Source organism: Gordonia sp. UBA7599, from assembly GCA_002477755.1.
Lineage (GTDB): Bacteria > Actinomycetota > Actinomycetes > Mycobacteriales > Mycobacteriaceae > Gordonia.
On the sequence record DLKD01000043.1, the window covers coordinates 1 to 57,671 of the forward strand.

Annotated in this window: 49 protein-coding genes (1 of these 49 running past the window's edge); 25 read left to right on the top strand and 24 right to left on the bottom strand. The window is 64.0% G+C overall.

The genetic code is table 11. The annotated features are described in order from the left end of the window. The 7 genes from B4L26_RS05760 to B4L26_RS05790 all read left to right on the top strand — a co-directional run. On the top strand, window positions 1–587 hold a 587-nt coding region (locus B4L26_RS05760; protein WP_290716918.1), incomplete at its 5' end, for a type I glyceraldehyde-3-phosphate dehydrogenase. A gap of 46 nt (window positions 588–633) precedes the next feature. Further along, window positions 634–1,848 carry a phosphoglycerate kinase gene (locus tag B4L26_RS05765; protein ID WP_290716920.1) on the top strand — a complete coding sequence of 405 codons (1,215 nt, stop codon included), beginning with the start codon at window positions 634–636 and terminating at the stop codon, window positions 1,846–1,848. Between the two features lie 2 nt (window positions 1,849–1,850). Further along, complete coding sequence (gene tpiA, locus B4L26_RS05770) at window positions 1,851–2,642, top strand: triose-phosphate isomerase (protein ID WP_290716922.1); 792 nt, start codon at window positions 1,851–1,853, stop codon at window positions 2,640–2,642. A gap of 110 nt (window positions 2,643–2,752) precedes the next feature. Then, window positions 2,753–2,989, top strand: coding sequence for a preprotein translocase subunit SecG (gene secG, locus B4L26_RS05775; RefSeq protein WP_290716924.1), 237 nt, complete (start codon window positions 2,753–2,755; stop codon window positions 2,987–2,989). A gap of 72 nt (window positions 2,990–3,061) precedes the next feature. Beyond that, window positions 3,062–5,932: a phosphoenolpyruvate carboxylase gene (gene ppc / locus B4L26_RS05780; protein ID WP_290716926.1), complete on the top strand. Its 2,871-nt coding sequence runs from the start codon at window positions 3,062–3,064 to the stop codon at window positions 5,930–5,932. 151 nt (window positions 5,933–6,083) lie between these two features. Beyond that, on the top strand, window positions 6,084–6,602 hold the full coding sequence (locus B4L26_RS05785; RefSeq protein WP_290716928.1) for a hypothetical protein: 519 nt from the start codon (window positions 6,084–6,086) through the stop codon (window positions 6,600–6,602). A gap of 38 nt (window positions 6,603–6,640) precedes the next feature. After that, window positions 6,641–7,912, top strand: a complete 1,272-nt coding sequence (locus B4L26_RS05790) for a flotillin family protein (protein WP_290716931.1) — start codon at window positions 6,641–6,643, stop codon at window positions 7,910–7,912. Window positions 7,913–7,921: 9 nt separating this feature from the next. Here B4L26_RS05790 and B4L26_RS05795 read toward each other — a convergent pair whose 3' ends face one another. From B4L26_RS05795 to B4L26_RS05805, 3 genes are all read right to left on the bottom strand, one after another. Continuing rightward, the gene (locus B4L26_RS05795) at window positions 7,922–8,740 is read right to left on the bottom strand and encodes an SDR family oxidoreductase (RefSeq protein ID WP_290716934.1); all 819 of its coding nucleotides are present in this window, start codon (window positions 8,738–8,740) and stop codon (window positions 7,922–7,924) included. A gap of 79 nt (window positions 8,741–8,819) precedes the next feature. Next, complete coding sequence (locus B4L26_RS05800) at window positions 8,820–11,186, bottom strand: excinuclease ABC subunit UvrA (protein ID WP_290716937.1); 2,367 nt, start codon at window positions 11,184–11,186, stop codon at window positions 8,820–8,822. Between the two features lie 9 nt (window positions 11,187–11,195). Then, entirely contained in the window at window positions 11,196–11,933 is a 738-nt protein-coding gene (locus B4L26_RS05805; protein WP_290716939.1) for a TetR/AcrR family transcriptional regulator C-terminal domain-containing protein, read from the bottom strand. A gap of 142 nt (window positions 11,934–12,075) precedes the next feature. On the opposite strand from B4L26_RS05805, the gene B4L26_RS05810 reads away from it, so the two are divergent. Next, a complete protein-coding gene (locus B4L26_RS05810; RefSeq protein ID WP_290716941.1) occupies window positions 12,076–12,507 on the top strand; it encodes a PPOX class F420-dependent oxidoreductase in 432 nt (143 codons plus the stop codon). Between the two features lie 4 nt (window positions 12,508–12,511). Here B4L26_RS05810 and B4L26_RS05815 read toward each other — a convergent pair whose 3' ends face one another. From B4L26_RS05815 to B4L26_RS05825, 3 genes are all read right to left on the bottom strand, one after another. Then, window positions 12,512–12,793 carry a GlsB/YeaQ/YmgE family stress response membrane protein gene (locus tag B4L26_RS05815; protein ID WP_409563536.1) on the bottom strand — a complete coding sequence of 94 codons (282 nt, stop codon included), beginning with the start codon at window positions 12,791–12,793 and terminating at the stop codon, window positions 12,512–12,514. Window positions 12,794–12,933: 140 nt separating this feature from the next. Further along, window positions 12,934–13,758: an enoyl-CoA hydratase-related protein gene (locus B4L26_RS05820; protein ID WP_409563448.1), complete on the bottom strand. Its 825-nt coding sequence runs from the start codon at window positions 13,756–13,758 to the stop codon at window positions 12,934–12,936. A gap of 89 nt (window positions 13,759–13,847) precedes the next feature. Beyond that, entirely contained in the window at window positions 13,848–15,560 is a 1,713-nt protein-coding gene (locus B4L26_RS05825; RefSeq protein WP_290716948.1) for an AMP-dependent synthetase/ligase, read from the bottom strand. A gap of 173 nt (window positions 15,561–15,733) precedes the next feature. Here B4L26_RS05825 and B4L26_RS05830 point away from each other — a divergent pair, with 173 nt between their 5' ends. The 5 genes from B4L26_RS05830 to B4L26_RS05850 all read left to right on the top strand — a co-directional run bounded on the left by B4L26_RS05830 (window position 15,734) and on the right by B4L26_RS05850 (window position 21,426). Continuing rightward, window positions 15,734–16,540: a PAS domain S-box protein gene (locus B4L26_RS05830; RefSeq protein ID WP_290716950.1), complete on the top strand. Its 807-nt coding sequence runs from the start codon at window positions 15,734–15,736 to the stop codon at window positions 16,538–16,540. A gap of 294 nt (window positions 16,541–16,834) precedes the next feature. Next, window positions 16,835–17,773, top strand: coding sequence for a hypothetical protein (locus B4L26_RS05835; RefSeq protein WP_290716952.1), 939 nt, complete (start codon window positions 16,835–16,837; stop codon window positions 17,771–17,773). A gap of 117 nt (window positions 17,774–17,890) precedes the next feature. After that, a complete protein-coding gene (locus B4L26_RS05840) occupies window positions 17,891–19,495 on the top strand; it encodes a cation:proton antiporter family protein (protein ID WP_290716954.1) in 1,605 nt (534 codons plus the stop codon). A gap of 90 nt (window positions 19,496–19,585) precedes the next feature. Next, entirely contained in the window at window positions 19,586–20,362 is a 777-nt protein-coding gene (locus tag B4L26_RS05845; RefSeq protein WP_290716957.1) for a hypothetical protein, read from the top strand. 200 nt (window positions 20,363–20,562) lie between these two features. Further along, window positions 20,563–21,426 (top strand): hypothetical protein, encoded by an 864-nt coding sequence (locus B4L26_RS05850; protein ID WP_290716960.1) that lies wholly within the window; start codon window positions 20,563–20,565, stop codon window positions 21,424–21,426. A 796-nt stretch (window positions 21,427–22,222) separates the two neighbouring features. On the opposite strand, the gene B4L26_RS05855 is transcribed toward B4L26_RS05850, so the two are convergent. The 3 genes from B4L26_RS05855 to B4L26_RS05865 are packed head-to-tail and all read right to left on the bottom strand — an operon-like array spanning window position 22,223 to window position 25,978. Then, on the bottom strand, window positions 22,223–23,227 hold the full coding sequence (locus B4L26_RS05855) for an ATP-binding protein (RefSeq protein WP_290716962.1): 1,005 nt from the start codon (window positions 23,225–23,227) through the stop codon (window positions 22,223–22,225). Between the two features lie 13 nt (window positions 23,228–23,240). Continuing rightward, window positions 23,241–25,277 carry a Mu transposase C-terminal domain-containing protein gene (locus tag B4L26_RS05860; RefSeq protein WP_290716964.1) on the bottom strand — a complete coding sequence of 679 codons (2,037 nt, stop codon included), beginning with the start codon at window positions 25,275–25,277 and terminating at the stop codon, window positions 23,241–23,243. Next, window positions 25,259–25,978 carry a TnsA-like heteromeric transposase endonuclease subunit gene (locus B4L26_RS05865; RefSeq protein ID WP_290716966.1) on the bottom strand — a complete coding sequence of 240 codons (720 nt, stop codon included), beginning with the start codon at window positions 25,976–25,978 and terminating at the stop codon, window positions 25,259–25,261. Before B4L26_RS05865 ends, B4L26_RS05860 begins: the two co-directional genes overlap by 19 nt. 293 nt (window positions 25,979–26,271) lie before the next feature. Between B4L26_RS05865 and B4L26_RS05870 the strand changes: the two genes are divergently transcribed. Together B4L26_RS05870 and B4L26_RS05875 are read left to right on the top strand one after the other, a co-directional pair. Then, a complete protein-coding gene (locus tag B4L26_RS05870; protein WP_290716969.1) occupies window positions 26,272–26,889 on the top strand; it encodes a hypothetical protein in 618 nt (205 codons plus the stop codon). Beyond that, complete coding sequence (locus B4L26_RS05875) at window positions 26,882–28,015, top strand: ImmA/IrrE family metallo-endopeptidase (protein WP_290716970.1); 1,134 nt, start codon at window positions 26,882–26,884, stop codon at window positions 28,013–28,015. The genes B4L26_RS05870 and B4L26_RS05875 overlap by 8 nt, the downstream gene beginning before the upstream one ends. 51 nt (window positions 28,016–28,066) lie before the next feature. Here the strand turns inward: B4L26_RS05875 and B4L26_RS05880 are convergent, their stop codons facing one another. From B4L26_RS05880 to B4L26_RS05910, 7 genes are read right to left on the bottom strand one after another with little or no spacing between them, the layout of a single operon-like run. Beyond that, a complete protein-coding gene (locus tag B4L26_RS05880) occupies window positions 28,067–29,164 on the bottom strand; it encodes an amidohydrolase family protein (RefSeq protein ID WP_290716972.1) in 1,098 nt (365 codons plus the stop codon). A 21-nt stretch (window positions 29,165–29,185) separates the two neighbouring features. Beyond that, entirely contained in the window at window positions 29,186–30,205 is a 1,020-nt protein-coding gene (dmpG, locus tag B4L26_RS05885) for a 4-hydroxy-2-oxovalerate aldolase (protein WP_290716975.1), read from the bottom strand. Next, window positions 30,202–31,134 (bottom strand): acetaldehyde dehydrogenase (acetylating), encoded by a 933-nt coding sequence (locus B4L26_RS05890; RefSeq protein ID WP_290716978.1) that lies wholly within the window; start codon window positions 31,132–31,134, stop codon window positions 30,202–30,204. The genes dmpG and B4L26_RS05890 overlap by 4 nt, the downstream gene beginning before the upstream one ends. Beyond that, window positions 31,131–31,937, bottom strand: coding sequence for a 2-keto-4-pentenoate hydratase (locus B4L26_RS05895; protein WP_290716982.1), 807 nt, complete (start codon window positions 31,935–31,937; stop codon window positions 31,131–31,133). The genes B4L26_RS05890 and B4L26_RS05895 overlap by 4 nt, the downstream gene beginning before the upstream one ends. Then, window positions 31,934–33,649: a bifunctional 3-(3-hydroxy-phenyl)propionate/3-hydroxycinnamic acid hydroxylase gene (locus B4L26_RS05900; RefSeq protein WP_290716983.1), complete on the bottom strand. Its 1,716-nt coding sequence runs from the start codon at window positions 33,647–33,649 to the stop codon at window positions 31,934–31,936. Before B4L26_RS05900 ends, B4L26_RS05895 begins: the two co-directional genes overlap by 4 nt. Beyond that, window positions 33,646–34,674 carry a VOC family protein gene (locus B4L26_RS05905; protein WP_290716984.1) on the bottom strand — a complete coding sequence of 343 codons (1,029 nt, stop codon included), beginning with the start codon at window positions 34,672–34,674 and terminating at the stop codon, window positions 33,646–33,648. The genes B4L26_RS05900 and B4L26_RS05905 overlap by 4 nt, the downstream gene beginning before the upstream one ends. Then, window positions 34,667–35,536, bottom strand: a complete 870-nt coding sequence (locus B4L26_RS05910) for an alpha/beta fold hydrolase (protein ID WP_290716986.1) — start codon at window positions 35,534–35,536, stop codon at window positions 34,667–34,669. The genes B4L26_RS05905 and B4L26_RS05910 overlap by 8 nt, the downstream gene beginning before the upstream one ends. Between B4L26_RS05910 and B4L26_RS05915 the strand changes: the two genes are divergently transcribed. Next, window positions 35,514–37,664 (top strand): CocE/NonD family hydrolase, encoded by a 2,151-nt coding sequence (locus B4L26_RS05915; RefSeq protein ID WP_290716988.1) that lies wholly within the window; start codon window positions 35,514–35,516, stop codon window positions 37,662–37,664. The two genes, B4L26_RS05910 and B4L26_RS05915, sit on opposite strands and share 23 nt — an antisense overlap. 120 nt (window positions 37,665–37,784) lie before the next feature. Further along, window positions 37,785–38,453: a TetR/AcrR family transcriptional regulator gene (locus B4L26_RS05920; RefSeq protein WP_290716989.1), complete on the top strand. Its 669-nt coding sequence runs from the start codon at window positions 37,785–37,787 to the stop codon at window positions 38,451–38,453. A gap of 718 nt (window positions 38,454–39,171) precedes the next feature. Here B4L26_RS05920 and B4L26_RS05925 read toward each other — a convergent pair. Next, complete coding sequence (locus B4L26_RS05925; protein WP_290716990.1) at window positions 39,172–39,810, bottom strand: TetR/AcrR family transcriptional regulator; 639 nt, start codon at window positions 39,808–39,810, stop codon at window positions 39,172–39,174. A gap of 160 nt (window positions 39,811–39,970) precedes the next feature. Here B4L26_RS05925 and B4L26_RS05930 point away from each other — a divergent pair, with 160 nt between their 5' ends. Genes B4L26_RS05930 through B4L26_RS05945 form a run of 4 tightly spaced genes read left to right on the top strand, consistent with a single transcriptional unit; the run spans window position 39,971 to window position 45,493 of the window. Then, window positions 39,971–41,116, top strand: a complete 1,146-nt coding sequence (locus B4L26_RS05930) for a VOC family protein (protein WP_290716991.1) — start codon at window positions 39,971–39,973, stop codon at window positions 41,114–41,116. Next, window positions 41,113–42,060: a fumarylacetoacetate hydrolase family protein gene (locus B4L26_RS05935; RefSeq protein ID WP_290716993.1), complete on the top strand. Its 948-nt coding sequence runs from the start codon at window positions 41,113–41,115 to the stop codon at window positions 42,058–42,060. The genes B4L26_RS05930 and B4L26_RS05935 overlap by 4 nt, the downstream gene beginning before the upstream one ends. Continuing rightward, on the top strand, window positions 42,057–43,997 hold the full coding sequence (locus B4L26_RS05940; protein WP_290716995.1) for an acyl-CoA synthetase: 1,941 nt from the start codon (window positions 42,057–42,059) through the stop codon (window positions 43,995–43,997). The genes B4L26_RS05935 and B4L26_RS05940 overlap by 4 nt, the downstream gene beginning before the upstream one ends. Continuing rightward, complete coding sequence (locus tag B4L26_RS05945; RefSeq protein ID WP_290716996.1) at window positions 43,994–45,493, top strand: bifunctional 3-(3-hydroxy-phenyl)propionate/3-hydroxycinnamic acid hydroxylase; 1,500 nt, start codon at window positions 43,994–43,996, stop codon at window positions 45,491–45,493. The genes B4L26_RS05940 and B4L26_RS05945 overlap by 4 nt, the downstream gene beginning before the upstream one ends. 617 nt (window positions 45,494–46,110) lie before the next feature. On the opposite strand, the gene B4L26_RS05950 is transcribed toward B4L26_RS05945, so the two are convergent. Then, window positions 46,111–47,169 (bottom strand): phosphotransferase family protein, encoded by a 1,059-nt coding sequence (locus tag B4L26_RS05950; protein WP_409563447.1) that lies wholly within the window; start codon window positions 47,167–47,169, stop codon window positions 46,111–46,113. A 109-nt stretch (window positions 47,170–47,278) separates the two neighbouring features. On the opposite strand from B4L26_RS05950, the gene B4L26_RS05955 reads away from it, so the two are divergent. The 4 genes from B4L26_RS05955 to B4L26_RS05970 all read left to right on the top strand — a co-directional run bounded on the left by B4L26_RS05955 (window position 47,279) and on the right by B4L26_RS05970 (window position 50,202). Beyond that, window positions 47,279–47,662, top strand: coding sequence for a nuclear transport factor 2 family protein (locus B4L26_RS05955; RefSeq protein WP_290716998.1), 384 nt, complete (start codon window positions 47,279–47,281; stop codon window positions 47,660–47,662). Continuing rightward, a complete protein-coding gene (locus tag B4L26_RS05960; RefSeq protein ID WP_290716999.1) occupies window positions 47,659–48,783 on the top strand; it encodes a TIGR03857 family LLM class F420-dependent oxidoreductase in 1,125 nt (374 codons plus the stop codon). The genes B4L26_RS05955 and B4L26_RS05960 overlap by 4 nt, the downstream gene beginning before the upstream one ends. Window positions 48,784–48,792: 9 nt before the next feature. After that, window positions 48,793–49,362, top strand: a complete 570-nt coding sequence (locus B4L26_RS05965; RefSeq protein WP_290717000.1) for a TetR/AcrR family transcriptional regulator — start codon at window positions 48,793–48,795, stop codon at window positions 49,360–49,362. Window positions 49,363–49,443: 81 nt separating this feature from the next. Then, window positions 49,444–50,202 (top strand): SDR family oxidoreductase, encoded by a 759-nt coding sequence (locus B4L26_RS05970; protein ID WP_409563446.1) that lies wholly within the window; start codon window positions 49,444–49,446, stop codon window positions 50,200–50,202. A gap of 37 nt (window positions 50,203–50,239) precedes the next feature. Here the strand turns inward: B4L26_RS05970 and B4L26_RS05975 are convergent, their stop codons facing one another. The 6 genes from B4L26_RS05975 to B4L26_RS06000 all read right to left on the bottom strand — a co-directional run. Continuing rightward, a complete protein-coding gene (locus B4L26_RS05975) occupies window positions 50,240–51,931 on the bottom strand; it encodes an FUSC family protein (RefSeq protein ID WP_290717004.1) in 1,692 nt (563 codons plus the stop codon). Between the two features lie 2 nt (window positions 51,932–51,933). Beyond that, on the bottom strand, window positions 51,934–52,545 hold the full coding sequence (locus B4L26_RS05980; RefSeq protein ID WP_290717006.1) for an LGFP repeat-containing protein: 612 nt from the start codon (window positions 52,543–52,545) through the stop codon (window positions 51,934–51,936). 111 nt (window positions 52,546–52,656) lie between these two features. Continuing rightward, window positions 52,657–54,123, bottom strand: coding sequence for an NAD-dependent succinate-semialdehyde dehydrogenase (locus tag B4L26_RS05985; RefSeq protein WP_290717008.1), 1,467 nt, complete (start codon window positions 54,121–54,123; stop codon window positions 52,657–52,659). Between the two features lie 58 nt (window positions 54,124–54,181). Continuing rightward, window positions 54,182–55,531, bottom strand: a complete 1,350-nt coding sequence (gabT, locus tag B4L26_RS05990) for a 4-aminobutyrate--2-oxoglutarate transaminase (RefSeq protein ID WP_290717010.1) — start codon at window positions 55,529–55,531, stop codon at window positions 54,182–54,184. Between the two features lie 19 nt (window positions 55,532–55,550). Beyond that, entirely contained in the window at window positions 55,551–57,086 is a 1,536-nt protein-coding gene (locus B4L26_RS05995) for an APC family permease (protein ID WP_290717012.1), read from the bottom strand. Further along, on the bottom strand, window positions 57,086–57,671 hold the 3' portion of the coding sequence (locus B4L26_RS06000; RefSeq protein ID WP_290717013.1) for a universal stress protein. It continues 302 nt past the right edge of the window; only the last 586 of its 888 coding nucleotides appear in the window; its start codon lies off the right edge, out of view; its stop codon occupies window positions 57,086–57,088. The genes B4L26_RS05995 and B4L26_RS06000 overlap by 1 nt, the downstream gene beginning before the upstream one ends.

Here is a 57,671-nt window from a genome sequence, read left to right on the forward strand (position 1 = left end):
AGTACGACGGCAGCCAGAACATCATCTCCAACGCGTCGTGCACCACGAACTGCCTCGGCCCGATGGCCAAGGTGCTCAATGACGAGTTCGGCATCGTCAAGGGCCTGATGACGACGATCCACGCCTACACCCAGGACCAGAACCTGCAGGACGCGCCGCACAAGGACCTGCGCCGTGCACGTGCTGCCGCGATCAATATCGTCCCCACATCAACCGGTGCGGCCAAGGCCATCGGCCTGGTCATGCCGGAACTGAAGGGCAAGCTCGACGGCTACGCGCTGCGCGTCCCGATCCCGACCGGCTCGGTCACCGACCTGACCGCCCAGCTGGCGAAGCCGGCGACGGCCGAGGAGATCAATGCCGCGCTGAAGGCTGCCGCCGAGGGCAAGTTGAAGGGCATCCTGAAGTACTACGACGCGCCAATCGTGTCGAGCGACATCGTCACCGATCCGCACAGCTCGCTCGTCGACGGCGGTCTGACCAAGGTCATCGACGACCAGGCCAAGGTCGTGTCCTGGTACGACAACGAGTGGGGCTACTCCAACCGCCTCGCCGACCTGATCGGCCTCGTCGCCAAGTCGCTCTGACCGATCACCGTCGCACCCCACCACTGTCGCCCCTAGGAGTCCGCACATGGCCGTGCCCACCCTCGACGAATTGTTGGAGAGCGGGGTAGCCGGGCGCATCGTCCTGGTCCGCTCGGATCTGAACGTCCCGCTCGACGACGACGGCGCCATCACCGATCCGGGCCGGATCGTGGCGTCGGCGCCGACGATCCGCAAGCTCGCCGAGGCGGGTGCGGGCGTCATCGTCACCGCCCATCTGGGTCGTCCCAAGGGCGAGCCCGACCCCAAGCTGTCGCTCGCCCCGGTGGCGGCGCGGCTGGGGGAGGAGTTGGGCCGCAACGTGCAGCTGGCCGGCGATGTCGTCGGCCCGGATGCGCTGGCCCGGGCCGAAGGGCTGACCGACGGCGATGTGCTGCTGCTGGAGAACATCCGATTCGATCCGCGCGAGACCAGCAAGGACGATGCGGAGCGCGAAGCGCTGGCGGCGGCGCTGGCCGAGCTCACCGGGCCCGACGGGGCGTTCGTCTCCGACGGCTTCGGCGTCGTGCACCGCAAGCAAGCCTCGGTGTACGACGTCGCGAAGCTGCTGCCGCATTACGCCGGCGACCTGGTCACCGCGGAGGTGAACGTGCTGTCGCGCCTCACGCAAGACCCGGCCCGGCCGTACGCGGTGGTGCTCGGCGGCTCCAAGGTGTCCGACAAGCTCGGCGTGATCGAGGCGCTCGCGCCCAAGGTCGACACCCTGGTAATCGGCGGCGGCATGGCGTTCACGTTCCTGGCAGCACAGGGCCACGGCGTGGGCACCTCGCTGCTGCAAGAGGATCAGATCGACGTCTGCAAGGACCTGCTCGAGCGCTTCGGAGACGTCATCCGACTGCCCTCCGACGTCGTCGTCGCGGACAAGTTCGCTGCTGACGCACAGGCGCAGACGGTGGCCGCCGACGCCATCCCCGACGGTTGGATGGGCCTGGACATCGGACCGGAGTCGGTCAAGCGGTTCTCCGCCGTGCTGTCGGGGGCGAAGACGATCTTCTGGAACGGGCCGTCGGGCGTGTTCGAGTTCGAGAAGTTCGCCGCCGGCACCAAGGGGGTAGCCGAGGCGATCGCCGCCACGACGTCGCAGGGCGCGTTCACCGTCGTCGGTGGCGGTGACTCGGCGGCCGCGGTACGCGTGCTGGGAATCCCGGACAGCGATTTCTCGCATATCTCCACCGGCGGCGGCGCCTCACTGGAGTATTTGGAGGGCAAGGAACTGCCCGGACTGACTGTTTTGGAGGCGTGACCATGTCGAGTACCCGCAAGCCGCTCATCGCCGGCAACTGGAAGATGAACATGACGCACCTCGAGGCGATCGCCCTGGTGCAGAACATCGACTTCCGCTTGCCCGACAAGTACTACGACAAGGTCGATGTGACGGTGATCCCGCCGTTCACCGACATCCGCAGCGTGCAGACCATCGTCGACGGTGACAAGCTGCTGCTCACCTACGGTGCGCAAGATCTGTCCGAGCACGACTCGGGTGCCTACACCGGCGAGATCAGCGGTGCGTTCCTGGCCAAGCTCGGCTGCACCTTCGTCGTCGTCGGGCACTCCGAGCGCCGCACGTACCACAACGAGAGCGACGAGCTGGTCGGCAACAAGGCACTCGCGGCCCTGCGCCACGAACTGACCCCGATCATCTGCATCGGTGAGGGTCTGGAGATCCGCGAGGCCGGCAACCACATCGCCTACAACACCGAGCAGCTCAAGGGCTCGCTCGCGGCGTTGACGCCCGAACAGATCGCCAAGTCCGTGATCGCCTATGAGCCCGTGTGGGCCATTGGCACCGGGCGCGTGGCCAGCGCCGACGATGCGCAAGAGGTGTGTGCGGCAGTGCGCGCCACCGTCGCGGAGCTGGCCGGTGACGCGATCGCCGAAAAGGTCCGCGTCCTCTACGGCGGCTCGGTGAATGCCAAGAACATCGGCGACCTCATCGCGCAGACCGACATCGACGGCGCGCTCGTCGGCGGTGCCTCGCTCAAGGCCGAGGAGTTCGCCACGCTGTCCGCGATCGCCGCGGGCGGACCGCTGCCGTAACCCCGGCCTGTCGTCGCGTACACTTTCCGGTGGCCGTATAGGCGGCCACCGGTCCTCGCGCGCGTCTGCCCGAGGAACCGGAGATAGTTGAGAGCAAGGACCTGACCACCGTGAAACTCGCACTCGAGATCGGAATCGCCATCACCAGCGTGCTGCTGGTGGTGTTGGTGCTGCTGCATCGCGGCAAGGGTGGCGGGTTGTCTTCACTCTTCGGCGGCGGTGTGCAGTCGAGCCTGTCGGGGTCGAGTGTCGTGGAGCGCAACCTGGACCGCATGACGATCGTCGTCGGCCTCGTGTGGGTCATCCTGATCATCGGCATGGAGCTCCACATCAAGCTCGCCAACTAGCCGCTCGGGGGCCACGGTGTGACGCCGTGCGCTCCGGTCGCCGGACCGCTCACCGTCGGGAATACTCGACACATGGGTGATGCAGACAGCGGTTCCGTCGTTCCCGTCCATTCCGCGGCATGGCGGCCGATCAGCACAATCGTCCGCCATTTGGAGGTCGACACCACCGACCGCGCGCTCACCGAGCCGTTGCGCGAAGACATCCGTCTGCTCGGCGGCATGCTCGGCGACGTCATCCGCGAACACTCTGGAACCACCGTCTTCAACCTGGTGGAGGGGTCGCGCCAGGCGGCGTTCGACATCCGTGAGGATCAACTCGACCGCGACGAGTTGGCGGTGAAGTACGCACCCGAGGCCGCCGACGAACTCCTGCCCGTGGCGCGCGCATTCTCGCTGTTTGCGCTGCTCGCCAACCTTGCCGAGGACCTGCACCGTGAGCGGCGTCGGTCGATCCACCTGCGTGCCGGGGACACTCCGCAGAACAGCAGTTTGGCCGCCACCTACGCCAAACTCGCCGCCACCGACCTGACCGACGAGCAGGTGGGCGACATGCTCGCGGACGCGACGGTCGTGCCGGTGATCACCGCGCACCCCACCGAGACCCGCCGGCGCACGATCTTCGACGCCCAGAACCGCATCACCGAGCTCATGCGCTTGCGCGGACGCACCGAGCTCACCCCGGCAGAAGAGGCAGCAACGCTCGCAGCGATCCGGCGCCAGATCCTCACCATGTGGCAGACCGCGCTCATCCGCATCGACCGCCTAACCATCGTCGACGAGATCCACGCCGGGTTGCGCTACTACGACGCGACCTTCTTCGACGTCGTGCCGCGCATCAACAACGAGACGCGGGCCGCACTGTGCGCCGCCTACCCCGAGGCCGGCCTCGAGGATGCGCCGCTGATCCGCATGGGGTCGTGGATCGGTGGCGACCGCGATGGCAACCCGTTCGTCACCGGCGAAGTCGTCGGAATCGCCACCTCGTCGGCTGCGCGACTGGCCTTCGGCCACCATCTCGATCAGCTCGATGTCCTCACCCAGGAGCTCAGCATGTCCGCGCGGTTGGTCACCGTTCCCGACGATCTGGCGCAGCTGGCCGCCGAGGCGAGCCGTGCCTCGGGCGACGAACCGTTCCGCGGAGCACTGGAGACGATCCGCGCCCGGTTGTCGGCCACGGCGATCGACCGGTTGGGACCGTCGGCGACGTCGCTTGCACACCTGGTGGGCGTCAACCGTGGCGGGCGCGCGTCCGCGGAGCCGTATGCCGACAAGCAGGCCTTTCGCGCCGACCTCGACGTCGTCGACGCCGCGCTGCGCGCCAATGCCGACGATGAGATCGCCGACGACCGACTGTTGGCAGCGCGAGAATCCGCGCTCTCCTTCGGGTTCAACCTGTCGGGGCTGGACATGCGTCAGAACTCCGAGGTCCACGAGACCGTCGTCGCGGAACTCCTCGCGTGGGCGGGCGTCCACGACGATTATCTCGCCCTGTCGGAGGACGAGCGCGTGGCCGTGCTCACCGCGGAGTTGTCGTCGCGACGTCCGTTGACCAGCCCCGACGCGGGCCTGAGCGATTTGGCCGTCAAGGAGCTGACCATCGTGCGGGCGGCCGCAACCGCCGTCGCGACCTTTGGACCAGAAGCGGTGCCGAACTACGTAATCAGCATGTGTACGTCGGTCAGCGACATGCTCGAGGCGCTGATCCTGCTCAAGGAGGCCGGGCTCTACGACGCCGGCACGAGCGGCGAGGGCGCCCGGTCACAGCTGCGCGTCGTGCCGTTGTTCGAGACGATCGAAGACCTCCAGCAGGGCGCCCCGACGATCCTCGCGGCCCTGCGCGTCCCGCTCTACCGGGAGGTGGTGACCGCCCAGCAGAACATGCAGGAGGTCATGCTCGGCTATTCCGACTCCAACAAGGACGGCGGATACCTCGCCGCCAACTGGGCGCTCTACCGCGCCGAACTCGACCTGGTGGACGCCGCGAAACAGGCGGGCATCCGGTTGCGGTTGTTCCACGGTCGTGGCGGCACCGTCGGCCGCGGTGGCGGGCCCAGCTACGAGGCCATCCTTGCGCAGCCGCCGGGCGCGGTGCAGGGGTCGCTGCGGATCACCGAGCAGGGCGAGATCATCGCCGCCAAGTATGCCGAGCCGGTCTCGGCGCACCGCAACCTCGAAACGATCCTCGCCGCCACGATCGAGTCGTCGCTGCTCGACGTCGAGGGGCTGGGCGAGGAGTCCGAACGGGCGTACGCGATCCTCGACGACCTCGCCGCCCGCGGTCGTCGTGCCTACAGCGAACTCGTTCACGAGACCGACGGCTTCGTCGAATACTTCACCACGTCGACGCCGCTCTCGGAGATCGGCGAGCTCAACATCGGCAGCCGGCCCGCATCGCGTAAGCAGACCCAGCAGATCTCCGACCTGCGCGCCATCCCGTGGGTGCTGGCGTGGAGCCAGTCACGCGTCATGCTGCCCGGCTGGTACGGGACGGGGTCGGCGTTCGCCGAGTGGATCGGCGACGACGATGAGTCGCCCAAACGGCTGGAAGTGCTGCGCGACTACTACAAGCGCTGGCCGTTCTTCTCCAGCGTGCTCTCGAACATGGCGCAGGTGCTCGCCAAGTCGGATCTGGGTGTGGCGCACCGATATTCGCAATTGGTTCCCGACGAGAAGCTCCGTGAGCGCGTGTTCGGCAAGATCGTCGCCGAACACCGGCTCACGATTGCGATGCACACCGCCATCACCGGCGATGCCGACCTCCTCGCCGACAACCCGGCGCTGAAGCGATCGGTGTACAACCGGTACCCGTATCTGGAGCCGCTGAATCTGATCCAGGTCGAGCTGCTGCGCCGCTACCGCGCCGGTGACGACAGCCGCGAGGTGCGCCGCGCCATCCTCATCACCATGAACGGGCTGGCCACCGCGCTGCGCAACAGCGGGTAGCCCGAACTGTGGTCGAGTACTCGCAACGCGGTGACCGCGTACTCGTGGCGCGGTGGTCGAGTACTCGCGCCGAACGAGCGAGTGTATCGAGACCCTCCGATGTCGGATAAGTTGTAGTTACACACATTCGACCGGCGGGAGGGCAGTGGCGATGGGCGTGGTCCTGCTGGTCATCGGTCTTGTCGGCCTCACCATGACCGTCCTGTCGCTCATCGGGTTAGACATCGACGCAGCCTTCGACATCAGCTTCGATTTCGCCGATTCTGGCATCGGTCTGCTGTCGCTGCTCACCCCGTTCGTCACCGGGTTCGGCCTCATCGCGGGCGGACTCATGACCTTCGGCCATACGTCGACCGCCCTGGCCTTGGGTGCCGGCGCGGTGACCGGGTTGGTTCTCGCCGCAATCGCCGGGGTGCTGCTCTCCTACCTGCTCCGCGCAGGTGCCGAACTACCCAGCGTCGACCTGGTCGGCTCGCGAGTGCGCGTCGTCGAGCCGGTCGGCCCGACCCACTTGGGTACCGGGGAGGTCCAGACCGAGACCGGCGCCCGCCAGATCTCGATCACCGCCGACGAGGACTACGTCCTCGGAGAGCACGTCCGGGTCACCGCCAAGCTCGACGACCGCAACGTCTACCACGTGCAACGCCTGCCTTACGACCAACTCGCCTGACCAAACCGCGCCACCGATTTCCAACGAGAGGACCCACCATGTCGTCGACGCTGATCCCCGCGATCGGGGCCGCCGTAGTACTCATCGTGCTGTTCGTCCTGCTACTGCTGTCGCGCTATCGCGTGCCCGGCGCCGAGGAGGCGTTCATCGTCACCGGCAGCGGCAAAGGCCACCAGGGCAAGGTGTACCGCGGCACCGGCACCTTCGTCCTGCCGGTCGTCCAGAAGGCCACCCGCGTGCAGCTGTCATCGGTAAAGGCCGACCTGGACACCTCGACGCCGGCCAACGACGGCATCGAGTTGAAGGTTCGCGGCGTTGCCGTGGTCAAGGTGGGCGACACCCCCGAGGACATCCTCAAGGCCGGCCCGCGTTTCGGCGACGACCTGATGCGCATCAATTCCCTTGTCACCGAACAGCTCTCCGGTGAGCTGCGCTCCATCGTCGGCACCATGACGGCCAAGAGCATCCTCGTCGACCGCCAGCAGCTCGTCGACCAGGTCGCCCAGTCGATCAAGGAGATCCTGGCCAACCAGGGCCTGGTGCTCGACAGCTTCTCGATCAACGACGTACAGGACTCCGACGGTCAGTACTTCAGCGACCTCGCCGCCAAGGAGCGCTCCGACCAGGCTGCGATCGCCGCGCAGTCGCGGGCCGTCGCCCACCGTGTCGCCGAGCAGAGCCGCATCGAGAACGAGCAGGCGATCATCGAGCAACAGCGCGAACTCGACATCCAGCGCGAAACCGCCCGCCAGGCAACCGACCGCGCCTCGGCCGAGGCCGACGCGGTCCGCCCCCTCGTGGAAGCCGAGCGGCGTCGCGTCCAGGTGGAGAAGGACAACGAGGTCGCCGCCCAGCAGGCCAAGCTGCGCGACACCGAGCTCGACGCCGAGGTCCGCCGCCCTGCCGAGGCCGAGTTGTACGCCGCCCAGCAGCGTGCCGCGGCGAAGAAGGCGGAGATCACCGCCGAGGCCGAGGCCCGCGCCGCGGGCATCCGCATCACCGGTGAGGCCGAGGCGCAGGCTCTGGAGATGCGCGCCGAGGCGCTGGGCAAACTGGACCAGGTCGGTCAGCTCGAGCTGGTGCTGTCCAAGCTGCCCGACATCGTCCGGGCAGCGGCCGAGCCGCTGGGGGAGGCAAACATCACGCTGGTCGGCGACTCCGTCGGCCCGCTGACCCGCAGCGCGGGCGCCGGTCTGGCCGGTGGCCTCGAGGTCATCCGGGGGACCACCGGGATCGACGTCGCCGGGCTCTTGTCCGATCTGAGCGACAAGGTCGTCGGCCAGAAGCCCGCCGACGACGAGAAGGCCTGAACGAGCGCGCTACCGCTTGAGCCCGTGACGGCGGGCAACCATCGTCGTGACCACGCTGCGCGGCACGAGGCGCTTGAGGGTGAACACCAGCGGCGCGTTCGACCCGACGGCGTAGAACTCCTTGGGCTTGTCGGCCTCGATGGCCTTCACCACGGTCTTCGCGACCTTGGCGGGGGTGATGCCGCCCTTCTCATTGGCGTCGAGGTGGGCGATCATCGTGTCGTAGTCGTGCCGGTAGGGCGAGTCGTCGGCGATGTAGTGGGTGCGCCGTTCGCCGATCCCCGTCGCGATCGACCCGGGTTCCACGTGGGCGACCCACACCCCGAACGGCGAAAGCTCCTGACGAGCCGACATGGCGAACCCCTTGAGCGCCGCTTTCGCCGCACAGTAAGAACCGCGATGGGCCAGTGGGAAACTCGCGAGCATTGATCCGACGGTGATCACGCGACCGTAGTGCTGTTCGCGCATGTGCGGCAGCAGCCGCTGCGTGAGCTGCACCGGGCCGAAGACGTTGGTCTGGAAGAGCCGGTCGACGGCCTCGTCGGGGAGTTCCTCCACCGGCCCGGACTGGCTCTCACCCGCGTTGTGCACGACGACGTCGACGTCGCCGACCGCGTCGGCGCAGGCCTGGATCGAATCCCGGTCGGCCAGGTCGAGGGCGACGTACTCGACGCCGGGCAGCCGCTTGTCGTCGGGAATCGTGTCCGGGTTGCGGCTCGTGCCGAGTACTCGGTAGCCAAGGACGGCGAGTTCGCGCGCCACTTCCAGCCCGATTCCCGACGATGCTCCGGTGACCAGTGCGGTCCTGGTCGGCCTTGTCTGCGTCATACAGCGAGCCTATCCCCGCACCGTTTCGTCAATGTCGCATCGATCGGTGATGGTTTGACGAAACCGCGGGGAGCGGGCGTCACCGGGCGACGTAGGCGGCCAGGTGTTGGGCGGTCAACGTCTCACCAGCGGTCACCATGGACTCGGGCGTTCCCTCGAACACGATGCGGCCGCCGTCGTGCCCGGCCCCGGGCCCTATATCGATGATCCAGTCGGCGTGGGCCATGACCGCCTGGTGGTGCTCGATCACGATGACCGACATCCCGGAATCGACCAGCCGGTCGAGCAGGCGCAGCAGGTTCTCGACGTCGGCGAGGTGTAGTCCGGTGGTCGGCTCGTCGAGGATGTAGATGCTGGCCTTCTCGCCCATCTGGGCGGCGAGCTTGAGACGTTGGCGCTCGCCGCCGGACAACGTCGTCAGTGGTTGGCCTATGCGCAGATAGCCAAGTCCGACGTCGGAGAGTCGGTGCAGGACCTTGTGCGCCGCGGGGGTCTTGGCGTCGGCGGCATCCTCGACGTCGCCGGCAAAGAAGGGGAGGGCCTGATCCACCGACATCGCGAGCACCTCGCTGATGTCGCGTCCGCCGAGCTTGTAGTCGAGGACCTCGGGCCGGAACCGGCGGCCCTCGCACTCCTCACACCGCGTCACGACGCCGGCCATCGTGGCGAGGTCGGTGTAGATGACCCCATTGCCCTTGCAGGTGGGGCATGCCCCCTCGGAGTTCGCACTGAACAGCGCAGGTTTCACACCATTGGCCTTGGCGAATGCCTTGCGAATCGGTTCGAGCAGCCCGGTGTAGGTCGCGGGGTTGCTGCGCCGCGAGCCCCGGATCGCGGTCTGGTCGATGGTGACGACGTCGTCGCGCGGGCTGACCGAGCCGTGGATGAGGGAGCTCTTGCCCGAGCCGGCCACCCCGGTGATGACGGTCAGCACGCCGAGCGGGATGTCGACGTCGACGTCGTCGAGGTTGTTGGTCGACGCACCGCGCACCTCGAGGGCACCGGCGGGTGTGCGCACCGACGGTTTCAACGAGGCGCGGTCGCCAAGGTGGCGGCCGGTCAGGGTGTCACTGTTGCGCAACCCCTCGACGGTCCCCTCGAAACAGATGGTTCCGCCGTCGGTGCCGGCGCGCGGTCCGAGATCGACGACGTGGTCGGCGATGCCGATCGTCTCGGGCTTGTGTTCGACGACGAGCACGGTGTTGCCCTTGTCGCGCAGCCGCAGCAACAGGTTGTTCATCCGGGCGATGTCGTGCGGATGCAGGCCCACCGTCGGCTCGTCGAACACGTAGGTGATGTCGGTCAACGACGATCCGAGGTGGCGGATCATCTTGGTGCGCTGCGCCTCGCCACCCGACAATGTGCCGGTAGGACGCTCCAATGCCAGGTATCCCAGGCCGATCTCGACGAAGGAGTCGAGCGTGTCACTCAAACTCACCAGGAGTGGCGCCACGGTGGGGCGGTCCAGGCCGCGGACCCAGTTCGCGAGGTCGCTGATCTGGATCCGACACGCATCGGCGATGCTCGTGCCGTCGATGGTGGCGGTGCGCGCGTGCTCGGCCAACCGGGTGCCGTCGCACTCCGGGCACACCATCGAGGTCACCGCCCGCTCGATGAACGCCCGGATGTGCGGCTGGACCGAATCGATGTCCTTGGACAGCATCGACTTCTGGATCCTGCCGATGATGCCCTCGTAGGTGATGTTGATGCCGTCGACTTTGATCTTGGTCGGCTCCATGTAGAGCAAGGCATCGAGCTGCTTGGCGGTGAAGTCCTTGATCGGCTTGTCCGGGTCGAAGAAGCCCGAGCCCCCGTAGACGCGCCCATACCAGCCGTCGGGGGTGATGCCCGGGACCTTGATAGCGCCGTCGTTGAACGAGCGCTCCTCGTCGTAAATCTCTGTCAGGTCTATGTCGGAGACCACGCCCATGCCCTCGCACCGGGGGCACATGCCGCCCAAACTCTCGAAGGTCGCCTTCTTGGCCTTCTTGTCACCGACCTTGATGGCGCCGGCACCGCTGACCGTCGGGACGTTGAAGGAGAAGGCCGTCGACGGTCCGACGTACGGTGCGCTGCACCGACTGAACAGGATCCGCAGCATGGCGTAGGCGTCGGTGATCGTTCCCACCGTAGAGCGGGGATTGCCGCCGATGCGCTCTTGGTCGACGATGATCGCCGTGGTGAGGCCGTCGAGAACGTCGACGTCGGGGCGGCTCAACGTCGGCATGAATCCCTGGACGAAGGCGCTGTAGGTCTCGTTGACCAGGCGCTGCGATTCGGCGGCAATCGTGCCGAACACCAGGGAGCTCTTGCCGGATCCTGACACCCCGGTGAACACCGTGAGGCGGCGTTTGGGCAGGTCGACGCTGACGTCGCGCAGGTTGTTCACCCGGGCGCCGATGACGCGGATGAGGTCGTGGGAGTCAGCGGGGTGGAGGTCGGGCATTCTTCGAACCTAATCGTCGGTGGCGGGTGAGGGGACTGCGAGCAATCGGGCGGCGACACCGTCGAGGATCACCTGGAGGCCGAAGCGGTAGGCGGTCTCCGCGTCACGGGCAGCACCCTGCGCTTCGCCGGAGGCGGCACCGACCCGGCTGGCCAGTGGGAAGCGGACGTCCAGACCGAGCACGGCGAGCTTGGCTCCCTCGCGCTCCCACCAGACCTGTGGATCCTCCTCCGCACGCTCGGTTGCCGCGTGGGCCATCGACCGTGCGTTGGCACGCGCAAAGTCGTGGATGAGAGTGAGGATCCCGTCCATCTCGATGTCGGTGAGGCCGAGCGGTTCGACGACGCCGAGTTCGTGCTCGTATTTGGCGAGAGTCCCAGGTCCGAGGGTTGCGCGCTCGGACTCGACGTCGGTGAGCCACGGGTGCTCGGCGAACAGTCGCAGGTTGTCATCGGCGAGGGTGGTGAGCTGCGCCCGCCAATCACCGGTCAACCGATCGTGGGCCATCGTCGCCCGCGCGTCGTCGGCCATCAACTCGAGGAGTTGCTCCCTGCTGTCGACGTAGGAGTACAGCGACATCACGGGAGTGCCGATCTGCGTCGCAACATCGCGCAGGGAGAACGCCGACCCTTTAGCGTCGGCGACCGCGATTGCCGCCTCGACGACCTGCTCGGTGGAGAACTTGGGGGGACGGCCTCGTTGCTTGCTGGGAACCTCGTTGCGCCAGAGCAGGTCGATCGTGTCCATCGGTGCTCCTCGCTCGACTGCCGACGATTATCCGTATAGCGTACGGGTAGTACTTCACGTACGCTATACGACTAATGATTCAAGTACATCGTACGCGAAAGGACCTCGGAATGCCGGGTTGGCCGCGGGCGTTGTCCTTGGCATGTCCCCGAATGAATTCGACCCGCGCACACTTATCGCTGAGAGCCGGATCGGGATCCTGGCGACGATCAAGTCGAACGGGGTTCCACAGCTGTCACCGGTCACGGCCGTCTACGACAGCGAAGCAGACATCATCTATGTGTCGATGACGGATGGTCGGGCCAAGACGGCCAATCTGCGGCGCGACCCGCGGGCGGCGATCGAGTTCACCAGCCCCGACGGATACACCTGGGCGACCGCGGAAGGCGAAGTATCTCTCATCGGGCCCGGCGACGATCCCGACGGCCCGGAGGCCGACGCCCTCGTCGACTATTACCGACGAGGGGCCGGCGAACACCCGGACTGGCAGGAGTACCGCCAGGTCATGGTCGACGACAGGCGCGTGCTGATGGTGCTACACGTCACCCGCGTCTACGGCGCCAAACTGCGGTAGGGGACTAGCCCTTTTTCCCGGTCACAAAGCTCAGCAGCCACAGCAGGATCACCGAGCCGAAGATGGCGGTGAAGAAGGTGAACCACCAGCCGCCGCTGGCAGTGTCGAAGGCGAAGCTGAGCAGCCAGCCGCCCAACAGGGCGCCGACGACACCGGTCACGATGTTCAGCAGGATCCCCGAACCCTTGCCCTTGACGATCTTGCCCGCGATCCAGCCCGCGAGCGCGCCGATGATGATGTAGCCGATCCAGCCCACGGTGGTCGTCGTGGTCGAGCGGGCGAGCATCTCGGTGGACGCCTCAAGAATGGTCACGATGTTCTCCGTTCACAATCACACCCGACGATCGGGCTACTTCCACCGTGGCACACCGGGACGATGTTGTCTCGGATAAAGATCGGCGTTGTTGGATTGAATCGGGCGGAGGGTCAGCGCGCCTGCCACACCGGTGCACGCTTCTCCGCAAAGGCCCGCGGGCCCTCCATCGCGTCCTGACTGCTGAAGACCGTGCCGAGTTCGGTCAGGTTGGCAGACCACAAAGCGGCGTCGCCGACGACCTCGCCATCGACGATGCGTTGGGCCAACCGCTTCGACGCCTGCACCGCCAGGGGAGCATTGCCGGCGATCTCGGTGGCCAGTGCCATGACGGCAGCGCGCAGGCCCTGGTCGGGCACCACGTCGTTGATCAGGCCGTACTCCTTGGCCTTGGCTGCGGTGATGGGGCGACCGGTGAGCAGCAGTTCCATCGCCACCTTCTTGGGCACCGCGTCGACGATCCGGAACGCGCCGCCCGCTGCTGCGAAAAGTCCGCGCTTGACTTCCGGAAGGCCGAACGACGCGGATTCCGCCGCGACGGCCAGGTCGGCGGAGAGGACGAGTTCGGTTCCGCCGCCAAGTGCCGTGCCGTTGACGGCTGCGATCACCGGTGTGCAGACCGGGTGGCTGACGACGCCGGCAAAGCCCCACTTCTGACGCTCAGGATCAGACGGTCCGATGTTCTCGCCACGCGACAGTGCCTTGAGGTCGGCACCCGCACAGAACGATTGGTGTCCGGAGCCAGTGAGGACGATGACCCTGACCTCGGGGTCGTCGTCGGCAGCCTGCAGGGCCAGCCCCAGGGCGTCGGTCACCGCGGTGTTGATCGCGTTGCGTGCGTCGGGTCGATTGATCGTAAGGACGCACACATGTCCGGTGTGTTCGACGAGGACGGCGGGGTCGGCGTCGTCGGTTTGGCTCACTGCTCCACCTCTCATAGGAGAGGGGACGACGTGCCTGATGCCGCGACGACCCTCTCCCAGCCACCATGACACAGCACCGCCGAGGGCGACTGAGGTATCCGCACTCAGGTCACGTCGACGACTTCGTAGTCGGTCGCAATCGCATCGTCGTAGAGCGCCTCGATCGCGCTGCCGTAGCGGTCGTGCACGACGTTGCGGCGCATCTTCATCGTCGGGGTCAACTCTGCGGCCGGGGACCACACGTCGTCGACGATGAGAAACTTCTTGATCTGTTCGACCCTCGCCAGGTTCTTGTTGGCCGCGGAGACCTGCGAGCGGAGTCCTTCCCGCAGTTCGTCCCGCGACAGACAGTCGGTGGTCGCGGGATCGACGACGGCGAGCGCCGTGACGAACCGCCGGGCGTCGCCGATCACGCACACGTTGGCGATCAACCGGCCCGCAGACATCACCGCCCCCTCGATGTTGGCCGGCGACATGTTCTTACCCGCCGAATTGATCATGATGTCCTTCTTGCGATCGACGACGGTGATAAAGCCGTCGGCGTCGATCGTCGCGATGTCGCCGGTGTGCAACCAGCCATCACCGTCGATGACCTCCGCGGTCCGGACCGGGTCGGCCCGATAGCCCCGCATCACCTGTGGGCCTCGCAGAAGGAGTTCGCCGTCGGGCGCGGTCGCGACCTCGACCTCGCGCAGCGGCCGGCCGACGCTGCCGGGCCTGATCTCAGTCGGAGTGTTCGCGGTGACGCAGCAGGATCCTTCCGACATCCCCAACACCTCGCACAGGGGTAGGCGCAGAGCCCCGAAGAACTCGATTACCGCAAGAGGAGTCGGGGCAGCACCGGTGATCGCCCACTGGACTTGATCGAGGCCCAGGCGCTGCCGGATTGCGGCGGCCAACCCGTCGTCGGCGGCCGCATCCGTCGCGAGGTCTCCCGGATAGGCGCTCTCCGCACCGGCTTTGAGCTTCTCCCAGACCCGGGGTACCGCGCCGCAGACGGTCGGCCGAACCGATGCCAGCGCAGCCGGGACGTCGGCCATGTCTGCCACGCACGTCAAGGTGTTCGCGTAGGTGAACAGCGCAGAGTAGTGCGAGGTCCAGCGATCGGCGACATGGGCGGCCGGCAAGAAACCGACCTGCCTGCCACCGCCGTCGAGGGGCAGGTACTCATGAATACCTCGCAGTTGGGCGAGCATGCCCGCGTGCGTCAGCTCCACACCCTTGGGCGGACCGGTGGTGCCTGACGTGTAGATCAAGGTCAACAGGTCGTCACCGCCGACTGCGGACGCCGCGGCGGTGAAGTCGAAGTCGGTCGACTCTGCGGCCAGCTCGGAACTCAGGTCGAGCTGACCGTCGACAGATGCTTCCACGGTCAAAACGTGGGTGACCGACACCCCAAGGGCGCGTGCCTCCTCGATCACGGGGACGAAAGCGGCCTCGGCGATCACGACCTGCGCCGACGAGTTCGCGAGGACGTAGTGGATCTGGCCGGCACTGAAGCTGTTGTAGATGCTGAACGGCACCGCGCCGAGCATCATGGCTGCCGCATCGACGACGTGGAACTCGGGGATGTTGCGCATCATCAAAGCGACGGTGTCGCCGCGGCCGACGCCGACCCCCTGCAGCCGCTGAGCCACCGAGCCGATACGGGCCATCAGTTCGTCGTAGGTCCAGACCTGGCCCGTCGTGAATGACCTGACCGCATCATCGTCGGGATGCGTGCGGGCAGTCGCGAGCAGGACGTCGCACATCGAGGTGCTTCGATCCAATAGGTCGGCGATCTGGGCTGCCGTGGTCCGGGTCTGCGCTTCGGTCACGTGGTGCTCCTGGGTGGTTGGTGGTTCCACCATCGACGTGCGCAACGCCGACTAGTACCGCCTGGCGGCAATCACCCCCGATTGTCGGTCTGACGGCCCTCCATCGGGTGTCCGTACGGGTCGATGTGCTGCTCTGGCCGTCGAGGGATTCGACGTGCCGTAGGTTCGCAGGCGTGAGTACCGGCGGAGATGACCTCGAGCTCGACTACGCGGCACTGGTCGACATGATCGCCGATGTCGTCTACGCGATCGACCTGCGCGGATGCTTCATCTACGTCAACACCGCCGGTGAGGACGTGTTCGGATGGCGCGCGCAGGATCTGATGGGGGAACACATGACAGCTGTGCTCGCACCCGACTCCGTGGCCGCCACCGTCGAACACTTCCGACGCGGCGTGATGGACCCCGCCAGGACGCCCTACTTCGAGACGACCATCCTCCGTCCCGACGGCACCACCCGCGAGTTGGAGATCCACGCCGGTGCGCTGTACCGGGACGGCCGCCAGGTCGCCCGACAGGGTGTCGGCCGCGACATCACCGAGTTGAAGAGGCTGCAATCCGAACTCGCCAATAAGACGGCACGACTGGCGATGGTCGAGGAGCAACAGCGGGCGGCCATGGAGCTGTACCGCAAGTTCAGCCTCGTCGCGACACATATGTCGCGCGACCCCCAGGCGTCGAGCGGGGCGCTCGATGCCGTCGACGAGGTGCTGTCGAGCACGATGGTCAAGGCCTTCGGGCTCGACGAGCAGGACATGCCGATCATCGAGCTGGTGGCGCAGGGCTACTCCAATCAGGAGATCGCCGACAAGGTGCATCTCAGCGTCCACACGGTCAAGGACCGGGTCAGCCGTATCGTCGCCAAACTCGACGCGCGCAGCCGGGCCGGGGTTGCCCTGCGCGCGTCCGATGCCGGCCTGCTCCGCGTGGCCAAGCCCGTCGCGGGGGACGGGCGCGACACCCATTCGGGTGGCATCTGACCGTTCTTCAGGGGACGGTGAACCGTTCCGCGAACACAGGCCCGTCGCGGTCGGAATGCTTCGGACCGAATGACCCCCGTGGTCAAGCCAGACGAAGGAGTTTGATTTATGTCCTCTGCCCGATCTCGACGTCCACTGGTATCTGCCACCCGTGCCCTGTTCGTTGCCGGAGCCGCCGTCGTCGTCTCGCTCAGCTCATTGTTGCCGGCCGCACACGCCAGCGGTCCAGTTGCCGGGCCTGCTCAGCCCGCGTCCGGATTGGGCTCGAAGGGGCCGTGTGGGGCGGACGTGCGGGTGCACACCAATCCCGAGGATCCGTTCCAGCGGATCTCGATCCACAATCCGACGGGAACCGGACAGACACCGATCACCGGTGGTCGATGCAACGATCCCAAGCGTCCCGTCGTGGTCGTCGTCCACGGCGTCATGGCCGGTATCGACGCCCAGCTGGTGGGGAGCAGCCTGCTCTACAGCGACATCATCAACCATTTCGTGAGCACCGGAAACACGGTGATATTCGCCAGCTGGCCGACGATGGCGTACGACTTCGCCGGGTCGGTCACCCGCGAGGACCGCGCTCTCGTATTGGCGAAGAAACTCGCACCCCGCGGCGACTTCAGCCGCCTGGGCATCGTCGGGCACTCGATGGGCGGCGGTGCGACGCCGTACCTGGCGCAACAGGCCGCCGCGCGCGGGTGGGGATCGGAGGCGCTGTGGTTGTTCCAGCTCGCGCCGGTGTTCACTACGAGGGTCGGATCCGGTCCCATCAAGGTTCCCGGGCACACCCGGGTCGTCGTGGAGACCTACGACAATGACTTCATCGTGGACGCCCGAAGCGGAATCCAGCAGTACCGCGACTATGCGATTCCTTCGTCGCAGAAGAAGTACGTGATGGTACGGACCGACGATCACGGCGGGCCTGCAGCGACTCTGCTCGCCACCCACACCTCGCCGAACTCGCTGCTCGCGCCCGAGGATGCCATTCGGTTCTACGGGATCTATCGAGTCGGCGATGCCTTGGAGTCGTGCGCGCTGTGGGGCAAGAACTGCGATGCCGATCTGACGTACATGGGCAAGTGGAGTGATGGCCGCGAGGTCCGGCGCTCGATATCCTCGGCCAACCCCGTCGACGCCGGGCCGCCAGCGATCATTTTCAGCCTGTTCGGCATTGCACTCGAATGCGAATCAAGTTTCAACCCCCGAGCGCACACGTGTCCTCCGTCGCGACCATGAGCGCCTAGCGGCCTACTCATCCGCCTCGGGTCGGGGCCTGCGCGTTCACCGCGCCGGATCGGTGGAGGACCGGTAGTGTCCGTTTTACTCACAGACGGCCACGACGGGGGGACAGGGTTGACCACCACCGTCGCCATCTATCTGGTGATCACGTTCGGTCTGGGCGGCCTTGCCATGGCGATTCGACTGCCACCCCTCGTCGGCTTCCTCGCCGCCGGTTTCGTGATCAACGCACTCCACGTCGATCACGTGCCCCAGCTCGAGCTCATCGCCGATCTGGGTGTGACCCTGCTGTTGTTCGCGATCGGGCTCAAACTGAACGTCCGCATCCTGTTCCAACGGGAAGTCTGGCTGTCGACGACGGTTCACATGGTGCTCAGCGTCGTGGTGGGCTACGTCCTGCTGTGGTTGGCCGCCCTTGTCGGGGTGTCGATGCTGGCCGGTGCGAGTGTCAAGACGATCGCGCTGCTGGCCTTCGCCCTCTCGTTCTCCAGCACGGTGTTCGTTGTGAAGGTGCTCGAGGAGCGCGGCGAGTCGAATTCGCTCTACGGCCGCGTCGCCGTCGGCATCCTGGTCATGCAGGACATCGTCGCGGTGGTCTTCCTGACCGCGACCGGTGGCCACCTGCCCAGTTGGTGGGCGTTGACGCTGGTCTTCCTCTGGCCGTTGACGCTGGTCATGCGGCGCATCTGGAGCCGGTTGGGCCACGGTGAGATGCAGGCGCTGTTCGGTATCACGATGGCACTCGTCGCCGGGTACGCGTGGTTCTCCGCCGTCGGGCTCAAAGGCGACCTCGGCGCGCTCATCGTCGGCGTGCTGTTGGCATCGCACCCGGCCTCATCGGAGCTCGCCCGCTCGCTGTTCCACCTCAAAGAGCTGCTGCTGGTCGGCTTCTTCGTCTCGATCGGGCTCACCGGACTGCCCGACCTCCCGACGGTCGGCGTCGCGCTGTTGATGTTGTTGCTGCTCCCGGTGAAGGCCGGTCTCTGGATCGCGCTGTTGTCGGTGTTGAGGATGCGCTACCGGTCGGCGATCCTGGCCGGGCTGAGCCTGATGAACTACTCGGAGTTCGGGCTGATCGTCGTGTCGGTGGGAGTCACCGCCAAGATCCTCGACAAGGCGTGGCTGGTGGAGATGTCCATCGCGGTGGCTCTGAGTTTCGTGGTATCTGCGCTGGTCAACGGGCGCGGCCACCTGATGGTCGAGAAGATCGCCGCACGACTGCCGGCGCAGGACGAGGCCAAGCTGAACCCGGAGGAACGTCCTCGCGACGCCGGTGACGCCGAAGTCGTCATCCTCGGCATGGGCCGGGTCGGCCTGGCTGCCTATCAGCGGTTGTCGCAACATCATGGACTCAAAGTCGTCGGGGTCGACTACGACGGGCCGCGGATCAAGACCCTGCAGGGGGAGGGGTTCAACGCGATCGAGGGCGACGCCACCGACCTGGACTTCTGGAACCGGTTGCGACACTCCGATTCCGTCCACACGGCGATCCTGGCCATGCACCGCCACGGCGCCAACGTCACAGCGCTGGAGTGCCTGCGGGAGTCGGGCTTCGGGGGACAAGTAGCCACTGTCGCGCGCTACGACGACGAGGTTGAGTGGGCCAAGAAGCACGGCGTCGACACGGCCTTCAACATCTACGCCGGTGCCGGGTCGGAGTTGGCTGATCAGGCGGCCGGTTTGAGCGAGCCCCTTCCGGAGACCGACCCAAAGTCCTGACGCCGGCTGATCCGGCGTTGTCAATGCATCCCCCTACTCTTCGAGCACGAGCGTGAAGGAAGCTCACATCTACGAATGCAGGGGAGTGCAATGGCCAAGGGTGGCGAGACGAACAGCGGGTGTGTCGGGGTCTTCGGGATCCTGCTCGTCATCGGGCTGATCGCATCGATTCCCATGGAGGTGTGGATCGGCCTCAGCGGCTTGATCGTCACCGGCGTACTGGTCTGGGCCGTCTTGAAGGCGTTGCCCGTGCTCGAAGCTAAGCGGGCTCGGCGCACCGCGGCGGCTGCGCAACGCCGACGTGACGAAGAAGCCGCGCGCCAACGCCAGCGCGTCGTCGACCTCGGTGAGATGAACGTCGGTCGAATCGATTCGGCACTTGCGGCAGTACAACAGGTGGCCGACTCACGGGCGGCGCGCGAAGGCTGGCTCGGCGACGTCGACTTCTCCGTCGACATCCAGGGGATCACCGACACGTACGCACGTGCGCAGCAGATGCGTCGGGTGACCTGGGAATTGCAGGCGCTGAGTAGTCCCACCGCTGACGACCGTCGCCTTCTCTCCGAGGCACATGCGACGGCGACGCAGCTGGAGGCCGCGGCGACCGCACGTGTGGACTTGATCCTCCGGTGTGCGCTCGAAGCACAGTCGATCGACGAGTCCCTTCGACGCGAAGACGAACAGGCGCAGACCGCCGCTGCTCGGGAAGCGCTTCACCGGGAACTGAGCACCTTGCTGTACGGGGTCGGTGCGGCACCGTCTGCTGAGGCTGCGGATTCCGCGGCCGACCGGGTGATGGCGCGGGTCGCCGGCTACCGGGAGATCAAACAGCAGATCACCCTGGCACGTGGACTTCCTGTCGGTTGACAGGATAATCGGGAGCAACGGCGCCCAATTGGGAGTCGGCGACCTGCAACAACGCTCCGCTTGCAAGCGTCGACGCTGACACCGAACTTTGGAGCGACTCAAATCGCCTCTGAGTTCCGGAAGCGGTGACAAGAGACTTGGGAGTCCGACACGCCAGGTCGGTCGTTGATCACGGCGATGGTTGAGGCATTGTTGCTGCCATGCCTTTGAACATGACCGGAATCCTCGTTGTGATCGCTTCCCCTGGCGACACCGCTGACGAGCGAGCGGCAGTTCGCGATCAGATGAACGATTGGAACATCAACAACGGTCGCCGGCAGGGGATCGCGTTGCTTCCTTGGCTCTACGAGCGTAGCGCCGTACCGGCTCTGGGTTCGCGGCCCCAGAGCGTGATCAACTCCCAGGCCGTCGACAGAGCCGACGTAGTCGTGGCCTTCTTCGACAGTCGACTTGGAAGCTCGACAGGTGTCGATGTGTCGGGCACCGCAGAGGAGATCCGTCGCGCCCATTCCCTTGGGAAGCCGGTCCATGTCTACTTCTCGAACGAGCCGATTCCGCGCGATGCCGACCTTGAGCAGGCTGCAGCCCTCAGTGAGTTCCGGAGAGAACTCGAGGCAGAGGGACTTCTTGGCGACTATGACGACCCTGCGGACCTGGCTGGTCAAGTGATACGCGCACTCGAGCATGACATCGATGAAGCTGGCTGGTCCGGCGTCGACGTTTCAGCTACTTCATCAGCCGGCGCAAGGCTGAAGTGGGAGCACGATCACCGAACCGAACAGCAGGGTCTCGACAAGAACGGCAAGATGAAGTACCGCACTTTGAGCAATCGTCTGGTCGTCACCAACTCAGGTGACCGCGCCGCGGAAGATCTAAGATTCAAAGTGACTGGTCTGGATGGCGCTCAGCTCCACTTCGACCCGCCGAGGGAGGCAGTCACCATTGAGCCCGACTCGGTGCGCGATTGGGTAGCGATCCCCGTGAAGAGTGGATCGGTTCAGATCGACGCGGAATGGACTGAAGGGGGCGCCCCTCAGGAGCGTCGATGGACGATTCGTATCTAGGCCGCTCGCCGGCGATGTTGGTCCTCCAAGAACTTCGTCGCACCTTCGACCAAGAGCCAACTTTCTGGACCGGCCCACGCGAACCTGTGCGACAGGATCATCCGAGCTGAGCTGGAGTCGAAGTAGGCGTGTGTGACGGGCGGCGACGTCGCCAATTGCGCAATTGCTCTCGCGACAGAAACGGACTCGGGAAAGAGCGCTATCTGACGTGCGGTCGAGTCTGCGGTCGAGTAGGTCGTGGATTGAGGCAGCTGAGGCGACCTATAGGTCTCGGCGGCAATTCCAGCGAAGTTTGAAACCAGTTCGACAGCAGTTGCCCACGCGACGTAGTCGATCGATCGGACGTGCACGAGTCGCCTTAGATGCCATTCGGCGCGTCGCAGCGTGGGTGTGAACTCGACTGATCGTTGTACATCGCCGAGCCAACGCTTGTGGCGTCTGCAGAAGTGGAATCGAATGTGCGGATACGTGACGACCCTTGTGCCCGCCGTGCAAGCTGTGCAAGCGACGCGAGATGACTCTTGCCTGTCCCATGTGCCGCGTGTCGTGGCGTGCCCAAGTCTCGCGTGTGAGTGCGCCCGTTCAAAGACTATCGGCGATACACCGCTGAGCTCTTCGATCACGCTACCGAGTTCGGCTGCGCCGGTTCCACGCTGTTGCCGCCGGTGGCCGACCATCTTCGTCATCCAGGCGGGGTCAATGGAGTTGGCTACACACACTCGTCTCAGATAAGAGTGCGGTGATTCCAGGTGTGCGAGTCTCACCGGTATGAGCTGCCTTGGGAGGTGGTCGTCGTTCACGCCACTCCAATCTGGCTGAACCCGAGGAGCGTGTCCTGGGTGACGACCTCCTGACCGACTTCTTCGCGAAGCTCGATCGCTTCGGACATCGCCAGGGAAAGGACACTGCGTAGGTCGCCGATCTTGCCGTTGCTCATGCTGAGGAGCAGATCGGCGAAGGGAGCGAGGTGATTGTCCTCGCAGTCGAGGAGGTTCATCGCGCCGCCGAGAGATTCGATCAGAGCCGCCCATTGCCCTCGAAGTGTTTCGGTGCTGCCACTGAACGGACGCATGCCGATGACAGTGCAGCGCGCGATGATCTGTTCTGCGGCGCGGCTGGACAGTCCGGTTTGGAGGTCGACGCCAGCGAATACGCAGATTGCTCCGGAGTCGTTCATGATCGTCTTGAGTGAGTTGATCGCGTCGTCTCCGCTCTTGCCATCGAGTTTAAGCATCTGCAGTTCGTCGATGATCAGCATTCTGGTGCGATGACGACGGAGAGCGTCGAGCGCGAGGTTGGTCAGCTGGTGCTGGGTGGCGCTTCGGAAGGCGTGCGGGATGCCGTAGAAGTTCAGGATCGAGCTGGCGATGGACTTTGGTGTCGCCTTCGGTTCCATCTCGATGTAGGCGACGGGTGCCTGGCCTTGTTGCTTGAACGCGGGGTCACGCTTGCCAACCCATTGCTCAGTCTTGGCTGCGAGATGGACGAGTGCCGTCGTCTTGCCAACGTGTGCGGGACCTGTCAGCACGATCCCGCGTTCGCCGACTGCAGCCGGGTTGTACCGCTGGAGCAGTGACATACCGACCCGGACGAGACTGCGAAGTTCGGGGGTCTGGACCATAAGCCCGTTGCTGAACCATTGCATGCGTTCGTCGTCGTAGGACGCCTGGGCCACTTCGTCGAGCGCGTCGAATTCATTCCGGGTCAGCTGTGCTGGGCGCGGAACTTCCAACGCAAGTCGCTGGCGAAGGCCCTCGAGGGTCGTCTTGCGGCCGATAGAGCGGGGCAAAACATCATCCATGGTTCACTCCTTCTCAAACGACCTTGTAGTCGTCTGGGTGATTTCGGATTGGCGAGACTGGGGCCAGGGGTGCTGGTTCGACTGCAGCGGGGCGGGGGAGTTCGTCACGCCTGCGGTTCGCTTTCTCAGTCGCAGCTTTGGTCCGCTTCCGGCTCGTGGACTTGGCCTCCTTTGGGGACTGTTTCCGCCGGTCGCGGTTCGTCGTCGAGGTGTGCCGCTTGGTGATCTTTTCGGCTTTGACGCGGCGTGTTTCCGAGTCGAGGAATGTCTGCGCCCATTCGGCATGTGGATCGTCGGCCGGCGCAGTTGCAGCGAGCCGCTGGGAGACCGTTGACCCAAATGGGAGCGCGGAGAGGCGGACACTGCGTGCAGTGCAGTCGATCCATACGTCGTTCTGCGGGTGTCGGACCCAGGCTCGGTCAGTGTCGTAGGGGTCTTGTCGAACTTCGACTTTCCCGCTGTGGGTTCGGATCTGGTCGAGTGCGGGCGAATCGTAGGTCTCGTTCTGAAGGTGAATGCCGTCAGAACGAAGTGTCCTTGAGAACGCCGGCATCAGACCGACGTAATCGGCTTCGGTGAGGGGAAGCGGGATGCCCGCACTGGCTTCGAATGCGGCCGCATACATCTGGTTCGGAGTGAACGTACGACCAGGGTGTTCACGTCGCACCAGGCCTCGGTGCGGGCGGTTCTGATACACCGAGATGACAAACTTCCACATCTGATCAACCAGTTCAGTGAAGGGGATCGGTACACGTGCGTTTCGCCCTCGGTGTTCGGGTGATCGGCCGACGTAGCTATCGAAACGAGCGAGAAGCTGGCTGTTCACACTGTTGAAGAAGCGTTCGACGTGAGGCTTGGCCGTCGGTGAGTGGGGAGGTGCATCGATGACGCTCCATCCGAGGACCTCGGCGGCGGCACGGCTCGCTAGGAAGTCCTTTCCTCGGTCCATCGTCAGGGTCTCGACCGCAATGAACGGCATGGCGGGAGCGTCGGGGGTAGCTTGCCCCATCGCGATCATCGATTCGGAAGGAAGGGTCTTTGATCGACCGAGGGTCAACGACGGGTCCAGGCGGTCGACCGCACGGCGGGGACTGACAATGCGTGCGAACAGCACAGCGTGGTCGGTTGAGGATGGCGCTCCACCGTGGATATGGAATCCCACGACGCTTCCGCTGAACACGTCTACAGCGGCAGTCATGTAGGGGCGGATCACCTGTCCATCGGGCATAGCGGTCTCGACATCAAGCGTGTTGGAGTCGATTTCCACATACTGGCCGGGATACATAGCTTCGATTGGCCTGAAGGTCCGTTGGGGACGGTTTGATTCACTGCGCCGGTGTGCGGCGCTCTTCATGAGGCCGGCAGCGTCGAGCAGCGGATTGAGCCAGCGTCGTAGCGTCCGGTCGCTCGGCCATTCAATGATGTGATCGGAATGGTCATTGCGTACGCGTTGCTTGATCTTGTCGAGAAAGTACTTGGTGTCTCGGCTTGTGGATCCGAGGTGCTCGGCGATTACCTGGTGCGCCGCTGTTTCCACTTCTTTCGGAACGCGCGGACCGGTGGAGTGCCGTGCCTTTCGACCATCGAGGAGACCCATCACCCCGTGTGCCCGGTATTCGGAGTCTTTCCGGAACAGGCTTGTACGCGAGGTCTTGATTCCCGCTGCGCGAAGCTCCTGCGCTTTGAGCTCCATGCGGCCCTCGATTGTGGTTCCGGCACCGTACCCGTCGCGGGGTACAGCGTCGGGATCGTCAGGATCCGCAACTCCAAACCTTGCCTCGTTGAGATGATTACGCCAGAACAGAACATCTTGATGGGTGTCCTGATCGAGCCGGGCGAGGTCGATCCGCTCTCGAACTTCCTGTGACGCGTCGCTCTTCTGGTGGTGCTCAAAGGACGCCTCGAGCGCGACGGTTGCCAAGTCAACCCACACAGGTGATCCTTCGACTACTGGATTCAGCCGAGTTCCCTGAATGCCGTGGGCGTCGACGATCCAGTCGCGCCCATCCCATGTGACGATGTCCCCGAGGTTCACGCGCCGCAATCGCATTGCGACTCCTTTCGTATCCATCGAAGGAATGTTTCAGTTGACAACGGCACATCCAGGTCCGCTGACAAGTGGTGATGCCAGATCAGGTGGCGCACGTGGGCGGCGGCGAGGTACGGATGCCGAAGGTTCACCATCGTCGCCCCGTCCTGAAAACAACGACCATCCACAAAAGCGTCTCGTAGGCGTTCAAGGTCATGTGGGGGCGGGTGATACTGGCGGTGCCGCGCCGCCCTGAGTAGCTGGAGGTTTCGGAGCTTCGCGACTGGAGTCTCGTTCAGAACTGCGTGTCTCCATCCAATCTGGCTGCACACGACGGCTGTCAGCTCAAACTGCTCATTCACCCCACCGGCCATCCGGTCTGCCGGCTTAACGTCGTAGACGATCTGGTCGCCGTTCTTGAGCTCCGCGAAGAAGTCCGGAATGTGCTTCCGTCCGTCACTGAACTCGATCAGCATGGGCTGCGCCGCAATTCTTGCGATCCGCCCTTCGAACTCGAGGGTGAGTAGGGCATCAGCCTCCAGGGCGGATTCGCACCAGACATGCGCCTTCTGCGTTGCCATGAAGTGACGCGAATGTCGATTCAGGCGATTCTGGTACTGGACGCCCTGTCGGTAGGGACGAGCGGCCGAGATCGCTTCTTCCAACAGCAGAGGAGAAGCACTCTCGGTACGCACCTGTCCGTCCTTAACGATCCAGGTCACCGTCGGAGCGATCCTCGCAGGACGATCGGCGACAGACCTCTGATCTGCGCGTGTCATTGCTCCTCCTCGCATGTCGCCACTGGTTAGTGATGTCCAACACTAGGAGTGGGGTACGACAAGTCCGGTCGTTCCAGGGCGCGAGCCCTCGTTCGCACGGCGCGCCTCTGTCCGAGGATCGGAAACTCAAAGATCTGGCAGCCGGCTGGCAACGAGCGCAGAGCGGAGCTTCTGGGGCGACTCGCCGAGATTTCAATAGGCTGGAGAATATTCCACCGGTGCAATAATATTCACGCATGAGAAACATCCCAGACGTGCTGGTCGACCGCATCGGCCCCCTCGTGGAGCCACTTCATGAAGCATTTGAGGCCGCGCGCTATCGCCTCGACACTGCGTTTCCGGGCCTCATCGGTCCCGATCAGGATTGGCTTCGCACGCATACGTTGCGGGGGTTGCTGTATCAGGACCTCAATCGGACAGGTCTATCTGAGGGTTGGACGCTGGGAGGAGGTCACAACAAGAACGGTGCAGTGCACCTCGTCTACGGCAGTGCGGAGATCGCGGTTCGCGTTGTGCACAAGGTCTTCGGGGACACGCCGCCGGCAGGGAGCAATCGGCTTCGGCGGGCCTTCTACACAAACGCGGCAATCCGGGAACTGTCGGATGAGAAGGACCTACCTGTTCAGAACTTGTTGGCTACTTGGGCGGAGAACGGTGCTGATGAGCCGTTTGAGATCGATGTAGTGCGCCCAATCGAACCCGGAAGGGTCGGCAAGGGTGTTCGTGCAGACCTAGCATTCCCGCTGCCTCGGAACCGTACGGCCTTCGAGGACCTGGAGTTCGATACGCGCGACGAGGATGAGACTCTGAACTTCAGTTGGGACGACGAGGATCAGAAGGACGGCGATGGGTAGCTCCGACCCTGGAGCACGGGTTGTGCAACTGCGTGCGCTGTTGGCGATCACGCAGAAGGATCTAGCGACGATGACGGGAATCGCACAGGGCACGATATCCAAAGTGGAGAGAGGGGACGTCGGTCTGACCGAGGTTAACGCGCATCGAATCGCGGCAGCCACGGAGACACCGGTCGAGTTCTTTCAAACACCTGCCGATGAGTTGCCGAAGGAAGCGATCAACTATCGGAAGTCGAGTGCGGTCAGTGCAAAGGGTGAGAAGTTTCTCAAGCAAACGCTCAACGAGATCAATCGAGTCGCCGGAGATCTTCAATATGCCCCCAGCGGCCTCAAGCATCCATCGCTGCCGATTGCCCCTGCCGCTGCCGCGATCACTCCAGTCACGATCGAAGAATGGGCTCAACGTTTTCGAGAAGCTGCCGGTTTAGGGCCGACAGACCCAATCAGGAACGTGATCCGAACGGCAGAACGGATGGGGATCGCCGTTGCCTCCATTGAGCCGCCAGAGCGTGACCACACGATCTTGAAAGGCCACATGGGTCTGTCAACGATGGCTGACAGGCCGGTGGTGGGGTTTGTCGTAGGTGAGTCCGGAGATCGCCAGCGGTTCACTGTTGCCCACGAGATCGGTCACATCGTGCTTCACACGAACCGCAGTCTGCCGATTGAGCTTAGGGAATCTGAAGCCCACGACTTTGGTGGTGCTCTACTTCTGCCAGAGAGCGTTGCGCGACAGGAGCTCTCTGAGTCGTTGACCTTGCAGGGCTACTTGAAGTTGAAGTCTCGCTACGGAATCTCTGTACAGGCCGCGATCATGCGCGCCCGGAAGCTCGGCTTGATAACTCGCGATCGCCAACGGTCTCTCATGATTCAGTTGTCCAGTCGCGGCTGGCGGGTGAACGAGCCAGTGAAGGTGACGAACGAGCGACCATTGCTTCTTTGGACGGAGCTCGCCTCGAAGTTCGGGGCCTCGCCCTACTTGCCGGCTGTCACCGCCTACGGTGTTCGAGCCCATGACCTTCAGTCATGGATTCCCGATAGATCCCGGAAGGCGCCAGCGAAGCGCGTTGCGCCGCCCGCTGGTGACGATGGTGCCACTGTTGTGAGTCTCTTTGATCGGACATAAGACCGAACGCTGAGCTAGCAACTGCGACCGCCTTACGAGATCGGCAGGCAGTTAGATCGCTGACTTCAGCCTTGGGAGTTGCCGCAGGGGGTTGATGTGCTCGATTTCGTACCTCTGTCGCGCGTTGAAGACCGTGCCGAGACCGGGCGCCGGATCTCCACTGCCGGTGTACACCATCTGGCTGAAGGGCCAGTCGGAACCAAACACGATGTGTGATCGGTCAGTGACGGACAGGACCGCCCGCATGGCCGGTTCGGAGGCGCTCAGCGCAGTGTCGTAGTAGAAGGATCGGATCCACCGCTGAACGTCGAGGGGAGCGGGCCGTGGTGCGCCGGCGGGCCAGAGGTCACCGACAGGCGTGGCCGACAGAACTCCGAGTCGCCATGCCAGGAACGGCACTGTGCCTCCCGCGTGGGAAAGCTGGAATCGGATTCCCGGATAGCGCTGTAGCGTGCCACCGGCCATCATCAGCGTTGCAGCGCGTGTGGTGTCGAAGGTGAATTCTTCGAGGAAGTCCGGAAGCGGAAGCTCTGGCTTTGCGTTCGCCGGAATTGCCGCGGGATGGACAAAGACGAAGGCCCGTCGCCGGTTGAGGGCTTCCATGACGGGCTCGAATCGAGGATCGCCGAGGTACACACCGTTGTAAGCGCTCAGGAGGGTCACGCCGTCGAGTTTCAGGACGTCAAGCGCGTACTCGATCTCTCGAATCGTCGAAGCTACATCTGGCATGGGGAGGGTCGCGAAAGCACCGAAGCGCTTCCCGTGCTTCCGGAAGAGGCGGGCGGCAAATGTGTTGCAGTATCTGGCGAGGTCTCGTGCGTCCTGGCCCTTCAGGAAGCCCACGCCCGGATCGGATACCGACAGGGCTTGGGCCTGGATTCCCCAACGGTCCATGAAGTCGATTGCCGATTCGGGAGACCAGTCGGGAGTGGGGTACCCGCCAATGGTGAAGTGACCGTGCTCAAGGAGTGCTTTTCGGTACTCGGGCGGTAGAAAGTGTGCGTGAAGATCGATGCGGTACCGGCCGCGTGGTGACGGCGTGGCCGTAGCCGATGGCGCTGTCACTCCCGCAGCGACTCCTGCTGCGATCGCGCCTGCGCCCGTGAGGAAGGTTCGCCGTTCGATTTTCGGGGTGATCGGTTCAGTCATGATTCTGCCTGTTCTTTGGGTCTATCCGGCGCTAGCAAGGTCGAGGGCGATGTCGACGATCATGTCTTCTTGGCCGCCGATGAGGCCCCGCCGTCCGACCTCGAGCAGAATTCGGCGAGCGTCGAGGCCGTACGTCTCAGCTGCCGCTTCTGCATGACGTAGGAAGCTGGAGTAGACGCCCGCATAGCCGAGGGTGAGGGTCTCTCGGTCAACTTGCGCGGGGCGATCCATCAGAGGCCGCACGAGGTCGTCCGCGGCATCCTGAAGCGCGAACAGGTCCGCCTTTGTTCCCCAACCAGATGTCTCGGCGACAGCGACAAAAGACTCGAGTTGACAGTTGCCTGCTCCGGCGCCGAGCCCGGCCAGGGATGCGTCCACGCGAGTCGCGCCTTCCTCCACTGCCACGATGCTGTTGGCTACCGCGAGGGACAAGTTCTCGTGTGCGTGAATGCCGATCTCCACGTCCTGGTCGATTGCCTCGCGGTAGGCGCGTACCCGGTCCCGGACGCCGTCCATTGTCAGGCGTCCGCCTGAATCAACGACGTACACGCAGTTGGCGCCGTAGGAGGCCATGAGCTGTGCTTGAGCGGCTAGGTCCGGTGGCGTGCTCAGGTGACTCATCATCAAGAAGCCGGAGACATCCATATCGAGTTCGCGCGCGGTTTCGATCAGTTGCTGTGACACGTCGGCTTCGGTGCAATGAGTGGCGACCCGTACTGAGGACACCCCGAGTTCGTGGGCGCGTCGAAGGTCAGCTGCAGTCCCGATGCCGGGTAGGACCAGGGTCGTGAGTCGTGCGTTCGTGATGTTGGCGGCGGCTGCCTCCAGCCATTCCCAATCAGTGTTGCTGCCAGGACCATAGGTCAGGCTCCCCCCGCCGAGACCATCGCCGTGCGCAACCTCTAAGGCATCGATCCCAGCGGCGTCCAAAGCGGCCACGATCGTGCCGAGGACGTGTGGGCTGATCCGGTGGCGTAGTGCGTGCATGCCGTCTCGGAGGGTCACGTCTTGGAGGTAGAGAGCCGGGGAAGGGCGGTTCATCGGGCCAGTTCCTCTCCGGCGCGCAGTGCCGCCGACGTCATGATGTCGAGGTTGCCGGCATAGGCCGGCAGGTAGTGGGCGGCTCCTTCGACTTCGAGGAAGACCGTGACCTTGTGCGTCGCCGGTGCTCCATTCGTCAGGGTGCGCACCGGCGCGTCTGGTGGGATCGGGGAGATCTGGATCTCTTGCTTGAGCCGGTATCCGGGGACGTAGGCGGCAACGGTCGAGATCATCGTCGTGATCGATTCGATGAGCTGGTCGCGGTGAGCTTCGTCGTGGTCGTCGATGAGACAGAGAACCGTGTCGCGCATGATCACCGGCGGATCTGCCGGATTCAGGATGATGATGGCCTTGCCGTGCTCTGCGCCCCCGACAGTCTCGATTGCACGAGACGTGGTTTCAGTGAACTCGTCGATGTTGGCGCGCGTCCCTGGTCCAGCTGACATAGACGAGATCGAGGCCACGATTTCGGCGTAGCGGACGGGGACGACCCGGCTGATCGATGCAACTACCGGGATCGTCGCCTGTCCGCCGCACGTCACCATGTTGATATTGATTGCGTCGAGGTGTTCGTCGAGGTTCACTGCTGGCACGACGAACGGACCGATCGCCGCAGGGGTCAGATCGACGAGCTTCTTTCCGGCGGCTTGGAGGGTGGCCGCGGTCGCTTTGTGAGCGGCCGCGGACGTGGCGTCGAAAACGATGGCAATATCGCTGAACCGCTCGTGTTCAACGATTCCCTTCAGGCCCTCGTGGGTAGTAGAGATGCCCAACCTTCTAGCTCTGGCGAGTCCGTCCGACAGTGGATCGATTCCTGCTACGAGAACTACCTCGAGGGTGTCGGACAGTCGCTGGATCTTGATCATGAGATCGGTGCCGATATTCCCAGAGCCGATGATCGCGACGGCGGTGCGCTGGTCGGTGCTCATTCGGAGTCCTCTGCTTCCACTTGGGTCATGACGGTCGCGACGGGCTCGCCCGCGAGATAGAGGCCGGCTTCGACGCGATCACCGGTGGCTAGCGATGCCATTGGCCCCAGGGCGCCTGACAAGATCACCTGGCCGGCAGTCAGTGGTTGGCCGAGGTCTCTGGCGGTCTGGGCCAACCAGAGAAGGGCTTTGAGCGGGTCTCCGAGACATGCGGCACCGTTGCCTGTCGATACGACGTCGCCGTTGATGGTCATGCTCATGGAAACGTCGACGGGTGCGACATCGTCGGGCAGGCGGTCGCCGATGACGAAGAGAGCTGCGCTTCCGTTGTCGGCGACGGTGTCGGCGAATCGGATGTCCCAGTCGACAATCCGGCTGTCCACGATTTCAAGGGCTGCCCAGGATGATTCGACGGCGCCCTTCACCCGCGTTAGGTCGAGTGTCGGGGAGTCGAGATCCTCTCCGAGTATGAACGCGACTTCAGCCTCGACTTTTGGCTGCAACAGGAGCGCTGGATTGATACCACTTGTGCTGGCGTCCATATCGGCGAAGAGGACTCCGAAGTCAGGCTGATCGACGCCCAGCTGCTGTTGAACTGCGGAACTTGTGAGACCGATCTTCCTGCCGACGACGTGCCCGCCGGCGGCGAGTCGATCGGCGGTGAGCAACTGCTGAACCGCATAGGCCGAATGAACATCGTTCGCATCGATCAACTCTCGGACTGGGGCGCACGGGGTGTGGCTGAGGCGGGCAGATCGGAGGCGCTCGGCCGCACCTGCAATCGCCTGGTTGGTGGTGGTCATGCGGGGATGTCTGCTTCTGTTGAGTGAGGGAGGGTAGTGGGCAGCGATTGTCGGCGTCCTGGCCGGAACAGCTGGGTCAGCGCGTGCGTCAGCTTCTGTCCGTCGGTTTCAGCGCCGAAGACGTACCTATCGGGACGAAGCACGACGAGGGTGCCTGGCTGGTGTCCGGCCTTGGTCAACCACCGCGTCAGAATGCCTTCTGTGTCTTCGAGGTCGACCAATCCTGTGCGGCCGCTGCTGTCGCCGGTCGGTCCTTGTGGACGATGGCCTGCGCGGTAAACCGTGGCGTAGGTCGCCTCGATCGATGACCAGGCGTCAACGTCGTCGCCGAGGGTGTCTCGCGGGTCGATCTCGAACCCGATCACGGTCCACCCGATGCCCAGAGCATCGTCGAGCCGGATCTGCTTTCCGTCGTAGGTTCGCATTGTCGGTTGCGGCGGGAGGGTGCCTTCGATTCCGCGCAGGGGTTTGCGGGGGAGCCCGAAGTAGGCGCCACGTTTGAACCGGGGCTTCGGCTTCATGCCGGCACGGCGCACCCATCCGGCCAGGCCCGGGATGTGCAGTGCCGATTTCAGGCCGATGTCACGACACTTCGCGCGCACCTTGCTCTTCTCGGACACCAGTGATTTGTTCAGGACTGAGAGGTCGATCATGGCCTTCGCGTGGGGTCGGCGTTCACTCTCGTAGGTATCGAGGAGAGCTGGATCTGCACCCTGCTGGAGTACGGCGGCGAGCTTCCAAGACAGATTGTCAGCGTCTCGGATGCCGGCGTTCATTCCTTGCCCGATAAATTGCGGAGTCATGTGTGCGGCGTCACCGGCCAGCAGAATCCGGCCCTGGCGCCAACGATCTGCGACGACAGCGTTGAACGTGTACACGAGCCGCCGCTTCACCTCCACTTGATCTGTGTCGACAAACCGGGAGATGAGCCTTTGCACGGTGGCATCGGATTCGAAGTGTTGTTTGTCGTCGTCGTCGGTGAGGGCGAACTCGAATCGGTGGTGTCCGCCTGGCTGGGGACAGCTGACCGTCGGCATCGACGGATCACATACGAAGTCGAAATAGGGGAGGTGTCTGAACGCATCGACTCCTTGTTTCGCCTTCAAGTCGACCACCAGCCATCGTTCGGGGTAGCTCTTTCCGGTCATATCGATCCCGAGCGCAGTCCGCACGACACTGCGGCCGCCGTCGGCTCCGATGAGGTACGACGCCGTGACCTGTTCGGTCTTGGTTGTATCGACAAGTCCGTGAGCAGTGCCGTAGCCGCCGCCCGAAGTCGGTGCGTGATCGACGGCCACATGGGTTCCCGTGTCCGTGAAACCGGTGACTTCGCGTGAGCGGCGGACGGTGACGTTCTGGTATCGGCTTAGGAGTTGTTCCAGTGTGGTCTCAAGGTAGGGCTGATAGAGGAAGTTGGTGATGGGCCACCACATGCGGCGGCTCGGTTCACGGAACTGGACCAGGACTGTGCCGTCGGCGGTTATCCACTGCACCGCTGAGTCAACGTTCATGTCCCGATGGATCTCGTCGGCCACCCCTGCGGTCTGGAAGACGCGTAGTGCTTCGTCGTCTGTGTAGACGGCACGGGCGTTGCCGTAGAACTCGGGTTCGCGTTCCAGAACAAGGACCTGCAAACCATGGCGACCCAAAAGATGGGCCAAAGTGAGGCCCGTCGGTCCCAGGCCGACGATGGCAATGTCGTAGTCGGTCATGGTATGAGTCCTCCTGGGGTACTGGTACTGAGTTCCTGGACGGTGACCTCAGGGGTGCGCGCGTGCAGCACGGCCTGTCGTAGCTGGCCGAGGCGGTCGAAGGCCCGAAGGCCGACGTCATCGTGGCCCCAAATGCTGATTCCCTTGTATGTGCTGACGGTCCAGGCCGCTTCGAGCTCGGGTGTGACAACGACCGGATTCCAGCCCACCTCAAGTTCGAAACCCGAGGGGGTCACGCAGTAGAAGGAGAGTTCACGGTCGTTGGTGTGTTGACCGACTGACCACGCCATCCGAAATCCGAGCTCCTGGACGCGGTGATAAGCGGCGAGCATGTCCTCGAGATCGGCGACCTGAATATTCACGTGCTGCACGCTTGTTCGAATCGGGTCGAGTCTGACTCCGCGGGTGCCAGCGACTGCGATCGAGTGGTGACGCTCGTTGACGCGCAGGAACCTGATTCTGAGGGTCAGGCCGGCGATGTTCTCGTCGATGAAGTCAGATAGGCGCGAGTCGAAGACGGTGCCGAAGTAGCGGTGGATACCGGCTGGATCCGTGGATGTGATTGCCACGTGCCCCATGCCCGCCCGGCCGGTGACATACCCGGATGTGATCATGCGCAACGGCTCCGGGGCTGTGCACGCCGTCGTAAAGAGCTCTTGAACCACGCCTTTGGGGCCGGGGAACCTCCAGAGGCGCTCGACGCCGCGCAGCGCGGCCTCTTCGTCGGTGCCCTCCTCGATGGGGACTCCGCGGTCGACTACACGCTTGAGAACCTGGTCGAAGGAACTGTGGTCTGCAATCTGCCAACCGATGGCGGTGAGGTCTTCTGCCGGTCCGCGTCGAATCAAGAACCGACACTGGTGCTCGTCGAGCCGGAACCGCAGTGCGTCGCGCGAGAGTTCGTCGACATGAAGGCCGATCGCGTCGGCTCCGAATCGGTGCCAATCCAGCATCCGATTCGATTCGACCACCAGGTAGCCGAGCTGAACTTGCCCGAAAACGGAGTCGGCGCCGGAGTCACTCATTTGAATTGCCTCCGAGGAATCGGATAGCCATTTCGTTGAAGAGGTCTGCGCGTTCCCATTGGACCCAATGCCCAGTATTTGCGGCAACGTAGAGGTCGCAGTCCGGCATGGCGTCCACGAGAAGTGGACCGCCAGACGGGCGATTCACCTTGTCGTTTGCTCCCCAAATGACAAGGGTCCGCGCCTTGACTTTCGCGAGGCGACTGTCACGGGTGAGGTCCATGCGAAGGAGCGTGCGAGGAGCCTTCGGGCCGGACGGTCGACGTAGTGGCGGATTTGCGACGACTTCCGGGTCGATACTCGCCTGATACCGGAGGTCGATGAGGCTGTCCGGCACGGAAGGTCCATCAAACACTAAATATTCGCGAATGAAGGTTTCGAGCTTTTCACGACTTGGACCCCCACCGGAGTAGTAGCTGAGCAGAGTGTTCAGGCCTTTGGTGGGCAGAGCCCTCGTGGTTCCGATCCCGCCTGGTCCCATCAGAAGGAGTCGACCGACCCGATCGGGGCGGTCCATCGCAAGGCGAAGCGCGGCCGCTCCGCCATACGAGTTTCCGACGAGATGTGCTCGATCGACGTCGAGTGCATCGAGGAGGCCGCGGATGGCTGTAGCAAGATCGCCGAACGGGTCGTCTTGGTCGATGTCTTTCGTTGACTGGCCGTACCCGGGCATGTCCGGGACGATCACCCGAAAGTGTTTCGCGAGGGCATCGATGTTTCTCACGTAGTTCGAGGCTCCGGTCGCTCCCGCACCACCACCGTGCAACAGGACGACTGGTGTGCCCGAGCCGACCTCCGTCACGAGCAAGGTCCGCCGCCCAACAGGTATGAGCTTGGTGGTGCGGTGGGAGGTGACGGACATCAGAGACCTTTCTTTCGTTTCTGATGAAATCATCAACTACTTACCCTACGGAGTCAACCAGCCGGCACCAGACGGTGCGATCGCCACGCACAGGCGGCACGCGAAGCCACCAACACAGGAGGTAGTCGTCGGCTCGACCAAACTCAACAAGGGGGTCACAATGAACAACCAGAACAGCCAATCTCTACTACGGAGACGAAGTTGGCGACGACGGCTCATCCGCGTGACCTGTGCGATCACGCTCTCAGCAGCGATGGCCACAAGCGGAGTTCCTACTCCACAAGCACACGCGGCACCGACATCCAATCCTTGGCTCGGCTTCAAGGCGCCAGTGAAGACACATCCGCGGACGGCAATCGAACAGAACATCCCAGTGAAGATGGACGACGGAGTCACTCTCCGGGTTGACGTCAGATACCCCGCAGATCGAAACGGACGCAAGGCGAAGGGCAAGTTTCCCGTAGTTCTGACCAGCCACGTCTATGGCAAGGCACTGGCCGCCGCCATGGTCGACTACAGCAAATATGGCTACATCGTTGTCACAGCCGACGTACGGGGGACTGGCGCCTCAGAAGGCAAACTGGGAATCCTCGACGATCGGGAAGCCAAAGACGCCTACAACCTGGTCGAATGGGCAGGAACGCAGCCCTTCTCAACCGGCAAAGTCGGCGTTGAAGGATTCTCCCACCTCGGAGCGACGGCGGCAATGACAGCGGCAATGCGACCTCCCCACCTCGCTGCGGTGAGCTTCGGCGGGGCGCCGACTGACCTGTACCGCACCTTCACAACCCAAGGCGGAAACTGGACCTCAAGCTCAGCACTGTGGTTCGCACTGCAAATGATGGGAGTCGCACCGCTGCCAATGGCCCTCGACGGGAGTGAACCGGCAATCCACCCGAGGTATCCGACGACCGATATCGGAACCTTCATCGCGCGTCTGCAAGCCGACGGCTCTAGCGTCCCATTTCGCTTCCAGGAGCTGCGACGAATGATGGATGAAAGCAACAACTGGGACAACGCGTTTTGGCGTGAACGGGCAACCGACGTCACTCGCATCAACGTCCCGACCTTGGTCTACAGCGGCTGGGCGGACCTGTTTCTGCGCGACACTCCGCGAGATTTCCGCTCCCTCAATCTTCCTTCGAATCAGAAGAAGATGATGATCGGTCCTTGGACCCACTACTCACTACCGAAGAGCATTGGTCCCCGCAACAACCAGCCAGTGGACGACATGCTCGTCGCATGGTTCGACAAGTGGCTGAAGGGAATCGACAACGGCGTTGACCGGTTAGATCCGGCCCTGCTTTGGAACTACGGGACTGAGCGCTGGGTCGGCCGCGAAGCGTGGCCGCCCTCCGGAACGCGCTATCAGCGCCTTTACTTGAACGGAAAGCGCAGTGGAACGTCGCGATCGATAAACGACGGGACGATGAGCCCGGCAGCACCGACCAAGCGAGGACGGGCAACCGAACGAATCGACCCTCTAGCCGGAATCTGCTCGCGACAGACAGTCCAATACCTTGGAGGTCTACCCGTGTACCTACCGCTGTCGTTTTTTATCGAAAGCTTCCCGCTCAAGCGGACACCACTGGTCGACAAAGCTGCACCTTGCTTTGAGTCGGACGATCGAATCAACGAAGTCGGCAAGCTCACCTTCACCACCTCGCCGGCCAAGCGAAAGGTGGACATGACTGGCCCAATAGCAATGACCCTACGAGGATCGACTACAGCGAAGGATCCAACATGGGTGATCCGGGTGGCCGACGTTGCCCCCAATGGCACCGCGCGGCCGATCAGCGAGGGCGCTCTGGTATCCAGCCGCCGCAAGCTCGACCCGGACCGCACCGGCTACTTCAACGGCGATGCGGTCGAACCGTTTCAATTCCATACGAAAGCAGCAAAGCTGCCCGTCAAGCGAGGCGCTATCGAGACGTACAACATCGAGATCTGGCCAACAAGCTGGACGATCCGACCCGGACACCGCCTTCGCATCACAGTCGACGGCGCAGAACTGCCGCACCTGATGCCGACAGCGGCGTCACCCAAACGGCTGGGAGACTTGTCTGTCCACTACGGACCGGAGCAGCTGAGCTTCCTCAGCATTCCTGTCCAGGAGGGCTCGTTCTGAGCCCGCGAACTGCGCAGCGCTGCCGAACACTCGGCGGCGCTGCGCAAATTTGCAGCATCAACGGCGGGGAAGTGGTTGACCACCGAGTCGAGACAACGGATGATCTGCGAGAATGCACAGGTGTCCACCGAATCCGACCAACGCAGCACACGAATCGACCCCCGACGAGCGCGCACCCGCGCCGCACTTGTTGCCGCTGGACGAAGGCTCCTGGCTGAGCACAGAACCTCAGCGAGCATCCAAGAGATCACAGACGCGGCAGGGGTCGGGTTCGGCAGCTTCTACAACCATTTCGAGAGCAAGGACGAGCTGTTCGATGAAGCCGTCGCCAGCGCGCTCGATGCCTGGGGTGCACTACGTGACGTAGTGGTGGCCGGGATTGACGATCCGGCTGAAGTGTTTGCCACCAGCTTCCGCATGATCGGACGCGTGCAGCGTCACGTACCAGAGTTCGTCAAGACGATCCTCAACCGAGGAATGTCAGTGCTCCTGACAGACCGCGGCCTACGCCCACGTGCGCTTGCCGACCTCGAGCGAGGAATCCAGACCGGACGTTTCACGGTCCCATCTGCAGAGGCAGGACTCATGATGTCCGGTGGGGTTCTCCTCGGGCTGGTTCAACAGCTCGACAGCAACCCGGACCTCGACGCAGAATCGGTCTCAGACTTTTATGCCGAACATGTCCTTCTGATGCTCGGCGTCGACGCCACTGAAGCATCTCGACTAGTCGAGTTGCGCCTGCCGGAGATATCGGTCGCAGATTGGGCAGTACCGGGGACCGAGAACTGATCCGATTCGCTATGCTCCGGGCCCTGTGCGGACTGCGGCTTTCTCTGTAGTGCCCAGGACACGGCATACGGCCTCGACCCCGAATCGATCGCGGCAGGTGTCGATGATGCGATCATTCGTCGTGGGCGGTTGAGTTTCGATGCAAGAACGCTGACACAGCCTTCAAGATCTCGTTGGCGCGTCTGGACTCGGCAGGTCACGGCGCAGGAGGCGGTTCTCCTGTAGCGCAGTCGGTAGACCCAGGGCGCACTTCCACCCACTGAATCCTATCTCGACCGGGTCATCAAACCGTCGGCAAGACGACCTTGTCCGATGGGGTTAGCGGTACAGAGCCAGGCACGATGTGAGACTCAATTGTGCCAAGTGATTGGCTGAACTCTGCTGGCGAGTCTTTCTCGCGCCAGTGGCCCCAGACTGTGATGATCTCCACCGGCCCGCCGGACACACTGAATGCTTGGTGTTTCGGGACAAACGTGAGGGTTTCCCCCCGAAACTAAATCTCGCCCAGGCGGGCAGGATCTGTTTTGGGTTGGCCGGATTCTGGATGTACTTTTCTCCGCGGTCGTCAATTGCGGAAAGCTCAGTTGACCTTGCGGCACGTAGGCGAGCCGATCAAGGTGAGCGCTACACCGGCGACGCCCGCCAGGCCGGACCCGATGGAGAGGTGCCGAGGGGGGTAGGCGGCTACAACCGCGACAACGCGAGTCGGATTCCGACGTCAGAGCTTGAGGGTGACCTCGGGCAGATCGCGATTGCAGATGTCGTGCGCTTCAGCGGCGTCCACGCCGAGCACAATCAACGCACGTTCCGCAAAGAGGTCGGCAGTCGGGCCGGCTGGCACATCTCGAGACTCCAGCATTTGCAGGAGAGCGAGGAGTAGACCTCCGACCATCATCACGCCTGCTTCGGGATCGGGCACCGTGAACCGACCAGAAGCGATTCCGCGCTCGATGTCTTCAACTGCACCTGGCCGCAGGCCGCGGTCTGTCACGAGGACCTGGGCGCCCGCGTTCAGGACCAACTGAGCCATCGTCGGATTCGACTGCTGAAGACGGCCGGCCAGCCGGAAGCTGCGGGCGAAGATCTCGGCCGGGTCGGTAAGACCGGCGGTTGCCTGCTGCCGAAGTGCGGACCATCCATCCAGCGTCTCTGCTATCGCGGCAGCGAAGAGCTCCTCCTTGGTTGAGAAGTGGTTGTAAAAGGTCCCGAAGCCGACGTCTGCGAGGTCGGTGATGTCTTGGATGCTCGCGTTCGTACGTCCGCTCGACAGCAAGTCGGTCGCGGCCGACACCAAAGCAGCGCGCGTGCGCGCTTTCCGTCGATCGGCGCGGCTGGACGGTTCTGCCTTCGCAGTCATCGATGCCTCTCTCGAATCTCAATCAGAACTGATGATACGTGCCACCTGCTGGTCGAGTGCACTCTCGGGGAGCGCGCGGTTTTCGGGAAGCCCTTGCAAAGTGATGATTTCATCGGTAATGATGATCATATCAGTCAGACATCAGTCGGAGGAGGCAACGGTGACTGCGGAAGCCCAGGCGCGCGACCCACACAGCGACATACATAGCGAGGAGGGTGCTCTGCGTGGGGAGCACGCCGGACGAAGTGCCAATCCGCTGGTCAAGGTGCGTGGCTTGGCGTGGCTTGAGTTCGCCAAGCCCGACTTGGTCCGCGCTGAAGCCTTTGCGAGGGCTTTCGGCTTTGAGACCGCCTGTCGCACCACAGACACGCTGTACCTGAGGGGGGCAGATGCTGGCTCACCCTGCGTTGTGATCCGCAAGGGCAGGCGAACGCGCTTTCTTGGACCTGCATTCCAGGCTGCCGACGGCGCCGATGTGGTCAAGGTCGCGAACAGCATGGGCGTACGCGCCACGCCCATTGGCGAACCCCTGGGTGGCGTCGGAGTCTCGGTGCTCGACCCCAGCGGAATGCCTCTACGTGTCGTCGCAGACGTCGACCAGTTGCCGGCGATCGGAGCTCCTGCCGAGCCTGTCTTCAATTTCGGTTCCAATCGCCCTCGGACGAACACCCCGGTCCGGCCACCTCGAACACCTGCCCGGGTCCAGAGGCTCGGCCACGTCGTATTGATGACCAGCCGCTACCGCGAGTCGCTCCAGTGGTACCTCGACACCCTCGGGTTGATCGTCAGCGACTTTCTCTTCTACGAAGGCCAACGTGATCGAGGACCAGTGATGAGCTTCATCCGGTGCGATCGCGGCAGCGAACCGGCTGATCATCACACCCTCGCAATGACGCTCGGCCCATCCAACAAGTACGTCCATTCCGCCTACGAAGTCTCCGACTTGGACACCATTGCTGCAGGCGGCGAATACCTCAACGACCTGGGCTACCACCGATCATGGGGAATCGGCCGGCACATCCAGGGAAGTCAGATCTTCGACTATTGGCGCGATCCCGACGGCTTTCTCGTCGAGCACTACGCCGATGGCGACCTATTCGACTCTTCTCTCGAACCAGGGTGGGCGCCGATGACCGCCTCTGGCCTTGCCCAATGGGGACCACCAGCGACGCCTGACTTCCTCGGGACGACGCTGGGCCGTGAAGCGCTGGAAACACTGCGCGACAGCGTCACTTCGCTTCACAACCGCGACAACGAATTCGATCTCCGCCGACTGCGCGGCCTACTGAAAGTACCGACATCATGAGCATTGCCGTCCTCCGCACCGTCGACTCCTGGTGGGTCCGCCTCGACGAACACCGAGCCCGCAAGATTGGCACCACGGCCCAAACGACCACAGACCTCCTCGCGGACCGTACGGCTATCGAAGCCGCCCTTGACAGTGATGGGGCAACGGCCGAGGTCGAAGAACTCTCCCTGGTGTCACCGGTCACCACGCCCTGCCGGGTCGTCGCCCAGATGACCAATTACGCGACCCACGTACGAGACTCTGGAATGGATCCCGCCACCGTTCCACTCACGTTCTTCCGCAAAGCGTCAGGGTCGATCACCGGGCCACAGGACGAAGTCATCAAGCCCGCCCACGTCGGCCTGCTCGACTACGAAGTCGAAATCGGACTGGTGATCGGTGAAACGATCCCTCTAGGGACTAGCTTCGGCCAGGGTCCCGGGCTGCCATCACAAGTCGCTGCGCTGGTGATCACGAACGATGTCTCTGCGCGCGACGTACAGCTACCGAAGACGCAATTCTACGAAGCTAAGTCCTATCCCACGTTCACGCCGGTAGGTCCGGTTCTTCTCATTCTCGAAGACGGCGACGGCGAGCGATTCGTCGATCTTCGCCTTCAGCTCCATGTCAACGGCGAAGTACGTCAGGACAGCACGGTCGCCGACATGATCTACCGCCCTCACGAGGCCTTGGCGTGTCTCACCCGATTCCAGCACCTCGACGTCGGCGATCTCGTCCTGACCGGTACACCGGGAGGTACCGCCCTCAAAGCTCCCGCAAAGCCGCTCGAGATTATCGGCAATCTGATGCCGCCGGCGTTGAAGTGGAAGACCTTCTTCAAACGGCAGGCGTCAAATCCGAAGTACCTCCATAACGGTGACATCATCGAAGCGTCGATCGGCACCGCCGACAAGGTCCTGGACCTGGGTGTCCAGCGCAATCCGGTGAGGTACGCGAAATGACCACGGCCGATTCCAGCGGCCTCCTCTGGCCGACATACGAGAAGCCCGCCGACCTACCTTTGATCGAAGCGGTGCCGCTGGAGGAGCGAGGAGTGCCGAGCACGACCTACGACCTTCTCGAGCGTGCAGCTCAGACCTGGCCCGATCGACCGGCCATCACTTCCATTCCTGACGCGGCGCGCTGGCGGGACGGGGTGACCCGCACATTCGCCGAAGTGCATGCTGATGTCGTCGCGGCGGCGAACCTGCTACACCACCTCGGTATCCGACGCGGAGATCCTGTCACCATTCTGGCCCCCAACTGCGATGAACTGATCACCTCAATTCTGGCCGCACAGTTGGCCGGAATCGCTGCTCCCGTCAATCCAAGCCTGGCCGCCGATCATGTCATCGACCTGATGGCCAGAAGTGGATCCCGCACCGTTATCGCCGCAAGTGCCGACCTGAGTCCCGACACATACGGCCTTGTTGAATCCCTCGCTCGCGCCGGAGTCCTCGACAACGTTCTGCTGCTCATGCCGACTGGGGAGCAACCTGGCCTCGACGTCCCTGAGATGGCAGGGGTCAATGTCGACTTTCTTGCGAGCGCGTCTGTAGCTCACCGGGCGCCTGCATTTGTCGGCGCTGTCCCGTCCGCCGGCGACTTGGCCGCGTTGTTCCACACCGGCGGTACTACAGGACTCCCGAAACTCGCGGCCCATACCCATCGCAACGAAGTGGCCGACGCATGGTCCTTGGCGGCCAACTCTGTTCTCGACGAAGATTCAGTTCTCTTCGCGGCGCTTCCCCTGTTTCATGTGAACGCCCTTATCGTCACTCTCCTGACGCCGTTGTTCCGCGGCCAGTCCGCGATCTGGGCTGGACCGGCCGGATACCGGGACTTCACGCTGTATGCCGAAATCTGGAACATCGTCGAGCACTACAGAATCTCAACGATGAGCGCAGTTCCCACCGTGTATGCAGTGCTTGCCAACTGCCCGGTCAACGCAGACATCTCGTCGATGAAGTTCGCGATGGTCGGCGCGTCGGCCCTGCCGTCCGGTGTCCGGACTGCATTTGAGGGTGCCACCGGTATCCGCCTCATCGAGGGATACGGGCTAACCGAAGCAGCGTGTGCCACCGCCCGTGGGTTCCTCAAAGACCACCAGGACGACGCGTTGGGGCAACGCATGCCCTATCAAGGCGTCAAGGCCGTGCGCGTGAACGCTGACGGCAGCTGGGATGACTTACCATCTGGCGATGTCGGTGTACTTGCAATCGGTGGCCCCACCGTCTTCCCCGGGTACGTGATGGGTCGGGACTCCTCGGGCGTCCTCCAACTCGATGGACTCGGCAAGCTCCACCAAGGCTGGCTAGACACCGGCGACCTGGGCTCAGTCGACGAGAACGGTTGGATCAGGTTGGTCGGACGAGTGAAGGATCTCATTATCCGGGGCGGTCACAATATCGACCCTGCCGTCATCGAAGACGTGCTCACTAGCCACCCGTCTGTGACGGGGGCAAGTGCCGTTGGTCGACCCGACCGACATGCAGGAGAAGTGCCAGTAGCCTATGTGACTCTCTCCGCAGACACCGATCCTTCGATCAGCACGGACGACCTGATCGACTTTGCCCGGTCTCAGCTCGCCGAATCGGCTGCCGTACCCAAGGACGTACTCGTGATCGACGCCCTCCCGGTCACCGATGTCGGAAAGCCGAACAAGCTGCCGTTGCGGGCCGATGCTGCGCGCCGGGAGGCCACCAGTGCTCTCGCCGGCATCGTCGGCGTCGAAGACATCAGTGCCTCGACCGTCGATGGGGCAGTGCGAGTAACCGTGCACCTGGCGCAAAACGCACCCTCGACAGTCACCGAAGACCTTGACTCGATCCTCAATCGATACGCTCTCGACTGGGAGCTCGACGAGCCGAACGGAAACGTATCCGGTAACCCGTCATGACCGCTTCACCGTCAACTCCAGTGGTCATCGTCGGGGGAGGGCCGACCGGAATCACAGCGGCAATCCTCCTGGCCCTTCAAGGAGTACCCAGTCTGGTCATCGAACGGTGGGAGGACATCTACCCGCAACCTCGAGCAGTCCATCTAGACGACGAGGTCTATCGAATCCTCGGAAAGCTCGGCGTAGCGGACGAGTTCGCAGCCATCTCACGCCCGGCACTAGGCCTTCAAATCATTGACTCCGATCATCAGGTTCTCGCTCGATTCCAACGCGATCCGAACAATGAGCCCAACGGCTACCCACAAGCCAATCTGTTCGACCAACCCGATCTCGAACGAATCCTCCGGAACCGACTCGCCGAGCTTCCACTGGCCACCCTCCGGTCTGGCGCCGAAGTGATCAGTCTGACTCGACAACCCGACACCGATGAGATCACCGTCGACGTCCGCGACATGAGTACCGGTGCTGTCGACCAGATCAACACCTGTTTCGTGCTCGGCTGCGATGGAGCGAACAGCCTAGTACGGACCGCTATTGGTTCGACGATGGAGGACCTGCACTTCGAACAACACTGGCTGGTCATCGACGTCGACACAGAGGCTGAACTCGAGCAATGGGGAGGAGTCCACCAACTCTCCGACAAGCGCGCCGGCACGTACATGCGAATCGGCCCGACACGACACCGCTGGGAGTTCCAGCTCCTCCCGGGCGAGGACGCCACAGACTTCGAAAACCTCGACCAGTTACTGCCGCTCATCAAACCGTGGACCGGGTCGGTAGACGGCAGCCAACTCAACATCGTCAGGTGCGCCGGGTACACATTCCGGGCACAGATAGCCGACAGCTGGCGGAGCGGCGGAGTCTTCCTGCTCGGCGATGCCGCTCATCTAACCCCTCCGTTCATCGGACAAGGAATGGGCGCCGGCCTCCGCGACGCATACAACCTGGCATGGAAACTCAGTGCCGTTCTACACGGCTGCCGCAGGCCAGAAGAGGTCCTCGACTCCTATCAAGCCGAACGCCGCCCACATGCATTGGCCCTGATCCGTAACGCTGTCTTGATCGGGTTCGCCATGACGGGTGGCGGCATCGCCGGACAGCTATTCCGCGCTGCCGCGTTGCCCCGCGTATCGCGGATGCCAGGATTAGGACGAGCTGCGACGACAAGCGAGACACCGCGACTGCACAAGTCCGAGCTCATCTCGCGCCGACGTCATCCACGGGCGCTCGAAGGCCGCCTATGCCCAAACGCGCGAATTGATCAACAGTTACGGGTAGACGACGTAGGCACGTTGTATGCAGTCATTACAGTTGACGACCTCGAACCAGATGACCTTCAATACTGGACAGCCTTTCCAGCCAGAATAGTTCGCGTTGACATCGATTCAACGTTGGGACGCTGGCTCAAGAGAGGACGAAGTCGAGCTGCCCTGATTCGCCCCGACAGTATCGTCCGCACTACGGCAGAGAACGCGGCCCAACTCAGGCCATCGTGACCTGCTGCACCAAATCTCGTTCCTGGTTCGCGGGGCACTGTTCAAAGCACTTCAACGTGGGGGAGCGATCGTCGGCCTCCGCCACGACCGAAGTGACCGAGGATCGCAGCGCCGCTGCGGCCGCGGTTCAGCCTGCCGACGCCACAGTGTTCCTCCCACGTAGCTGTCAAGACCTCCCATATATCCGTCGCTACTCCCACCTTTCGTGCAATCGACACTTCCGGAGTAGACGTATCACCCGCGATACACCGACTCGAGCGTCCTAGTCATTACTTAACATAATGTATCTTATCGGCACTAAATCTGCCTGCGCAGGTAAGCCGCATTGGGCATGAGCGCCGACGCTGGTGACCACATAGTGGTCACCAGCGTCGGCGTAAGTGTCGTTCCGTTCCCGTGGTGCGCGGTCGCTCATTCCTCGCGGTCGCACACGACCACCAGATGCTGCTCACATCACGATTCGCAGCTTGCGGTGATCGAGTGGCGACGAGGCGCTAACCGAGCCGGGTGTATCGAGATCACGAAATCCGGTGTGAGACAACCCGTTTCGAGACTCTCCCCACGTCCAGCCACCCTCCATCAATACGTCACTGTGACGTATTGATGGAGGGTGCAGTTCATTCGGCGGCGATCAGGTCAAGCGTCCCGAGTTCACGAATCGCCGCGCACGCACGTTCGAGCATGACGACGACGATGTCGTCTCCCCGGCTGGAGCCCGCCGCGAACGCAGCGCCCAGCGTGGTGATCAGCGGTATTTGAAGCATCGCGAGCCGGTAGTCGTTCCAGCAGGTGTCGAGGTCGTAATCCGTGACCCCGGCGTCAACGAGTGCCGCGTGGTAGGTCTCGACCAACCGGCGTTCATACGCGCGCCGATCGTCGTGCGTCAGGCTGGTGCCGATGAAGTAGGCCAGATCCCTCGCGGGCAGGCCGATCGTGATCGTCTGCCAGTCGACCACGGTGACCTGCGAACTGTCGCCGTCGAACAACAGGTTGTCGGCGCGGAAGTCGCCGTGCAGGAGCGCGAAAACGTCGCCGCGCATGGTCAGCCAGCGAGCCACCATCGATGCCGACGTGCGCAGTACCTCCCGGTCCGATGTGGAGAGACGGTCTCCGATCATGCGCAGGGTCGTGTCCAGTGCCATCTCCGCCAGCGTCTGCATTCCTGCAGCGAATTCCGGGCTGGCCAGAGGCATGGTGACCCCATCGAATTCCAGCCAGGCGGGGTCACACCACCGGGGACCGTGCAGACCTGCCAGCGCGCGCACTGCCAACGCGGCTTCCGCCGGCGAGCACCCACGGATCTGGTCGGCCTGCTCGGCTGGCGCGCAATCGCTCATCACCATCACGAAGTCCTGCGCATCCTCAGATATATCGAAGTAGACACACTGCGGAACCGGCACATCGAGCGTTTCCGCCGCCCGGGTGTAGAACGCGTGCTCGGCCCGGTAGCCGAGTGCCACCCGTTCACGCACCTGGATGTCCTGTGCGCCGAGTTTGACGATGTAGGTCCCCGACGTCGATTCCGCATGGTCGAAAACTGTGATCCGGTACGTGGCGCCCGTCTGGCCCGTCCCGACCGGCTCCACGCCGACTCGGGTGGCGTGCACCCCCGCCGCCCGACCCAGCCATTCAGCGGTCAGGTCATCGGGCCCACGAGGGATCTCAATGTCTTTCACGGATTCAGTCATACCCCGCCAGCGGTTAGAGTATCAACGTTATTCTAAATCTCAAGCTCAGCCGCGGAAGGTGGCATCAGCTCCTTCACCGCCACACGAACGGAATCCGATGAACGCACGTATCCGGTCGCCACGCGAAGTCGTGGAGGACTACAACTTCAGTGTCTGGAACACCCGCGATCTCGACCTGGCCGACGAGTTGCTCGGCGACCAGGTGATCCGGCACGACGTCGGAGAGTCACGGACGTTGACCCATACGGAGGCCGTTCAGCGCGTCGCCGACACGTGGACGCTGTTCTCCGAATTGCGCTTCGAGCTGATTCTGCTCATCGAAGGCAACGATTCCGAGCACGTCACCATCGCCTACGAGGCCCATATGACGCTGACCGACGGCAAGTCGCTGGTGATCGGAAGCATGGAGATCTTCCGAGTGGTCGGCGGACGCATCGTCGAGGTCTACAACTGCGGCCACAAGGAAGGGGTCTGGCAATGACGCGCAATCCCGAGCAGGTCGCGGCACCGGTCAATGAGGAACTCGGCTTCTACATGCTCGCCGGGGCCGGTGGCGCTGGGCCCGCCGACTTCGTCGCCGAGGCTCAGGAAGGTGAGCGCCTGGGTTTCGGTACCGGCTTCATCTCCGAGCGGTGGAATGTCAAAGAGGCGTCATCGCTGGTGGGTGCAGCGTGTGCGGTGACCGACAGAATGCAGATCGCCACCGCCGCAACGAATTGCAATACCCGCCATCCGCTCGTCACCGCTTCCTGGGCCACCACTATGCACCGCCTCTCACACGGACGGTTCACCCTTGGAATCGGACGCGGCGTCGCCGCCATGTACGGCGCCTTCGGCATCCCAAGTGTCACCACAGCTCATCTCGAAGACTGGGCGCTGGTCACCCGAAGGCTGTGGCACGGCGAGACCGTCATCAACCATCAAGGCCCCATGGGCTCGTATCCGGTGCTCTACCTCGACAGTGACTTCGACGAAGACATCCCTCTCGGGCTGGTCGCGTTCGGTCCCAAGAGCCTCGAACTCGGAGGGCGCGTCTTCGACGACGTCATCCTGCACACCTTCTTCACCCCGGACACGCTCGAACGGAGTGTGCGAATCGTCAAGACCGCAGCAGAGAAGGCCGGTCGCGACCCGGACTCGGTACGTGTCTGGTCCTGCCTGGCGACTATCGGCGATCACCTGCCCGAAGAAGTACGCCAGAAAAAGCTCGCAGGGCGCCTGGGCACCTACCTCCAGGGGTACGGCGACCTGCTCGTCGCGACGAACGATTGGGATCCGGCTCAGCTGCAGCGCTTTCGTGAGGACCCGGTCGTCCAGTCAATCGCGGGCGCGATCGATCAGGTCGCCACACCCGACCAACTCGAGCACCTCACGTCGATATTGCCGCCGGAGTGGTTGGCCGACGCTGCCGTCGGTAGCGCTGACGAGTGCGCCGCCCGGGTGCGTGAGGAATTCACCTACGGCGCCGATCGGGTGATCATGCACGGCGCCTCACCAACCGAACTGGCACCCATCGTCACCGCGTACAACGCGGCCAAGGGCGCCCAGAACACACTCGCAGCCCGTAGCGGCGGACTAACGCCGCTTCCCCTGACCTCTTAGAATCGTCCCGTGGCCAAGGCACTGATCCCAGCCGACGACATCCTTCGGCGAGCCCTCGAACTGCTCGACCAGCAGGGGTCGAGCGCGCTGAACATCCGCCGGTTGTCCGCCGATCTCGGTATATCGCCCCGGACCCTCTACAAGCAGGTCGGCAATCAGGAGGATCTCACCCGTGCACTGGTGAACCGACATTTCATGGAGCTTGAACTGACCTTCACCGAGTGCCCGCGGTGGGCCGACACCGCGCGGAACTGGTGTATCGAGCTCTATTCGGCGCTCACCGCGCACCCGCACCTCACCGATTTGATGACGATCGACGACCGAGCCGTGGTCACGCAGTATGTGATGGCGCTCCTGACTTCCGCAACCAAAGCGGGCATCCCCGAACCACTGGCGATCCGCTGCTGCCGGGGGTTGACGAACATCACCGTCAACCAGGCGATCGTGCAGGTGCGTTCACTGGCAGACTCGCGCTTGTCGGCGGAAGCGATCCACCAAGCGGCCAAACTCGAGAGCAGCTTCTTCGACGTCGTCGATTGGGTGATTTCCTCGGTCGAACGTGAGACAGCCCTGACCTAGTCATCGCTGCGCAGGTCTGGGCGTTGGTACGCCTACTATTCAGTGGATCAGCGAGAGCGTTTCCGAAAGGACCGAGACACGGTGGAATCGACGTCATTGAACGGCTCAGTAGCAATCGTCACCGGTGCGAGCCGAGGCATTGGGCTCGGCGTAGCCAAGCAGCTAATCGCTGAAGGCGCACGCGTGGGCATCACCGCACGCAAGGCCGACGAACTGGAACGAGCCGTCGCGGAGCTTGGCGGGCCCGACCACGCGATCGGCTTGGCCGGCAACGCCACTGACACCGCCCACCAGATCGAGGCAATCGAGCAGGTGACCGAAACGTTCGGTCCCGTCGACATCCTGGTGAACAACACCGGGATGAACCCGGTCTACGGCCCGTTGAGCGGTCTCGACGCCGCTGCCGCCCGCAAGATCGTCGAGGTCAACTGCCTTGCCGCCCTGTCATGGACCAACCACGTGGTCGCGACTGGTCTCCGCGAGCGCGGTGGAGCGATCGTGAATGTCAGCAGTACCGCCGCGCTGAAGCCTGCGGCCAACATCGGGTTCTACGGCGCGAGCAAAGCGATGCTCTCCCACCTCACTCAGCAGCTCGCCGTCGAACTCGCGCCCACGATCCGCGTCAACGCCGTCGCCCCCGCGGTGGTGAAGACCAAGTTCGCCGCCGCGCTCTACGAGGGCCGCGAATCCGACGTCGCCAGCGTCTACCCATTGCGACGGTTGGGCGAGCCTGCCGACATCGGTCACCTCGTCGCATTCCTGGCATCACCGCGTGCCTCTTGGATCACCGGGCAAACCATCGTTATCGACGGTGGGCTCACCCTCACCGGAGGAGCCTGAGGCTCGCCGCTGACCCGACCGGCGGTGCGCGAACCAGCTAGGACCGACTGACCGCTACTCGCAGGTCATCGAGGCGCCGCTGGATCCGGTCGACCTGCAGATGCGGATCCTCGGTCTGGCCGACTGCGGCGATGTCGGTGATTCCATCGACGATCTCCTCCAACTCCTCCGCGTACGGCAGCATTGCGCGGGCCTTGGCCGGAACGGGTGGCGGTTCGGCAAATGCGGCAAGACATGCCGATCGAGCGTCGTGCGCGAGCCGGTACGCATCGTCTCGCCGCCGCTCGAACGCGGTACGCGACTCCCGCGGCATCGCGGCCTCGCGCAGATAGGCCTCGGCCGCCGCCACACCGTCGTCGAGGTGCGCCTGCTGAGGCAATCGACGCGCACCAGGCCACAGCACGTAGCCGATCACGACGGCGATTGCCGCGCCGGCAACGGTGTCAAGCAGTCGGATCTGCGGCGCGACGAGGTCCGGGCCGCCGACAGACGCTGACAACAACGCAGACACCGTCACTCCGATGACGCTGAGGCCGTACAGTTTGGGCGCCGTCAACGCAGCGAACCCCAAGCCCAGTGACGCTGCCAGCGCTACAACGATCCCGCTGGGCCAGATGGAGATCACGGCAGCGGCAACTGAGGCGCCGACGATGGTGCCCGCCACGCGATTGATTGTCCGCACGACTATCGATGCGTACTCCGGCCGCACTATGACGCTGACGGTCATCGGTAGCCAGAACGAGTGGTGCGGGTCGTGCACTGCCACGGTGACCGCTGTCGCGGTACCGAGACACAGGGCCGTACGCGCGGCGTTGAGGCCGGCTGTCGGCGTCCGCATCCGGGCAAGAATCTCCCCGATGCGGCGGCCATTGCGTGCAGATTCGTCTGCGCCGCTACCGTCCAACGCTGCCGCCAACGCCCGCAGACCCGCGGTCGGAGTGGGCCAGGCGATCGGCACCGCCACCGCCTGGCCGCACATGATCTGTTCGGCCGCAGCGCGCAGCGAGTTGACGACTTCGCGTGGCACGGGTCGCTGTTCGGCGTAGATCGCCGCAGCGGAGTAGGAGACGCCCGCAGTCATCGGGGACCAGCCCACTCGTTGCGCCGCCGTGGACGCGGCCATCAGGCGTAGCCGGGCCTCCCGTGCGTCGGGCTGACCAACTTTGGCGCACACGTCCGCAGCCGCGGCGAATACGTCTGAAGCGGTGCGTTGTTGCAATACGCCCCGCCGAAAAGGCCAGTCCACGACTTGGGCGAGTCCGACTGCAGCCACCCCGACGAGATACCACGCCGCCTGCGTCACCGGTGTCAGATCGGATCCGCCGAACTGCCCAAACGCCACACCGATACTGAGCATCATTCCGAACGCCGGACCGTGTGGTCCTGCTGCGCCGACAAGTCCAGAGATCGCGGCGGCCACCATCGCCACGGCGACTATCAGGAGCGAACCATGATCGGTCGATCCGCCAACAATGATGCCGACGGCAGCGCCGGCCGACGCCGCGGCGAGTGCCATCACACGGCCCCGATAGCTCTCATCAATAGCGAACGCAACCGAACAGGCCGCACCGAGATAGGCGACGCCCAATGTCTTCCAGTCCCCCAGCGCTGCACCGAGCACCAGGAGTATTCCGCCGGCCCCGAGTGCTCGGACCGCGGCGGCCACGGCGAGCGGTGCACCCGACATCCGGACTGCGGCAAGCGCCGACCCCGCCACGTTTGCTCGCATGGCTAAAAGGCCGGAACAACCTTTCCGTTGACCGTCACCTTCAGCTTGCCGGTCTTCGTGTTGAAGGTGATCGAACCGTGCTCGAAGGTGGTCTCTTTCAGGTCGCCCTTGGTGATCTCGTCACTCGTGACAGCGCCGAGTGGGCCGGCCGAACCGTTCTTGCCCATGACGTCCGGGGTGCCGTCGGGAGCGCGCTCGACGTTCCAGGCCTTGCGGATCTTGCCCCACGTTATGTAGGCCGGCGTTCCCGGATGGCCGTTCTTCGCGCTGATCACACCACCCTTGAACTGCTGGAACACCACGCCGCTGGCGCGGGTGCCCGCATTGCGGTCGCCGGTGAGCGCAACGCCCAGTGACTTCTTCTCCGTGTGGGTAGCCGCGGCGTACCGGGCCGCGATGGGCCCGGTCAGCGTCACCATCGAGCCGTCAGCGCCCTTGACCTTCACCGGTTTGGCCGGTCGTGCAGGCACGCTCGACGAGACCGATGCGGCCGAACTGTAGGCCGACGAAGATGCGACACCCTTGCCGTCAGTGGCGCAGCCCGCGGCAATGAGCGCGACCGCTGCCAATCCGGCGATGGTGGCCGCAGTGCGACGCCTCGTGGTGTTCCTCATAGGTTTCCTCTCGGGTCCGGGTACGACGTCGATCTTTCCAGTCGCGCCCGAGCAACGTCGAGGTTCTCCGTCACTGGCAAAACGGAGTCACCGCAAAGCGGTCAGAACGGATCAGTTGGGCGGAAGTGCGATGTACTTGGTGTCGAGGTACTCCTCGATACCCTCGCTGCCACCCTCGGATCCGAAGCCGGAGTGCTTGATACCGCCGAAGGGCGCGGCCGCGTCCGAGATGACGCCACGGTTGACGCCGACCATCCCGGCTTGGATGCGGCTGGCCACGCGCTGGGTCCGTGCCAAGGACTGCGTGTAGAAGTACGCCGCGAGTCCGTACGGCGTGCTGTTGGCCAACTCGATCGCCTCGTCCTCGGTATCGAAGCCGACGATCGCGGCGACTGGCCCGAAGATCTCGGTGGTGCGGATCTTCGCTTGCTCAGGGATCTCGTCGAGGACGGTGGGGGCGTAGAAGAAGCCGTCGCCGTGCGACCGCGCTCCCCCGGTGCGTACCCGCGCGCCGTGATCGATGGCGTCTGCGACGAGATCCGCGACCGACGACAGCTGCTGCTCGTTGATGATCGCCCCAAGGGATACCCCGTCGCGCCACCCCGGTCCGACGGTCATCGCGGCCACACGTTCGGTCAGCCGCGCGGTGAACTCCTCGCGCACCGAGTTCTGCACGTAGATGCGATTGGCCGCGGTGCACGCCTCGCCACCGTTGCGCATCTTCGCCGCCATCGCGCCGTCGAGTGCCGCGTCGAGATCGGCGTCCTCGAAGACGATGAACGGCGCATTTCCGCCCAGCTCCATCGAGGTGCGAAGCAGCTGCTCGGAAGATTGCGCGACCAGCGCCTTGCCGACGCCGGTGGATCCGGTGAACGACACCTTCCGCAACCGCGGATCAGCCATGATCGCGGCGACGATGCCCTTCGAGTCGGTCGTCGGCAGCACCGACAGCACACCCGGCGGCAGCCCCGCGTCGGCGAAGACCTGCGCCAGCAGCAGCATCGTCAGCGGAGTGTCCTCGGACGGTTTGACGATCATCGTGCAGCCAGCCGCCAGGGCGGGCCCGATCTTGCGAGTGCCCATCGCCAGCGGGAAGTTCCACGGCGTGACCGCCAGGCACATGCCGACCGGCTCCTTGGTCACGATGATCTCGCCGGTCCCCGCCGGCGCCGTGGTGGTACGACCGCCGATCCGCACGGCCTCCTCGGCGAACCACCGCAGGAATTCGGCACCGTAAGCCACTTCCCCACGGGCCTCGGCCAGGATCTTCCCCATCTCCAGGGTCATCACCAGGGCGAAGTCGTCGGCGCGCTCGGTCAGGAGCTCGAACGCCCGCCGCAGGATCTCCGAACGTTGTCGCGGCGGGGTGGCCGCCCACTCCCCCGCCGCTGCTTGTGCGGAGTCCATCGCCAGCGCGGCGTCGGCGAGCGTCGCATTGGCGACCGACGCCAAGACGGCCCCGTTCGCCGGATTGACGACGGTGAACTCGGCGCCGGCGGCACCTCGGGATTTCCCGTCGATCCACAGGCCGGTGGGCACACCGGCGGGCAATGCGGGGGCGTCGGATTCGGTGGACACGGTGGTCACTCCTGTTCGGCGGTAGTGGAACTGCGTTCGACGGTGAGCAGCGGACGGGTCAGGCCGCGGCGGCGCGGATGGCGTCCTCGAGGACGGTCAGACCCTCGTCCAACAACTCGTCGCCGATGACCAGCGGCGGCAGCAGTCGGATCACGTTGCCGTGGGTGCCGCAGGTCAAGATCACGACGCCCTGCGCGAGTGCCGCGGCCGCAATCGCCTTGGTGAGCACCGGATCGGGTTCGGTAGTGCCCGGCTTCACCAGTTCGACGGCGATCATCGCGCCACGACCACGGATCTCACCGATGACGCCGACCTCGTCGGCCAACGCCGACAGCCGGGTGGTCACCCGGTCGTTGATGGCCCGGGCGCGACCGGACAGGTCGTCGCGCTCCATCACGTCCAGTGCCGCCAGGGCTGCCGCACAGGCCACCGGGTTGCCGCCGTAGGTACCGCCGAGGCCACCGGTGTGGACGGAGTCCAGCAGCTCCGCGCGACCGGTCACCGCGGCCAGTGGCATGCCGCCAGCGATGCCCTTGGCCATGGTGATGAGGTCGGGGACGATCCCCTCGTGATCGCAGGCGAACCACGAGCCAGTGCGGGCGAACCCGGTCTGCACCTCATCGGCGATGAACACCACGCCGTTCTCTCGCGCCCAGTCGACGAGGGTCTGCAGGAAGCCCGGCGCGGGGACGATGAACCCGCCCTCGCCCTGGATCGGTTCGATGATGATCGCGGCCAACGACTTCGCGCCGATCTGGTTCTCGATCTGCGTAATCGCGCGGCGGGCGGCGGCCACACCGTCGTCGCCGAGCGGGTCGCGGTACGGGTACGACATCGGCATGCGGTACACCTCGGGCGCGAAGGGCCCGAATCCGGCCTTGTACGGCATCGTCTTGGCCGTCAGCGCCATGGTGAGCAGCGTGCGCCCGTGGTAGGCGTTGTCGAAAGCGACGACGGCGTCGCGTCCGGTGGCCGTGCGGGCGATCTTGACGGCGTTCTCCACCGCCTCGGCACCGGAGTTGAACAGCACCGAGCGCTTCTCATGGTCGCCCGGCGTCAATGCGTTGAGCTTCTCGGCCACGGCGACGTAGTCCTCATACGGCGTGACCATGAAGCACGTGTGCGTGAACCGAGCGGCCTGCGCGGCGACCGCCGCGGCCACGTCGGGATCACTGGCCCCGACGGTGGTCACGGCGATTCCGGCACCGAAATCGATCAGCGAATTGCCGTCGACGTCGACGATGACGCCACCGTCGGCGTCGACGGCATAGACCGGTACCGACGACCCGACACCCGCGGCGACCGCGGCCCGCCGTCGGGCGGCCAATTCCTCTGAGCGCGGGCCGGGCAACGCGGTCCGTAGCGTGCGCTCCTGCGGGAGTCGGAACTTGGACGCGAGAGAGGTCATGGTGTCGGATCCTTCGGTCTCAGGTCATCGGTGGAGTGTCGCGGCTGAGGGTCTCACCGCGGAAGAAGGCGGGCTCCTTTGTCCGCCAGATCAACATGAGTATGGCACCCAACACCAACAGACCGATGCCCATGACGAAGACCAGGCCCATGCCGAATACCGAGGTGCCGCTTCCGCTTTCGGGATCGAGGCTCTCCTTGACCGAGATCACGAACACGGTCGCCAGCATGATGCCGCCGAGCAGCGGGAACACCAGCTTGTAGACGATGTTGTGCACCGAGGTGAACAACTCGCGGCGGAAGAACCACACACAGGCGAACGCGGTGATGCCGTAGTACCAGCAGATCATGATGCCCAGCGCCGCGATGGTGTCCCACAGCGCATGTTCGGAGACCAGTTTCACCGCGACGTAGAAGACGCTGGTAACGACGGCCGCGACGACCGTCGCGTACGTCGGCACCATGTAGCGCGGGTTGATCGCCGCGAGCTTCTTCGGGAACGCGCCGTAGGCGCCCATCGCCAGCATGGTGCGCGCCGCCGGCAAGAACGTGGTCTGCAGGCTGGCGATCGACGACGCGAAGATCGCCAGGAAGAGGAGCAATCCGCCCACGCTGCCCAACACCGGGGTGGCCAGGGGCTTGAACACGTTCTCCGAATTGTCCGGCGACCCCAGACCGACGCCCTCGGTGCCGACGCCGGCGTACATCATCACCGCGACGGCCACGAGCAGGTAGGTCAGCAGGATCGTGATCACTGCGAGCAGTCCGGCGCGGCCGGGCGTCTTCTCCGGATCCTTCGACTCCTCACCGAGCGTGAGGCAGGTGTCCCAGCCCCAGAAGGCGAAGATCGAGCCGGTGACGCCGACGACGAAAGCACCCAGTGCGAGTCCGCTGAACGGGTTGAACCAATCGAGCGAGAAGGACACGTGGAACTCCGACGAGCTCGCCCGCACGATCGCGCTGATGGCGAACACCACCAGGACGACCATCTGGAAGCCGACCAAGCCGTACTGGACCGCCTTGCTGGTGGTGATGCCGCGCCCGGCCACCCACGCCGCCAGGGCGATGAATATGAGTGTGGTCACGATGTTGATCAGCCTGTTCCCGGCTAAATCGGCTATCGAGTCCTTGTTGGCCACTTGCGCGATGAACAGATAGAAGAAGTCGACGGCGATGGCTGCAAGGTTCGACAGCACGATGATCGTCGCCAGCACCATCCCCCAGCCACACATCCACCCGACATACGGCCCGAAAGCCTTCGTCGACCAGGTGAACGACGCGCCACAGTCGGGTGCGCGCGAGTTCAGTTCGCGGTAGGCGTACGCGGTCAGGAACATCGGGATGAACCCGGCGATGAAGATGGCCGGCATCTTCAACCCGACCGCGGCGACGATGACGCCGATACTCGCAGTAAGGGTGTATCCGGGGGCGACGCAGGAGACGCCGAGCACGGCGCCGGCGAACGTGCCGACCGAACCCTCCGCCAAGCCCTTGTCGACGAGGTCGGAGCCCTTGGCCGTAGTGGTCACTTCAGGCGTTGGATCGGGAGCGCTCATCACGCGTCCTCCTTCGGGATGACGACCATCGGAACGTCCAACACGCGCAACATCTTTGCGGCGGTGGACCCGAGGAACAACCGGCGGCGCGCAGCGAGCCGGCTCGACCCGACGACCACGATGTCGCCGTCATTCCAATCGAGCTTGTTGACCGCATCCTCGATGGTGGGACCGGTCACGATCGCCCAGTCGACATCCACACCCTCGGGCAGCCGTCCGCGCGCCTCCTCGAATGCCGCCTCGGCATGCGCGGTCGCCGCAGCGACCACCTCCTCGTCGGGTCGGCGTCGCCGCCCGCCTTCGCTGTCGAGGGCGATGAGGGACACGACCCGCAGCGGGATGTGCGCCTCTGTCGCCCCGGTGATGGCGGTGTCGAAGAGGCGCTGGGCACCCGGACGGCGGCCCAGCGCGCAGGTGATCTCCCTGATCCGCGCGACCTTGGACCGGCGCACTCCGCGGGGCGAGAGGACCAGCGGCAGCGGCGAGGAGTGCACCAGTTCGTTGACCGTTGAGCCCAACGAGTGGCCCCCGATCAATCCCCCACCAGCTCCGCCGACGACGATGGCCGCAGCTCCCACGCGCTGC

Excerpts from the sequence above, each read along its gene's own strand:
- B4L26_RS05805 (WP_290716939.1), bottom strand. The coding sequence starts at position 11,933 with ATGGACACGATCGACCTGCTCTGGCGCAACGAGGTTCCCAGCAAGCAA.
- B4L26_RS05795 (WP_290716934.1), bottom strand. The coding sequence starts at position 8,740 with ATGACGCAGACAAGGCCGACCAGGACCGCACTGGTCACCGGAGCATCG.
- B4L26_RS05855 (WP_290716962.1), bottom strand. The coding sequence starts at position 23,227 with ATGGATGATGTTTTGCCCCGCTCTATCGGCCGCAAGACGACCCTCGAG.
- B4L26_RS05910 (WP_290716986.1), bottom strand. The coding sequence starts at position 35,536 with ATGTCCGTCACCTCCCACCGCACCACCAAGCTCATACCTGTTGGGCGG.
- tpiA (WP_290716922.1), top strand. The coding sequence starts at position 1,851 with ATGTCGAGTACCCGCAAGCCGCTCATCGCCGGCAACTGGAAGATGAAC.
- B4L26_RS05890 (WP_290716978.1), bottom strand. The coding sequence starts at position 31,134 with ATGAGCACCGACCAGCGCACCGCCGTCGCGATCATCGGCTCTGGGAAT.
- B4L26_RS05860 (WP_290716964.1), bottom strand. The coding sequence starts at position 25,277 with ATGCGATTGCGGCGCGTGAACCTCGGGGACATCGTCACATGGGATGGG.
- B4L26_RS05960 (WP_290716999.1), top strand. The coding sequence starts at position 47,659 with ATGACGCGCAATCCCGAGCAGGTCGCGGCACCGGTCAATGAGGAACTC.
- B4L26_RS05940 (WP_290716995.1), top strand. The coding sequence starts at position 42,057 with ATGACCACGGCCGATTCCAGCGGCCTCCTCTGGCCGACATACGAGAAG.
- B4L26_RS05925 (WP_290716990.1), bottom strand. The coding sequence starts at position 39,810 with ATGACTGCGAAGGCAGAACCGTCCAGCCGCGCCGATCGACGGAAAGCG.
- B4L26_RS05790 (WP_290716931.1), top strand. The coding sequence starts at position 6,641 with ATGTCGTCGACGCTGATCCCCGCGATCGGGGCCGCCGTAGTACTCATC.
- B4L26_RS05980 (WP_290717006.1), bottom strand. The coding sequence starts at position 52,545 with ATGAGGAACACCACGAGGCGTCGCACTGCGGCCACCATCGCCGGATTG.
- B4L26_RS05785 (WP_290716928.1), top strand. The coding sequence starts at position 6,084 with ATGGGCGTGGTCCTGCTGGTCATCGGTCTTGTCGGCCTCACCATGACC.
- B4L26_RS05765 (WP_290716920.1), top strand. The coding sequence starts at position 634 with ATGGCCGTGCCCACCCTCGACGAATTGTTGGAGAGCGGGGTAGCCGGG.
- gabT (WP_290717010.1), bottom strand. The coding sequence starts at position 55,531 with ATGACCTCTCTCGCGTCCAAGTTCCGACTCCCGCAGGAGCGCACGCTA.
- B4L26_RS05850 (WP_290716960.1), top strand. The coding sequence starts at position 20,563 with ATGCCTTTGAACATGACCGGAATCCTCGTTGTGATCGCTTCCCCTGGC.
- B4L26_RS05900 (WP_290716983.1), bottom strand. The coding sequence starts at position 33,649 with ATGACCGACTACGACATTGCCATCGTCGGCCTGGGACCGACGGGCCTC.
- dmpG (WP_290716975.1), bottom strand. The coding sequence starts at position 30,205 with ATGAACCGCCCTTCCCCGGCTCTCTACCTCCAAGACGTGACCCTCCGA.
- B4L26_RS05955 (WP_290716998.1), top strand. The coding sequence starts at position 47,279 with ATGAACGCACGTATCCGGTCGCCACGCGAAGTCGTGGAGGACTACAAC.
- B4L26_RS05800 (WP_290716937.1), bottom strand. The coding sequence starts at position 11,186 with ATGCCCGACCTCCACCCCGCTGACTCCCACGACCTCATCCGCGTCATC.
- B4L26_RS05905 (WP_290716984.1), bottom strand. The coding sequence starts at position 34,674 with ATGAGTGACTCCGGCGCCGACTCCGTTTTCGGGCAAGTTCAGCTCGGC.
- B4L26_RS05975 (WP_290717004.1), bottom strand. The coding sequence starts at position 51,931 with ATGCGAGCAAACGTGGCGGGGTCGGCGCTTGCCGCAGTCCGGATGTCG.
- B4L26_RS05995 (WP_290717012.1), bottom strand. The coding sequence starts at position 57,086 with ATGAGCGCTCCCGATCCAACGCCTGAAGTGACCACTACGGCCAAGGGC.
- B4L26_RS05820 (WP_409563448.1), bottom strand. The coding sequence starts at position 13,758 with ATGAGAGGTGGAGCAGTGAGCCAAACCGACGACGCCGACCCCGCCGTC.
- B4L26_RS05880 (WP_290716972.1), bottom strand. The coding sequence starts at position 29,164 with ATGACTGAACCGATCACCCCGAAAATCGAACGGCGAACCTTCCTCACG.
- ppc (WP_290716926.1), top strand. The coding sequence starts at position 3,062 with ATGGGTGATGCAGACAGCGGTTCCGTCGTTCCCGTCCATTCCGCGGCA.
- B4L26_RS05895 (WP_290716982.1), bottom strand. The coding sequence starts at position 31,937 with ATGACCACCACCAACCAGGCGATTGCAGGTGCGGCCGAGCGCCTCCGA.
- B4L26_RS05870 (WP_290716969.1), top strand. The coding sequence starts at position 26,272 with ATGAGAAACATCCCAGACGTGCTGGTCGACCGCATCGGCCCCCTCGTG.
- B4L26_RS05875 (WP_290716970.1), top strand. The coding sequence starts at position 26,882 with ATGGGTAGCTCCGACCCTGGAGCACGGGTTGTGCAACTGCGTGCGCTG.
- B4L26_RS05845 (WP_290716957.1), top strand. The coding sequence starts at position 19,586 with ATGGCCAAGGGTGGCGAGACGAACAGCGGGTGTGTCGGGGTCTTCGGG.
- B4L26_RS05815 (WP_409563536.1), bottom strand. The coding sequence starts at position 12,793 with ATGCTCGCCCGCTCGACCACGACGACCACCGTGGGCTGGATCGGCTAC.
- B4L26_RS05945 (WP_290716996.1), top strand. The coding sequence starts at position 43,994 with ATGACCGCTTCACCGTCAACTCCAGTGGTCATCGTCGGGGGAGGGCCG.
- B4L26_RS05810 (WP_290716941.1), top strand. The coding sequence starts at position 12,076 with ATGTCCCCGAATGAATTCGACCCGCGCACACTTATCGCTGAGAGCCGG.
- B4L26_RS05935 (WP_290716993.1), top strand. The coding sequence starts at position 41,113 with ATGAGCATTGCCGTCCTCCGCACCGTCGACTCCTGGTGGGTCCGCCTC.